The organism is Marinitoga sp. 1154 (assembly GCF_013363285.1).
Classification (GTDB): domain Bacteria; phylum Thermotogota; class Thermotogae; order Petrotogales; family Petrotogaceae; genus Marinitoga.
In genome coordinates this window covers 57,672-106,099 of sequence record NZ_LBFB01000007.1, presented here as the reverse complement: position 1 = coordinate 106,099, position 48,428 = coordinate 57,672, and the positions used below count along the sequence as shown (strand labels likewise).

Below are 48,428 nucleotides of genomic sequence, written 5' to 3'. Positions count from 1 at the left end.
TTTATTTATATTTTTAAGTCTGCCAAATTTATTAAAATTAAAGCGTCTAAGTTTTTTAGTTCTTTTTAGTTTTTTCCATTATTTGTATTTCTTTCTTTGATATATACATATTTTTACACAATACTTATTTTAAGTATATACTCTCATTTGTATTTCTCATTGATTGTTTTTGTCTTTATTTCATTTTTCATCTTTATTTTCTACTTTTTTGTCCCCTTTTCTTTCCTCTGGTTTATTTTTTACTTTGTTTTCTGGGCTGCCTCTCTCTAAATTGAATTCGCTCCATTTAATATTTTTTCCAAATATTTTGATAAAAAAATACCCATTATAAAAAATATGTAAGTTAATATTTTGGAAGTTATAGGAAAAATAACAAATAATCCTGCCAATGTTAATCCAATTAAAAAAGACATAACTTTTTCATGAAATTTTTTCATTAGCTCATCCAATAACTTTATAATAAAAATCAACCCTAAAAAGATACCAAGCGCTACAGGAATCAATATATCAAAATCAAAATTAGAAACAGCATTTATAACCGGTTTATATAACCCCATAATCAAAAGCATGGATGATCCACTTACTCCAGGTAAAACCATTACAGATACCGCAATAATACCTCCAAACATTAAATACCAAAAACTTATTTTTCCAGTTGTTAATTCAATAGATTTAGTAAAACTTAAAAAGAAATATGCAATAATGAAAGTAATAATTATAATAGTATAATTTTCTCTTTTTTTAAAATTTATTTGATTGGATAAATAAATAAGCCCTCCTATTATTAATCCAGCAAAGATACCATAAGAATACTCTGGATATTTGTTAAACAAATATGATAAAAATTTCGATAAGAATATTATAGATGTTCCCATACCAATGATTAAAGAAAGAATCACTTTCAGCGACTCTTTTGACCATCTTAATGATATAATATCTGATGCTGATTTTAAAACAATTTCATATCTTCCAGATATGGCCGCTATAGTACCTCCACTAATTCCCGGCAATAATTCTGCAATCCCCATTATTAAACCAAGTATAAAATCCCGCAATATTTACACCTCCATTTGTCTGTGAAGAATAGACTTTTTACGCCATAATATTATACAATAAAATCACATTTTTTATATTAATTTTTTTTACTTTTGAATAAATTTTATGTATTTAAAGTGATCAGATAAGAGTTTTTAGAATAAAAAAGAAATTATCTGAATAACTTTGTTTTTTTAGACAACATGATATATCAAACTGATTTATAATTTTAACATAAGTTTAACTATTGTTTTGGTGAAATATGATAAAATAATTCGGAAAGGGTCTAAGGTCTTAAACCCGAAAAGGTACCTTAGCCCATTATTACTATTTCAAGAGGAGGTGACCATATGTACGCTATCATTGAAGTTGGCGGAAAGCAATATAAAGTAGAAGAAGGCATGGAACTTTACACAGAAAAATTAAACGGATATGAAGAAGGCGCAGAAGTTGTATTGGATAAGGTTTTATTTGTAAAAGGCGATTCTGCTAAAGTTGGAAAACCTTATGTTGAAAATGCTAAAGTTGTTGCTGAGGTCGTTAAACATGGTAAAGACAAAAAAATATTAGTTGTAAAGTTTCAGGGAAGAAAAAACTATAGAAGAAAAAAAGGACATCGCCAACATTTTACAACTTTAAAAATTAAAAAAATCGAAGCATGATATTATGATTAATATCATATTCAATTTAAAAAAAAATTATGTTGAAATTGATGGACATGCAGATTTTGATGAATACGGTAAAGATATACTATGTAGTGCAGTTAGCACTTTAACACAATTTGTTGCTGAAATTATAAAGAATGAAAAAATCGGAAATTATAAAAAGAGAGATGGATACTTAAAAATCAAATGGAAAAATAATGAATTGTCCGATAAATTAGTAAAATATTTACACGATGCTTTAAAAAGTCTTGAGGAGAGTTATCCATATAACTTGAAGGTGGAGGTGAATAAATAATGAAAATAGATCTTCAACTCTTTTCATCTAAAAAGAGTGGAGGTACTGCAAAAAATGGAAGAGATTCTAATCCAAAGTACCTCGGTGTAAAAAAGGGAGACGGTCAAAAAGTAATACCTGGAAATATAATTGTTAGACAAAGAGGTACTCATTTTCATCCAGGCAATAATGTAGGAATGGGTAAAGACCATACAATATATTCTAAAATAGAAGGTTATGTAAAATTCGAAAGAAGAAATAACAGAAGATTAATTAGTGTATATCCCGAAAGATGAGTTGGTGATAATATGAGCCGTGTAAAAATTTTATCCACGGCAGGAATATTGGGAGCTTTATCCGTACTTTTAATGTTTTTAGAATTTCCAATATTTCCTTTTGCAAGTTTTTTAAAATTTGATCCAAGTGCTTTATTAATTATATCTTCGCTTCTTTTATTTAATTGGCAGACTGCCTTATTTTCATTAATTACCAAAGATTTAGTATTTTATTTTGTTAAATCTGGTGATTTAATAGGAGTTTCAATGGATTTTGTCGCAATTCTGACATTTATAACTATATTAACTTTATTAAAGATAAATATAAATAAATATATAAAATACGTAATATCTTCTTTTATTGTTGGAATTGTGATGGTATTGATGAATATGGCTATTATACCGCTTTATTTTAAAATGAGTTTTAGTGAGGCAGCAAAGTATTTTGGATTATCATCATGGACTTTAGCTATAACTATAATATCTTTTAATTTGATAAAATTTATTATAGACGCTATTTTAGGTGACTTGTTATATAAAAGAATTAAGAACTTTTTTTCCTAAGAAAGGAGGACAGTAAAATGGCTTCAATAATGACTCAAAAGAGTTATTTAGCAAAAAATGAAGAAGTAGAAAGAAAATGGTATGTTGTTGATGCAACAGGAAAATCTTTGGGTAGATTAGCTTCTCAGATAGCAAGAGTATTACAGGGAAAACACAAACCAACTTATACACCACATGTTGATACAGGTGATTATGTAATAGTGATTAATGCTGAGAAAATTATATTGACAGGAAAGAAATGGACACAAAAGAAATATTACAGACATACTGGTTATCCAGGTGGAATAAAGGAGCAAACAGCTAAAGAAATATTAGAAAAATATCCTGAAAGATTGATAGAAAAAGCAGTTAAAGGTATGCTTCCAAAAACAACATTAGGAAGACATATGTTTAAAAAATTAAAGGTTTATTCTGGTTCTAATCACCCTCATGAAGCACAAAAACCAGAAAAGTTGGAATTATAAGGAGGGAATAATGCATGGCTGAATTTATAGATTATTACGGCACAGGTAGGAGAAAAGCTTCTATCGCAAGAGTACATTTAAGACCAGGTGACGGTAAAGTAAGGGTAAACAAAAAAGAATTTGAAAACTTGACACAATATTTCAATAATAATCCAGTTTGGTCAAAACACGCTTTAGAACCTTTAGCAGTTACTGAAAATGAAGGAAAATTTGATTTGGTTATAACTGTTGAAGGTGGCGGAATGAACGGTCAGGCTGGTGCTATTAGACTGGGAATTGCGAGAGCTTTATTAGAATATGATGAAAATTTAAGACCTGTATTAAGAAAATATGGTTTATTAACGAGAGATCCAAGAGAAGTAGAAAGAAAGAAATACGGTTTAAAGAAAGCAAGAAGAGCTCCACAATTCTCAAAGAGATGATTTTTGTTTTTATACAAAAGTATTGCATAATGAGGGAACGATATTCGTTCCCATCTTTTTGCTATATGGAGATGATGTCTTGATACCAAAAGAAATTATTGATGAAATTAATTCAAGATTGAGTATTAAAGATATAGTGGGCAGCTATCTTTCCTTAAAAAAAACAGGAAAGAATTATACTGCTCTATGTCCATTTCATCCTGAAGACACTCCATCTTTTTTTATTTTCCCGGCAACAAATACATTTCATTGTTTTGGCTGCGGGGCTCATGGAGACCCTATTAACTTTATTCAAAAATATGAACAATTAAATTTTATAGATGCTGTAAAAAAAGCTGCTGTTATGGCTGGAATTGATATCTCTAAATATTTTAAAAATAGAGAACTTCCTATTGAATTACAAATTTTTGAAAATTATCATAAAAAATATAAAGAGTTATTATTAAATCTTCCTAATTCACATTTAGCCTGGAAATATTTATTAGGTAGAGGTATAAATAAAGATTATGCTGAAAAATTTGAATTAGGATTCTCAAACGGAACATTAAAATCGTCAATTCTCGATGATTTTGATTTACCTGTTTCTCTTGGAAACGAATTAGGAATACTTAGAAAAGATAAAACGGAAATATTTAAAAATAGAATTATTATTCCTATTAAAGATGATTTTGGAAGAATTGTTGGCTTTGCTGGTAGGACAATAAATAATGAATCTCCAAAATATTTAAATAGTCCTGAAAATAAATTTTTTCAAAAATCTAAAATTCTATATTTATATAATAAAGCTAAAAACATAATAAAAAGAGAAAAATATGCTATATTAGTAGAAGGATATTTTGATGCAATAAATATGCATATAAATGGCTTTGAAAACTCCATTGCTATTTTAGGTTCAGCTTTTACAGCAAATCATGCAAAAAAACTTATAAAATTAACAGATAAAATAATTACAATGTTTGACATGGATGAAGCTGGACAAAAAGCTACTTTAAGATCATTGGATTATCTATTATCCTATGGTTTTCAAGTCGCAATTTCTCAATATAATGCAAAAGATCCAGATGAATTAATAAAGAAATCCGGTGAAACTGGGGTGTTAAATGCCTTAGAAAAATCAAAAAAATTTTATGATTTTATTCCTGAATATTACAAAGATAAGTATAATATAAACGACGAATTTGGTATAGAACAATATCTTGAAAAAATGGCTGAATGGTATCTTAAATTTCAAAAATCAAAACATGCTGTTATTCTGGATACGTTTATTAAAAGAATTTCATTAATTCTTTTAAAACCAGAAAACAATATAAAAAAAGCTATTGAAAATATAATAAAATATAAAAAATTGAATAGAAAAATCATACCATATACACCAAAAGATGAAAATATATCTGATGCTTATTCCAAAAAAGCTGGAGAATTAGATAAGCAATTAATATGGTTATGGATTAAACATAAAAGATTTAGAGAAAAAATAAAAGAAAAATTATCATCAAAAGATTTTGAAACTTTAGGAAAAGAGTTTTTCGAACTAATTGAAAGTGGCTACGATTTATCTGAAATTTTGGAAAATGGTAGCGAAGATTTAATAGATTTAATAAAACTTGTATGGAATTTTGATTATGAATTAGAACCTGAAAGTATTTTTTTAAGTCTAATACAATCAGTAGATAAAATTAGAAAAGAAAAACAAATAAAAAAATTGAGAAAAAAATTAAATGCTACTACAGATCCAACTGAAAAAAAAGATTTAATGAGAGAAATATTCGAGATACTCGCTAGCCTTAAAAAGCGAGGAGGTGTTTTTTAATGGCAGATAAAGATTTAATGAAGGCTATAAAAGATATAGGAGATTTGGAAATTGGAAATATTGATAAATCACAGGAATATGTTGAAGTGAAAAAGAAAAAAAGAAAAAGTTATAAACCACCTAAACCATTTGAAAAAATTATAAAAGAGTTAGTAAAAAAAGCAAAAAAGAATAATATGATATTAACATATGAAGACATTGATAAAACTCTTCCATCTGAATTAGATACAGAATTAATAGAAAAAGTGTATGAATCTTTAGAAAAAGAAGGTATCGTTGTAGATGATGGTTCTCAATTAGACGAAAATAGTATTCATGAAATTGAAGAAATAATAGAATCTGAAGGTACTGCTACCATAGAATTAATGGACTATTTAGAAGATGGTGTAACTCAAGTATTTGATAATATGTCTTTAAAAGATCCTATAAAAGTTTATTTGAAAGAAATTGGAAAAATTAAATTATTAACACCACAAAGAGAAAGAAGATTAGCTAAAAGAGCTCATGAAGGGAATAAAAAAGCAAGAGACGAATTAATAAGAGCTAATTTAAGACTTGTTATATCAATTGCAAAAAAATACGTTGGTAGAGGTTTATCGTTTCTTGATCTAATTCAAGAAGGAAATATCGGACTGATTAAAGCCGTTAATAAATTTGATTATAAAAAAGGGTTTAAATTCAGTACATATGCAACATGGTGGATAAGACAAGCTATTACACGTGCAATTGCTGACCAGGCAAGAACTATAAGAATACCTGTACATATGGTTGAAACAATTAATAAATTCAATAAAATAATAAGGGAATATTTGCAGGAGTATGGCGAATACCCTTCACCTGAAAAACTTGCAGAATTAACCGGCAAACCAGTTGAAAAAGTTAATGAAATATTATTAACAGCAAGAGAAACTATATCTGCAGACTCACCTTTAGGCTCTTCTGACGAAGATGATTCTACAATAGGTGATTTCATAGCCGATGATTCACTTGATAAACCATCTGAAGTTGCAATGAAAATGCTATTAAGAGAAGAATTAGAAAAAATATTGGACACATTACAACCAAGAGAAGCAATGGTATTAAAGATGAGATATGGACTACTCGATGGAAAAGTAAAAACACTTGAAGAAGTAGGTCAATATTTTAACGTAACAAGAGAAAGAATTAGACAAATAGAAGTTAAAGCTTTAAGAAAATTAAGACACCCCAGCAGAAGTGCTCAACTTAAAGAATTAAGCTCAATGCTTGGAAAAGAATTATAACTGGGGGAATATTATGAAAGAAAAAATTTTTAATTTAAAAAAAACTGAATACATTATTCCAGAATTTTTTAAAGAAGAACTTGATGACGAACAATTGGATGCTGTTATTAATTCAAATGGCCGAACATTAATAATTGCAGGCCCGGGTTCCGGAAAAACCCGGGTTATTACTTATAAAATTGCATATTTATTATCTCAAGGAATCAGACCAGAAAATATATTATTAGTCACATTCACAAGAGCTTCAGCAAAAGAAATGATAGAAAGAGTTAGAAATGTAACAAATGTAGACACTTCATCATTGACAGCTGGAACATTTCACCATATATGTAATATAATTTTAAGAAGGTATTCGAAAATAATAGGTTATGAAAATAATTTTTCTATTCTTGATTCTGAAGATTCAAAGGATTTAATGAGAATAGCTAAAAATGAATATAAAGAACATTTATCCAAAGAAGAAGCAAAACAAATTCCAAATGAAGGCGTTATATTAAAAATTATAGGTTATGCTGCTAATACATTAAAGTCCATAAGAGAAGCAATTTTAGATATCGCTTCGTATCTGATAAATTTCGAAAATGACATTGAGAAAATATACATGAAATATATTGAATTAAAACAAAAAATCAACGCAATGGATTATGATGATATGTTAATAAATACATTGCACTTATTAGAAACAAATGAAGATATTCGAAAACATATAGCTTCAAAGTTTAAATGGGTATTGGTAGATGAATTTCAGGATACAAGTTTAGTTCAACTGAGAATTGTAGAGTTTCTATCTAGTGTTCATAAAAATTTAATAGTAGTTGGTGACGACTCTCAAAGTATTTATTCATTTAGAGGCTCAAGATTTGAAAATGTTGATGATTTCACGAATCATAAAAATGTAAAACTATTTAAAATTCAAACAAATTATAGAAGTGTTCCAGAAATTGTAAATCTTGAAAATTATTTAATTCCCACACATTCAATTCCAAAAAAATTAAAACCATATAGATCTTCATATAATATAAAACCAAAAATCGTAAAAACTTATGATGAATTGGAACAATCTGACTTCGTTGTTCAATTAATTGAAAATAAATTTAATGAAGGTATTTCTCCAGATGAAATAGCTATTTTATATAGATCCCATAGTCTTTCTATGGCATTGCAACAAAAATTAGATGCTAATAAAATAGCATATAAATTATTATCAGGAAAGAGATTTATCGAAACAAGACATATAAAAGATATACTAGCATTTTTAAAAATAACAAATAATCCATTTGACAATATTTCATGGTCAAGAACTTTAAAATTATTTCCCGGGATTGGGCAAAAAACTGTATCAAAAATAACAAATAGTTTTTATTCTAACCTGATGGAATATACAACACCATATGATGCATTTGAGAATATCAATCTTAAAAAGTATCCAAAATTAAAAGATATAATATTATATTTATATGAAAATGAAACAGAAAACCCACAGGATTTAATCGATTATATTTATTTTGAATTTTATAGAGAATATTTAGAGCTTAATTTTAAAGATGCTTATTCAAGAAAACTTGACATAGAAAGATTATCAGAAATTGCTTCAAGATATGAAACTCTTGATAAATTTCTCGAAGAACTTGCACTAAGCGAAAACATTGAAATTCAGAATGCTGATAAAGATAAAAAAACAGAAAAGATAACATTAACAACAGTACATGGCGCTAAAGGTCTCGAATGGAAAGTAGTAATAATAATTTCTGTTAATCCTGGAGACTTCCCAAATGGCATGGCATTAAAAGATAAAAAACTTGATGAAGAAGAAAGGTTATTTTATGTCGCGGTAACCAGGGCAAAAGATGAATTATATATAGTTAAACAATTAACAGGAACAGCAAAACCATATTATGGCAACTCATTTTATATGAGACAAAAACTTCCTGATTTTACCGATAAAATTCCTGAACACCTTGTTGAATACTGGAAAATTGGATATGAAGAATAAACAAACACCAGACTAAAAAAACAACCCCTTGAAGGGGTTGTTTTTTTAATTATTAGAAATTGCTGGTTTATATATTACTAATTTTTGTCCAATATAAATTAAATCTGGATTTTTGATATTATTCCATTTTGCTATTGCATAAGGATTTACATTGTACATTCTTCCTAATTTAAACAAAGTATCTCCTGATTTTACATTATACATAATATCTGTTGCAACATACCAATTATTATCCACTTTAGCTTCTATAACTTTATGTTCCATTATATAATCAGCCATTAATTCTGAAACTTCCATCATTACTTCTTTTACAACTGGTTTTCCTTTAAACATGGAATATCCTCCACCGCCACCGGCTCTATAATTATTCAATACAATTTCATATTCTTTATTCATTTCAACTGGTTTTCCTTCATACTCAAGCCATACTACTCTTTCTCCAACAGGTTTATTAACATCTATAATATATCTTATACCTTCCCACATATCATAATTATAATGTTGAGGTTTAGGATCAACCCATGATTTATTTACTTCAACCTTTCCATCTTTTAATACAAAATAGTCCGCACTTCTCTCTATTGCATCTTTTATATCTTTACCTGTAACTTTCAATACTTTTAAAGTATTTGGATAAATATAAACTCCATTTATATCTCTTAAAGTAACAGGTCCAGATTTCCATCCTTTTATATCATTATTAAACAATGCAGTTGAAGAAATCTTTACTCCAGAATAAGTTTGTTGTACTCTGTTTACAAATTCTATAAGTGCATTATCTGCTAATCTCGTTTTTAAAGGATCGTAAACATAAAAATCGCCTTTTGCGGTTCCAACTGGTTGATCTAACCATTTTTGAACTTTATCTTCATAATCCTGAACTAAAGCTAAAACCTCTTTGTCTGATTCTACAGTTTTAGAATTTAACAATTCAGATTTCTTTGAAACTATTTTCCATTTTCCATTTGAGTTATCAAGAGTTAATTCAATTCTTCCAACCATTTTACCCCAATTTTTTGGCATAGATACTGCAACACCATTATAAACTCCTGAAATTGCTCTGTGTTGATGTCCTGTCAACAAAACATCTATTCCTGGAACTTCTGTTAACAACTGATATCCCTGATTTTCTCCAGTTAATTCTTCAGTTGGTTTTCCAGTATTTAAATCCCTTTCAAATCCTCCATGATAACCTACTATTAAAACATCAACTTTTTCTTTTTCTCTTAATATTTTTACATATTTTTTTGCAACCTCAACTGGATCATAGAAATCAAGATTCCTTATATTTTTCGGATCTTCCCAATTTGGAATAAATTTTGTAGTTAACCCCAGAATACCTATTTTAATACCTTTATAATCGAAAACCATATATGGTTTAAATACTGGTTTTCCTGTATCTCTATCTACTATATTAGCACTTAAGAATGGAAATGTTGCTTCTGATATTGCTTTATTTAAAACTTTCTTACCATAATTAAATTCATGGTTTCCTATAATTGAAGCAAGATATCCCATATGGTTCATAACTTTAACCATTGGATCAACAGGACCATTATCTATTCTTGCATGATAATATTCTAAAGGCGTCCCTTGGATTAAATCACCTGTGTCAATTAAAAAGACATTTGGATTTTTCTCTTTTTCCATTTTATAAAATGTTGAAACTCTTCCCAACCCTACATAATAAGGCTTATTTGTTGCATAATTTACAGGAAATATATTTCCATGTAAATCACTGGTATGAAGAATAACCAGGTTTACTTCTTCTGCAAAAATAGCCAAACTAATAATTAAAATACTTAAAAGAATAAGAAACTTTCTCATACATACACCCCCTGCTTTGTTATATTGGTAAATATTATTATACCACTTTTTACAAAAAAATGTACATCAAATTTTTAAAAATACATATTAATATTCCATATAGACAATATCTTTTAAAATATCTATAAATTTAAATTCTATGGAATCCATATCTACTTCAACCAATAAAATACTATTAGGCGAATTTTCTTTTGGAATAGACATACTTCCCGGATTTATTACAACAATATTATCAACCTTATCAAATCTTGGAATATGTGTATGACCATGAATCAAATATTGACAATTATATTTTTTTGCCAATAATATCGAATCTTCTAAATCAGGATCCCAGCCATGAGCGAAGAAAAAATTAAATGGACCATAACTTTCAATTACATAGGGTGTTGATTCCGGTATATTTAACAATTTTAAATCTATTGGCGAATCACAATTCCCGGTTACAAATGTTCGTTTAGAAAATGTTGTTAATCTATTCGCAAGTTCCATTGGCTCATAACCCTCTGGCAATGAATTTCTCGGGCCATGATATAAAAAGTCTCCAAGATGTATCAATCTATCAGCTTCTTTTATATATTTTAAAGCTTTTTCAAAATAAAATATTGAACCGTGTGTATCACTAATTATAGCTAATTTCATATTTTACCTCCACAAAATTAAAGTTATTATTTACATTGTATATTTTACCATAATCTTGCTATAAATAACAATACATCTTTTAATATATCCAAAAATTGCCCACCGTTAGGTGTGCGTTAGCTCAATTGTTTTATAATATTATTTTGTTTTTCCTCTTTTGCCCACCGCTAGGTGTGTATTTATGGAGCAAATATGGTATAATTAAAGAAAACTAATCTTCAAGGGGGAAAGGTTATGGAAATTTTATTTTTAGGAACGGCTGCATCAGAAGGTTTTCCAAATCCTTTTTGTTCATGTGAAAATTGTAAAAACGCTAGAAAAGAAGGTCAAAAAAGTATCAGACTAAGATCAAGTATTTTAATTGACGAAGAAATATTAATTGATTTTGGCCCAGACATAGTCGCATCAGCTAATAGATTTGGCAAAGATTTATCTAAATTTATGCATATTTTAATAACTCATGGCCATTCTGATCATCTATTTTTTAAAAACTTTGAATATCGCAGTCCTATATTTTCTGGTTCTTTTGATGATTTACCACATATAGACTTAATTGTTCCTGATAATTTAGGTACAATCATAAAAAACAATACTGATCTTCCCAAAATAAGTCTAATGTCAGTTGAGCCATTTAAAACTCTACATTTAAATGGTTATATTATATATACATTAAAAGCATATCATACTTCAGGTTATGATGAAACTCCTTTGAATTATATTGTAGAAAAAAATGGAATAAAAATTTTGTATGGTGTAGATACAGGAAAATTCCTGAAAGAAAGTGTGGATTTTATAAAAAATAAAATTGGATATCTGGATATTGTAATTTTAGATGCTACTATGGGATTTAACAAAAAATATGAATTTCATATGGGTTACGAAGAAATATTAGAAACAAAAGATGTATTCGAAAAAGAAAATATCATTAATGAAAAAACAGATTTTATAGTTACTCATTTTTCTCATTTACATAATCCTGTTCATTCAGAATTAGAAAATATATATTCTAAACATAATATTATTCCAGCATTTGATGGTTTAAAAATAAACAAATAATTTCATGCCTTTGATTTATTTTAATATTCTGAAACTTAAATAATAAACAAATGACGGCTTAGCCGTCATTTGTTTATTCGCTCATTTAGAAATTGATGTTTTAATTTTTTCAACAGCTTCTTTTAAAGCTTGAGCTGGTTCTAATTGACCATTTATAATTTGAGATAATGCATCTCCCATTGGTCCCCAAACTGAACCCATTTCTGGAACATTTGGCATAGGCTCCCCACCTGCTGCACTTTTTACAAATGCATCAACGATTTCTTTTGGAACAGGTCCGCCTTTTTCTTCGATAATTTTAGCAACATCTGTTCTTGCTGGTAATCTTGGATCTGCTAAATAGAATTCATAAATTCCCTCTTTTGTTGCTAAGTAATTAATTACAAATTCTTTTGCCAGAGCTTTATTTTCGCTTCTTGCATTTACCATTAATCCCTGTACTCCAACAAAAGGTTTTCCATAGTGACCATCAGATAATTTTAATTCTGTTAAAGGTAATACTCCAAAATCTATTCCTGCATTTATATAGTCTTTTACAGCCCATGGTCCATTGATAATCATAGCAGCTAAACCATCTTTAAACATTGAATCCATTGTTCCATAATTAGCTCCTTGTGGAATTAAGCCTTCATCAAAGAAAGATTTAATTAATTCAGCACCCTTAATTGCCCCATCATTTGCTAAACCAATATTATTTACGTCATAACCATTTTCTTTTGTCCATTTGAAAACATAACCACCATTTCCTGCTATAAATCCGTATGAAAAATAGAAGTTACCTGCGTCATAAACAAATCCTAATGTTTCATCAGTTGTATATTCTCCAGCAATGGCTTTTAAATCTTCGATAGTTTTCGGTGCTTCTTCAACATAATCTTTATTGTATAATAAAGCAACAGCTTCAATTGCATAAGGAACACCATATAGTTTTCCATTTACTGTGAAAGCGTTTAAACCTGATTGTGCGAATTTATCTGTTTCTATAGCAGAAAATGGAATTGAATCGATTAAACCGTTTTCAACTAATTCTCCAACCCAATCGTGAGCACCAACAATAATATCAGGACCTTCTCCAGCCTGTGCAGCAGTCAAAAATTTTGATTTAATATCACCAAAATTAACCTGTTGCACTTCAACCAATATTCCTGTATCTCTTGTAAATTTTTCACCAAATGCTTTCATAAAATCAACCTGCTTTTCTGAAGACCATACTACTATTTTGTTTGATACTGCAAATATAGAAGTAAATACAAATAATACCAATAATGTTAATACTGCAGCTTTTTTCATCTTTTTACCCTCCCTTTACTATTTTTATAAAAAAACTGTTACAGTAAAATTATAACACATAATTTTATATTTTTCTATATCTTTTTTTATTTTCAATGGAGTTTATAAACGATTATAACGATTTATTGTTAATTAAAAATTAAAAAAGTTATTTTATAACTAAATATAGCATATTTTGTGTAATCAAATCATAATCCTTAAAATACAAATTATATAGTTTATCTGTAAAAATTTTTGATTCTATTTCAAAAATAGCTGTATTATTAGAATAATTATAAGAATATACTTTAAAATTACTCGTTATTAAATTATAAATTTTTTGATACTTTTCATTTGAAATATCTAATATAACAATCTGGACGGGAAGACCGTTTGCAAGATAATTCATCCATGTCTTTATTATTTCTTTAGAAAGCTTTTCACCAGCAATTTCAGAACTTTTTCTTACAGCTGTCTTTATAGCACCTATTTTCGTTACATCAGAACCTCCAGATTCAGCAGACACACTTGCAACCAATTTACCTGTTGATGTCCAATAGGCTTTAAGACCTATTTTACTTCTTGCTGTACTCAAACCATAATATTCTCCAGAATATTCAGCATATATATTACCTTCAATTAAAATGTCAAGTCCTTCATTAGCTAAATTTATTTTATCTGATACTTTTCGTATTTTCCCCAAATCAAATAAATTAAAACCATATTTACTTAATTTTCCTTCAATAGTTGTTTCCGCAATTTTTATATAAAAATCATTACTCCTTGTCATTGGAATAAAAACACCTATTTTTGGTTTTTTCATCTGTTGTAAAATATAAAAATAATCATCATCTTTTAAATTTTTTGAAACTTTATACTTTATTTTTATTTTATAAATTCCATTTTCACTTGTTTTCTGTAATATTTCAGAACCTTTTATAAACCCATAGGTTTTTGAAAGTATTGTTTTATCAACTAATTTGAAGTTTTTTACAGTTGTTTGATTATATAATTTCATTCCTACTATATTTTGTAAAGCCTGAATACGTGCGTTGGTTTCTGCTTCTTCATAATTAATTCCTTTTCCTTCCACTACAATCTCGGTAAAGGCATTATCCGCAGAAGAAAAATATTCATAAGGTTCCGTTTTGGGTTGCGAAGAACAGGAATTTAGTATAAATAAAAATATGATTAACAAAAAAAGCACACTTTTTCTCATAATCATCCCCCTTTGTAATAGTAAATTCCATTATTTTCTATTATTATCCCCTCTAAAGTCAACATTGTTAGCCTTTGCAGTATAATAGATGATTTTTCAGATGTATAATATATAATTTTTTCAAATGTATTAAAATTATTCGTTATAGCCTCAATTATTTTAAAGTCCAATGGATTTTGAATATCAATATTATTAGTATTTTCAAGATTAAAAAGTTCTTTTAAATGGGTTTTAGATATAATCGGTATTGCACCATTATATATTAAATTATTTGTCCCTTCAGAAGATTTTTTTGTTATATCCCCAGGAATCGCATAAACATCTATACCACTTTCTATTGCTAATCTAGCTGTTATTAAAGAACCACTTTTTTTAGCTGCTTCTATTACAATTATGCTACTACTCAATCCAACAATTATTCTGTTTCTTTCAGGAAATCTAAACGATTGAGCAGGCGTACCTGGAGCATATTCTGAGATAATACATCCATTATTTTCTAATATTTCATTATATAAGGACCTATTAAAAGCGGGATATGGAATATCCACACCACTACCCAAAACCGCTATCGTTTTATTTTTTATAGCACCTTTATGAGCAAATGAATCTATTCCATAAGCCATACCACTAATTATGACGTATTTTTTTGATAATATTTCAGAAAAGGAAAAAGCTATATTTTTTCCATATGCTGTGCATTTTCTGGATCCTACTATTCCAATAGATTTTTCTTTCAATAATTTTACATTACCTTTTATATATAAGACTAATGGCGAGTTATATATTCGCCTTAACTTTTCAGGATATTCTTCATCAAAAAAAGTAATAACCTTTATATCCTTTTCTTTCAAAATATTATAAAACTCTTTTAATTGTTTATACTCAATCATAGGCTCTTTATTATTTTTAATATTATCGATTATTTTTTTATTAGGCTCTTTCAAAAATTCCTTCATCCATATAATACTATCTTGAATCATTTTTAACATCCTTTTTATGTTCTCTAATTTCTCTCGTTAAAAAATAATTTAATGTGGTTCTAATTGCAATTATAGTTGCCAGATGTCCGGTATCATTCCATGTTGGAGATACTGTTGTTCTAAGGATGCTTGCTCCTATCAGAAAACTTAACCCCAGTGAAAAAGAATGTCCAAGTTCTAACCGGCTTTCCCATATACTCATTTCAGATTCTTTTCCAAAAAGTACATCCTTTAAAAAGATAGAAAATCCTTTTATCATCCCAAATACTATTACAATCATAGCTAAAATATAAGATATATTTGAAACGTAATCAACAAGAATTTCGACAACATGATGAATTTCCATTTAACCACTCCTTTATCTTCATTAATAACAATTTTATCATAAAAATTTAAAAAATAAAAAGCAACCTTTAATTGGTTGCTATAAATTGATAACTTCTAAATTTATAGGCATTTCTTTAGATCTATAAATTTTAAAATAAAAATTCATCAAATCAGGAAATTTCCTGAATCTTTTTGGTTCTCTTAACATTCTATATAACCATTCTAATCCAAAAAACTGAAATATTTTCGGTGCCCTTGGTATCTTACCGGATATAACATCTATACTCCCTCCAACACCCATAGCTAATTTTACATTTAATCTATGAATATTTTTGTAAATAAATTCTTCCTGTTTTGGAACGCCCATCCCTACAAAAAGGATTTCAGCTCCACTATTATTAATTCTATCAATTACTTCTTCTGTATTATCAAAATAGCCATGATGTGTTCCAACAATAGAAATATCCGGATATTTATTTTCTAAGTGTTTTTTTGCCTTGTTTGCAACCCCAGGTTGAGACCCCAATAAAAATATTTTATGTTCCTGCCATTCGCAAATTTTTAACATTGTATCTATTCCTGGACATCTTTCAGTTGTATATCCCCATTTTTCGAGATATTTTACAACACCAATACCATCTGGTATTGATATTGTTGCATTCTGTAATTCATATTTATATTCATCATTTTTAAAATATTCTAAAAACATTAGTGCGTTTAAAGTTACAACCCAAACTTTTTCATCTGAGTTTATTTTTCTTTTTATAAAATTCCACATTTCTTCCTTTTTACCAGATAATAATTTTAAACCAAATAATTGTATCATTTGAGTCACATCATTCCCACCTTTTTGATATACAATTTTTTTATAAACTTTTTTTAATAAACGCTTCTATTTATTTTTTCTTTATCTTTACCTTAAATACCTAATAAATTATAATTAATGTGCTAAAATATATAATGGACTGTATATTGATAAACCTTACTCAATTTTATATTTTACCATATTTCTGTCTTAATTTATTAATATGAATGTTAATTTTACAATAAAAATGGAGGTTGATTGCATGGATAATAAAAAAAGTGCTATAGATAGATTCATAGATAAATCTTTTCAGGAAAGTATTCCAAAAGAATTACCGGTAATTGCAACAAGAGCTAAATTAGTAATTTTTCCAAATTCCATATTACCAATGTTAATCGGAAGAAAAAAATCTATAAAAGCCCTTGAAGAATCTCTTGAGAAATACAACAACATGATTTTTTTTGTTTCACAAAAACATATAGAACAGGAAAATCCCAAAATTGAAGATTTATATAAAATCGGAACTGTTGGAAAAATTGTTCAAATAGTAAAATCACCAGAAGGGGAGTATAAAATTTTAGTTGAAGGATTGAAAAGAGCTGAATTCAAAAAAGTTATTGAAACAGAAGAACTATTTAAATTTGAAATTTCACCTCTTGAAAGGAAATATAAAATCACAAAAACTTTAGAGGCATTGGTGAGAAAAGCAAAAGATCTATTTGAAAAATATATTAGTTTAACAAAAAAATTCCCTCAAGAAGCAATAATGGTGTTAGAAGATACTAATGATCCTGAAATTATAAGTGATTTAATAGCATCTGTTTTACCTCTTGAACTAGAAGAAAAACAAGAATTATTGGAAGAGTTACACCCTAAAAAACGTTTAGAATTAGAATTGGAATTTCTTGCGAGAGAAATTGAATTATTGGAAATAGAAGAAGTTTTAGAATCAAAAGTAAGAGAAAAAATTGAAAAAGGTCAAAAGGAATTTTATTTACGGGAAAAATTAAAGGCTATTCAAGAGGAACTCTCTGGAGAATCTGATGAAGAATTTAAAGAGATTAAAAATAAGATTGAAAATTCCGGTTTGCCAGATTATGTAAAAGAAAAAGCGGAGTACGAACTAAAAAGACTTGAAAAAATGTCGCCATATTCTCCAGAATCTAATGTCGTTAGAACGTATTTAGATTGGATTATTAATTTACCCTGGAATAATAAAACTGAAGATAGATTGGATATAAAAGAAGCTGAAAAATTGTTAAATAAAAATCATTATGGCTTAAAAGACCCGAAGGAAAGAATTTTAGAATTTCTGGCTGTAAGAAAATTAACAGATAAACCAAAATCACCTATTCTATGTTTCGTAGGCGCTCCAGGAGTTGGTAAAACATCCCTTGGAAAATCTGTCGCTGAAGCCTTAGGAAGAAAATTCGGAAGAATTTCACTTGGCGGCATAAGAGATGAAGCTGAAATACGCGGACATAGAAGAACATATGTGGGAGCTATGCCAGGTAGAATAATTCAATTAATAAAAAGATTAAATGTGAAAAACCCTGTTATTGTACTGGATGAAATTGATAAAATGGGTATTTCTTATCAAGGAGATCCTGCCTCTGCTCTCTTAGAAGTTCTTGATCCAGAACAAAATAATAGTTTTATAGATCATTATTTAGAAATACCGTTTGATCTCTCTGAAGTGATTTTCATTACTACTGCTAATGTGTTGCATACAATTCCTTCAGCTTTAAGGGATAGAATGGAAATTATACATATTTCAGGATATACTGATGCTGAAAAGTATTATATAGCCAAAGATTATATAATCCCACGTTTAATGGAAGAACACGGAATAAAACATTCTCAAATAAAATTGAATAAATCTGCTTTACAAAAGATAATTTCTGAATACACAAGAGAAGCTGGAGTGAGATCTCTAGAACGTGTTCTGGCAAAATTAATGCGAAAAACTGCTTTAAAATTAGCCGAAGGTGAAAATAAAGTTGTTATTAAAGTTAAAGATATATCTGATTTTTTAGGTACTCCACCATATTTCAGATCAGACAAATTAAAAAAACCTGAAATAGGCGTGGCTACAGGAATGGCCTGGACAGCATATGGAGGAGAAATTTTGCAGGTTGAAACGCTTATAACCTCTGGCAAAGGAAAAATCATAATTACAGGTAAATTAGGAGAAGTTATGAAGGAGTCTGCACAAATAGCATTAACTCTATCAAAAGCGCTAATAGAAAAATTCGATGAAAAGTTAAAAGACAAATTTGAAAATTGTAATTTTCATATACATGTTCCAGAAGGAGCTGTACCAAAAGATGGTCCATCTGCCGGAATTACTTTAACAACATCGATAATTTCCTCAATATTAAAAAATCCTGTTAACAATGAAATTGCTATGACTGGCGAAATTACTTTAATGGGTAAAGTATTACCTGTAGGTGGAATTAAAGAAAAGTTATTGTCTGCATATAGAAGCGGAATTAAAGAAGTAATAATCCCTAAAGATAATGAAAAAGATTTAGAAAAAATCCCAGAAGAAATTCTAAAAAGGATAAAAGTCAATAAAGTTAATAATATTGAAGAAGTATTAAAAATAGCATTACTGGGGTGATGAAAATGTCTAATAAAATAGAATTAGTAAAAACTGCATATATAAAAGGAGATTACCCTCCTGTTCTTAATTCAGAAATAGCATTTGCCGGAAGATCTAATGTTGGAAAATCAAGTTTGCTTAATAAAATATTTGGTATAAAAATCGCAAAAATAAGTTCTAATCCCGGAAAAACTCGATCTATAAATTTTTATAGTGTAAATAACAAAGGTTACCTTGTAGACTTACCAGGATATGGATTCGCAAGTGTTTCAAAAGAGGAAAAGAAAAAATGGGCTCAATTATTGGAAGATTATTTTACTAACAGATATTCATTACAGATGGTCTTTTTGCTAATCGATCATAGGCATGAACCACAAAAGAAAGATATTGAAATGATACAATGGTTGAGGCAACTAGAAATACCTTTTATTATAGTTCTTACAAAACTCGATAAGTTAAAGAAATCGGAAAGAAATAAAAAATTCAAAATAATACAAACTGAATTATCAAAATATGGAGAATATTTATATTTTCCTGTATCTTCAAAAACTGGTGAAGGTATAGGCTTATTAAAAAATGAAATATATAAATATTTAAAATAGCAGGTAAGTAATTACCTGCTATTTATAATTATTATAATATAAAAATTTTATCTTTAATTAATTATAGAAATATCAACACAATCTGATAAAAATAATACTGCACTTAAGTGCAGTATTATTTGCATTCAGTACACATTCCATATATCTTCAAGTCAAAATCTTTAATTTCAATATTTTCATAAGGTAAAATACTTCTTATTTTTTCTTTATCCAAATCCAACTTTAATGCCTTTCCGCAATTTTCACATATAAACAGCACTCTTGGGTCTTCATCAAAATCTTCTATCAATTCATATCTCGGTGTTCCGTCTTCAAAATCCAACTTTCTAATAATACCTATTTCTTCTAAAAGATCTATCCCTCTCTTTACTGTCATTTTACTTGTTTTATGGCTTTTTTTCTTTCTGATATTCATATATACATCATCTAAACTCAATAATCTTCCTTTTGATTCCATAAATATTTTTAAAATAAGCTCTCTTTGTGCAGTCATCCTTTGTTTTTTATCTCTGAGAACCTTTTTTAATATTTGTTGGGACATAGTGTAGAATCCGCCTCCTCATATTTTAGTTCGATTCAATTTTACAGCAAAAAAAAAACTTTTTGATTTAAATATTATTAAAATTGTGTTCCCTTTTATTTAATTCAAACAGTGTGTATATCAATTTTCCACCCGGTAATCTTCGCCGCAGCACGAGCATTTTGGCCACCTTTACCTATTGCCAGAGATAATTGAGTTTCAGGGACATGAACCAAAGCTGTTTTATTTTTTTTGTCCAATTTAATTTTCAAAACCTGTGCAGGCGCCAGAGCATTTTTAATCAATTCTTCGACATTATCTGACCATCTAATAACATCTATTTTTTCCAGATTTTTCAAATCATCTAATATTTGGCTTATTCTTACACCATTTTCACCAATACATGCACCTACTGGATCAATTTTTGGATCTTCTGAATAAACTGCTATCTTACTCCTTATTCCGGGTTCTCTGTATATTTTTTTTATTTTTACTATACCATCTTCAATTTCAGGTATATTCATTTTGAACAATTCTTCCACAAATTCTGGTGCATTTCTTGTCACAAGAATTTTAGGCCCTTTTGTTGTTTTTTGAATGCTTTTAATGTAAACTTTTAAGATGTCTCCAGAATATAGAGTTTCATTAGGTATCCATTCTTTTTTTGGCAATTTTGTTTCTAATTTTCCAATCCTTATATCCGCATAATCATTTGTTACCAATAATACTTCTGCTGTGGTTATTTTACCCTCAAGTGGAGCATATTTATGATATAAATTTTCTTTTTCTATTTCTCTAATACTTTGCTTTATAACCTGTTTAGCTGTTTGTGCAGCTATTCTTTTAAATTCTTTTTTTGGATTTATTTTCTTTTTAACCACATCTCCCAATTGTGCTTTTGAACTTATTTTTTTGGCTTCCTCTAAAGCAATCTCTTCACCTTCTTTTTCAACATTTTCAACGACTTTAAGAAGTTGATATATTGAGATTTCTCCATGATTTTTGTCCACAATTACTTCAACATTTTCCATCTCATAATTATTTTTATAAGCTTTTTCTATTGCTTTTTCTATAATTTCTAAAAGAACCTCTTTTTTTATATCTTTTTCTCTTTCCAATTCTTCTAATGCTTCTATTAAAACCACATTCATATAATCACCTCCACTTTATAAGTCTATTTCTAAATTTGATCTAAGTATTTTTGTATAAGGAATATTTAAAAGTTTCCCACCATCTTTTTCTCTTATAAATATAGTATTATCCTCTATATTCTCGATATATCCTTTAACAACAGAACGATTTTCTATTCGTTCCTTTAAGATTATTTTAGCTAATTTTCCTCTAAATCGTATAAAATCATTTAAACTTCTTAATGGTCTATCCAATCCAGGAGAACTAACTATTAAATCATAAGAACTATCTATTATGTCTTTTTCATCAAGATATACCTCTATTTCTCTTGAAAACTTTTCACATTCGTCAATTCCAATATACCCATCTAACTTATCAATAATTATTTCTAATTTTAATTTTCTTCTGATTTTTTTCATTGAAACATCAAATATTTCAAGATTCATCCTTTTAGCAATTTCATTAGCTTTTTCTTTTATCAGGTCAATTTTCATAATAATACACCTCCTTATTAATAAAAGAGAGTTCGAGGGCGAAGCCCTCGAACATCTTAGATAATTTATTTCAATGCGATTATATCACATTTTTTTTATAAAATCAAGTGGAAATTGCAAAACCGAACGCATCTTTTTCGAATGCAATTATATCATTTCTGGAAGTTACTATATCTTTATCTTTTTTTCGTAAATTTTCCCCAAAAACACTGGAAAGAATTTTTTGTGATGAGTCGCTAGCATACATTTCTATTTCAGAAATTTTCCTTAATAATTTTCTTCTATTTTTATCAATATTATTAAACGCTCCTCCTTTAACCATCTGTTCTGTAATATTTCGTGTAATTCCTATGTTTTTAGTTCTTTTTATAAAATCTTCAAAGGATGTATATTTCCCATTCTTATTAATATCCTCAAAAATCCTTTTCTCTGCAAACTCACCAACACCTTTTATAGTTCTCAATGGAAGTATAACAACGCTTTTTTTAAATTTTCCTGATGGAAAATTTATATCAGGTAGTAATAAATTAATATTCATAAGTTTTATTTCATTATACAAATCAAAAGAAAATCCCTTATACTTTATATATTCAAGATAAAACCTTTCGGGATATAAACTTTTTATTTCAGCAATCCAATAACTCAAATGCGAATATGCTACACTATGAGATTTATTAAAAGCATATTGAGCAAAAATTTCTATTTTTTTGTATAATTCTTTTGCTTCCTTTTCTCCAATTTTTTTTGCAGCATTCGAAATAAATTTTTCTTTTAATGCTGTAACTTTTTTAATATCCTTTTTGGCAATAGCTTTTCTAAAATTATCAGATTCATGTGTTGCCAATCCGCCTAATTTTTGTGCCAGATACATTACCTGTTCTTGAAATATAATAACCCCTTTTGTTTCCGGTAGCATCTTTTTTAAATACTCTTTCGAACTTCCTTCTAAATACTCATCAAACATTCCTGAATTTAGAGGGCCTGGTCTATTTAATGCCAATAATATATATAATTCATTAAAATTTTTAGGTCTTAATTTTCTGGTTAATTTTTTTGCCAGATTCGATTCAAGTTGAAAAATCCCCTCCGTTAAACCCTTTGATATCATACTATATACGTTTTTATTGGATAAATTGAAAAATTTATCTTTAGAATAATGAAAGTTGAATTTTTTTAATAAAGATAGCGTATCTAAAGATAATAGGTCAAATTTTTCTATACCAATTAACTTTAGTTCGTCCATCTCCCATAATGTTGCAGGAATGTTTCTTGAAAAATCAAGTGGTATGATATCTTCGATGTTTTTATCTGACAAAATTACACCCGCAGCATGTACGGATTCAGCTGTTTCAATTCCTTCAAGATAAAAAGATAATGTATAAAAATCTTTTATTTCCGGTTTATTATATAATTTCATATTTTCTTTATCTCTTATTTTTTTTGTAAATTTATTTGAATAATCTATTCCCAAAATACTTTTGACTTTTTTAAAAACACTTTTACTTTTCATTCTTACATAAGTTCTAACCTGAGCAACTTTAAATTCTTTCGCCAAATTTTCAATAAGAACGTCTCTTTTTTCTGATTCAATATCAACATCAATATCGGGTAATTCCTGTCTTGATTCGTTTAAAAATCTTTCAAAATAAAGGTTGTATTTTACAGGATCTATTAATGTTATACCAAGCATATAAACAATTAAAGAACCTACGGCTGAACCTCTTCCAGGTCCTATTAATATTTTGGATTCTTTAGCAATATCGATTATCTTTTTTACAGTTAATATATAATCTGAAACATTTAGTTTTCTGATAATTTCTAATTCATATTTCAATCTATCCATGTAATTTTCCGGTATTTTTTTTATTATTGGTAGAATACTTTCATATAACTTTTTAAATCCTCCCATATTAGGAATGTTAACAAAAAATTTGGAAATATCATAATTAGTATCTATACTTAAAATATAATTATATAATTTATTATCAATATAATTTTCAATACTGTAATTTTTCCTTATATAATCACCATTAAGATTATTTATTAATTCTGAAAATCTTTTCGTTGGATATACTATTTTTCTTAAAATTTTTTTACTGGCGAAAAAATATAAATTATCTTTCATTCCATTATATATTCTTATAGCTTTTTTAAGATCTTCTGTATTTTTAAGTAATGCGACATTGTTTTTATATTCAAAAAATATTATAGGCTTTATCTTATACAAATTGCATGTATGTATGAAATCTATCCACGATTTTGGATGGTTTTCTAATATTGCAATAGATGAATAATTATATTTTTTTGCCAGTGGAACCAAATCTCTTATTTGAATATAAGATTGTCCAATTGTTTTAGAGGTTACAACAGGACCTAATATTTTCAAAATAATCACCTCATTAAATGCATACTCCATATAAAAAATAAATATTAAAATTTTCTTTTAGTAATATTTGTTAATATTTTACACATTCCAATTCTTTTATAATTCAATTTATATGATTTTCCGAACTGATTTCAATGCTATTATAACACAAAACCAGCTTGCTAATAGCAAGCTGGTCAAACATTGGTAAAATATTTCTAAAAAAAATCAATTTTAGGGATATAATAATAAAGTCTCGCAAATTGCGAGACTTTATTATTATATTGCTCTCTTTACTTTTCCAGCTTTTAAACAGCTCGTACAAACATTCATTCTTTTTATTGTTCCATCTTCTAAAACAACCTTAACTTTTTGAATATTTGGTTTCCACCATCTTCTTGTCGTTACTTTAGAATGAGCAACGCTATTGCCTGCTGTTGGTCTTTTCCCGCACACTTCACAAACTCTAGCCATTTTAATCAGCCTCCTATATATTTTATTATTTATTATATTTAATGTACCTTATATATTATATACATAAAGATGAATTTAATATTTAAATAAGGTTAATTTTATTCATCATTTTCAATTAATTTCTCTTCATCTTCAAATTTCATTGGCTTTACTATTGGATAAGCTATAACATCCCTTATTGTTTCCGCATTAGTAAGAAACATAACAAATCTATCTATGCCAATTCCAAGCCCGCCGGTTGGTGGCAACCCATATTCTAAAGCTCTAACAAAATCAAGATCCATCATCTGAGCTTCATCATCACCTTTTTCTTTTAATTCCACTTGCTTTTTGAATCTCTGTAATTGATCTACAGGGTCATTTAATTCACTAAATGCATTTGCTAATTCTCTGCCATATATGATTAATTCAAATCGTTCTGTAACTCTTGGGTCTTCTCTATGGCGTTTAGCCAATGGTGATATTTCAACAGGATGCTCCAAAACAAATGTTGGTTGAACTATTTTGTCTTCAACTAACGACCACAATTCATCTATATAATGTCCTTTATCTTCTACCTGAATATCCACCCCATTTTCTTTTAAAACCTCTATCATTCTTTCATCTGAATCCTCTAAAATATCAACTCCAAGATGTTCTTTTATGAAATCTCTCATCTTTACTCTTTTAAAAGGTGGTTTGAAATCAATTTCTACTCCTTGATAATTAATTTTTGTTGTACCATGTATTTTTTCTACAACATATGATAAAACATCTTCCGTAATTTTCATCATATCATTATAATCAGCATATGCTTGGTATAATTCCATCATCGTGAATTCTGGATTATGTTTATAAGAGACACCTTCATTTCTGAAATTCTTACCAATTTCAAATATTTTTTCCATTCCACCAACAACAAGTCTTTTTAAATATAGTTCGGGAGCTATCCTCAAATACATATCAACATCGTAAACATTTAAATGTGTTACAAATGGTCTTGCATTTGCACCACCTAAAATAGGATGCAATGTTGGTGTTTCTACCTCTATAAATCCCTTTGAAGATAAAAATTCCCTGATATATCTAATAGCTTTAAATCTTGTTACAAATGTTTTTAAACTCTCATCATTTGCTATCATATCAACATATCTCTGTCTGTATTTAACTTCTTTATCTTTTAGTCCATGCCATTTTTCAGGTAATGGTCTCAATGCTTTTGACAAAATTTCAAAATCCAATATTAATAAAGTTAATTCTCCTGTATGCGTCTTAAAAGGAAATCCTTCTATTCCAATCCAATCTCCAATATCCATATATTTTTTGAATTCATCAAATTTTCCGTCAGCAACTTTATCTTTTCTTATATATGCTTGTATTCTTCCTGTATCATCTTTTATTACTATAAAAGCAGATTTTCCATGCTTTCTAATTGACATTACTCTACCAGCAAACTTAAATATTTCATTTTCTAATAATTCCCCATCAGAAATATTGTTGTATTTTTCTTTTATCTCTTCAACTTTCATATCCTTTTCAAATTTGTAAGGATATGGATTCTTTCCTTCTTTTCTAATTTCTTCTATCAACTTTAATCTTTGCTCTCTTAAATCGCTCAAATCAAGCACCTCCATATTTTAATATAGCTAATATTTCAAGTTCTCTTTCTTTATTTGATGGTGTTTTAAACTTTATTTTATCACCAATTCTTTTCTTTAATAAAGCTTTTCCTAATGGAGATTCTGAACTAATCTTTTTAGGATTGGAAAATATGTCAGCTTCCTGTGAATTAACTATCTTATAGGTTTCTTCTATATTCTTTTTTAAATCTTTAACAATAACTGTATTCCCTAAATTAACTTCCTCATTATTGCTTTCAGATTCATCAATAACCTCTGCATTTTCCAATATATAATCAATTTCTTTTATTCTTGAATCAATCTTTCCCTGTTCATTTTTTGCTTCTTCATATTCACTATTTTCAGATAAATCACCTAATTCTCTTGCCTCTTTTATTCTTTCAGCGATTTCAGTCATTAATTTTTTCTTTAACGCTTCTTTTTCTTTTATTAAATTTTCATAACCTTCTTTTGTAAGTTGTATCTTTTCACCTGGTACCATATTTTAAACCTCCTTGAATTTCTTCTTCAATTTTCTTTTTTCTTTAAATCATTTATTATTTTTATAAAATGGTTTAAATCTCCGAATTCTTTATATACTGAAGCAAATCTAACATAGGCAACATGATCAAGCTCTTTTAATTTATTCATAATTATATCACCTATTTTTCTGCTTTCTATTTCTGAAGTTCCCATTTTTCTCACAATCTCTTCAATTTCTGCAACCAGATTTTCAATTTGCTCATAACTTATAGCTCTTTTATGGCAGGCTTTAATTAATCCATTTAATACTTTTTGTCTGTCGAATATTTCTCTTTGACCATTTTTTTTAATAACAAAAATTTTATGCATTTCGTATCTTTCATATGTTGTAAATCTACTACCACATTTCAAACATTCCCGTCTTCTTCGAGTCACAGTACCTTCAGCAATTGTTCTTGAATCCAATACTCTCGTTTCATCGTGCCCACAATATGGACATTTCATGAATATCCACCTCTTTTTATATTATTGGCTAATTTTTCCAATTTTTTTATTTTATAATATAACGAAGATTTTGATATATTCAACGATTCAGCCATTTCGCTTAAACTATCACTTTCATTTTCCAATCTGTATAATGCTATTTGTTTCAATTCATCTGGCAACTCATCAAACAATCCATTTTCTAAAAGGATATTAATACTTTCAATTTGTTTTGAAGCACTTTCTGCAGTTTTAGTCGCATTTGCAGAAATAAAATTAAACGTCCGCGACACATTACTTTTCAATTCGCGAACTTTTATAATATTTGATATTTTTTCCACAGAATCATGAGCTCCAATTAATTCAAGCACATTTAAAATATCTCTGGAAGATTTTATGTATATTTTTATTTTATTATTTTTTGTTATATAATTGGCTTTAATTCCTATAAGATTATGTAAATTTTTTATTATTTTTTGCGCAAAAAAATCCGTAAAATCAGAAAAAATTTCAAAATGGTAATTTTTGGTAATTGAAACCGACCCACAACTTAAAAACAAACCTCGCATAAAAATACCAAATAAATATGGGTCATTATAAATATATTTCGGGATATCATCAGAAAAAATATCTATATTTTTTTCTTCAAAAACTATTTTTGCATGCATTAAATTAAAATAAAGTTCTCCCATTCTTCCTAATTTTAACCTTTTTTCAATTTTTATATAAGTTGTTATCCATTCCTCAAATAATTCTTTAGAAATCTTATATACCCTTTTCAGAGTATTCATTGATGAAACAGATAATTTTAAAAAATGTTGATCTCCATTTATAACAAAACTTCCCTTTCCTTTTATAAAACCAAATAATTCTACTTCAGGATAATCAATTTTTGTATTAACCAATTCTAATTTAACATTTTCTGAAAAAACTGACATTTCTATCACCTGTCAATATCTCTATGAAAAATAGATACATTTAGATTATTATCTTTTAGCAAGGTATAAATCTTTTCTGCTACATAAACAGATCTATGACGACCACCTGTACAACCTATTCCAATATTAATAGAAACTCTACCTGTTGATGAATACCATTTTTGAATTTTTAATATCAACTCAAAGATGGATTTTACAGTATCCTTTGATTCTTCAAAATGCTCTAAATAGTTTATAATATCTTTATCTTTTCCAGTTTGAATAAATAATTCTTTTATATAATAAGGATTGGGTAAAAACCTTACATCAAACAAATAATCTAAATCATTTGGAACAGAATATTTAAAACCAAAACTAATTATTTTTATTTTTGTGTCATTTTCTTTATTTTCTTCTAAAATTTCAAAAATTTTTTCTCTGAATTTTAAAGGTTCAAGATTTGTAGTATCTATAATAATATCTGAAATTTCCTTTATAGGTGTCATTAATTCAACTTCTTTATCTATAGCTTTTTCCAAAGAATTATTTTCATTTTGTAAAGGATGGGAACGTCTTGATTTCAAAAATCTAATCTTTATAGTTTCTACAGAAGAATCTAAAAACATAACTTTAAATTCATTATCTCCTTTTTTAAATGTCTTTCTAATCTTTATTATTTCATCTTTTAATCTTTTCGGATCTTTCCATCTAATATCACTAACAAAAGCAATATTTTCTATATCTGAACTTTTTAAAATCATAATTAGAAATTCTTTAATTAAATGCGGTGGAATATTATCTATAGTATAAAAGTTAATATCTTCTAAAATCTTTAATATTGTCGTTTTTCCAGCTCCAGATAACCCTGTAATTAATAAAATTTTTCTTTTCTTCACCATAAAACCACTTCACTTTCATCAAAAGCAAGAGATAAATATTTAACTTTATAATTCTTACGTAAAATTCTCTCTGAATTATATATGAATTTGGGTAAATTACCTGAAACAAAAAAAGTAATTTCTGGAGATGATTCATTAATTGGTATATAATTTTTTAATGAATCCACAATTCCGTTAGCAGGGTCTACTATCTCACCTTTTACCGCTTTTTTTATATGTTTTTCCAAAATCGGATAATGAGTGCAACCCAGAATAATTTTGTCATATTTTTTTTGTTTCCTCAAATAAAAGTTTACAATTGATTCTGCTATTGGTCCGTGCCATATTCCTTCTTCAATCAACGGTACAAATAAAGGACAGGCTATTTCACTTAATTTCACTCTTTTAGAAGCTAAAAGTTCTCTATAAGTTCCTGTTTTAACGGTGTTCTCGGTAGCCAATAGTAAAACCCTTTCATTCACATTTATCTGTTGAACAGCATTTTCCAATATACTGATATATTTGAATTTATAAACAGACATATCTATATAATTTCTTAAAATTATTGAATCAGAAGTATTGCATGCAGCAACAACAATGTCTATTCCGAGCTCATCGTAAAATCGAAATAGACTTTTCAAAATTGATACAATTTTTTTTATTGGTTTCGAGCCATAAGGTACATTCATGGTATCCCCGAAATAAAAATACTGGTGGCCTTTAAAGGTCTTGACCACCTTTTTCAATACGGTTAATCCACCTATACCTGAATCGAAAAAACCTATTTTCATAATTTACACACCACCAAACTACACTTTATTATGGGAGACAAAAGAGACTTTATCTATTAAATCTTTTAATCCGTTTTTTAATTCTAATTTTTCCAGATTTTCATTTAATAATAAAAACAACAGGATATGAACAAGATCAGGATTGTTCATTTTAGAATATATATCTTCAACATTCTTTTTTATGTTTTCTAAAATTTCATTTACAATTTCTTCAGGTTCATCTGTAATAAAATCGTATTTTTTTCCCATTAAATCAAAATATATATGTTTTTGTCCCTTGTCTCCCATAAAACTTCACCACCTGAAAATCACCATTTAGGTTCTTCTTGCGAATATGTTTCAGTAACAGATTCGTTACTAATAGATTCTTCTTGAGTTTCAAATAAATTTCCTTCAGAAGAATTGTCTTCGCCAAGGATTTCTTTTAATTTATAATTGATATCCTTGATATATTTTTCCATATCTTCTTCGTTTTTCTTTAATTCTTCAAGTTGGTTTTTTAATGCATCTCTTTCTCTTGAAAGATTTTCATATTCTGCATACAATTCTTCATTTTCTTTTTTTAAAGCCTCTTTTTCTTCTTTGAGTCTGTTGTACTTCTCAGTTAAATTGTTTATAATGTTTTCAAGTTCTTTTAAAAGTTCCATATTCATACCCCCTTGATCGTTATTCAATATTTTTTTCCACAAAAATATTAAATTTCCCTCTTTATTATATCATAAAAATTTCCATAAATCACGAATCTGTGTTATAATATTCTAAGAAAAATTTTATTCGGAGGTGAAGTTATTATGAATTTTTATAGTATAACAAATTTTTTATTTTTTGGTCCACCTGAAGCGGCAGCTCCTCAAACCACTACAGGAAGCGCTGCAACAACAGCTTCAGGAGGTATTTTTGGAATATTATTTCCGTTTGTATTAATTTTTGGTTTAATGTATTTTTTAATAATAATGCCACAAAAAAGGCAGGAAAAAAAGCATAGAGATATGCTCTCAAAACTAAAAAAGGATGATAAAATCTTAACCCAATCAGGGATTATAGGAAAAATAGTGAATATTAATAATGATTTTGTCAGAATTAGAACTGCTGATAAAACAGAGTTGGATATTACCAAAAGTTCAATAGTTGCTATTTTATCTAAATCCAACAAAGAAGAAAATAAAAAGTAATATTCAAGGGGGTTGGTTTTGTGAAAGCACACAAAGTTAGAGTAATTATTTCTGTAGTAGTTATACTAACCGCATTATTGCTATTTTTTTGGCCATCAAAAACTGCAAGTGAAAATACTGGAATTTTTAAGTTCTTTTCGAACATTAAGCTTGGCCTGGATATCAAAGGCGGTAGTATGTTGGAATATAATATGAAACTTGATGAAGGTACAGATCCAAATGAAATTATAGATAATGTTATTCTTGTATTGAGAAAAAGATTAGATGCTGCAGGATACACTGAAGCAGTTGTATCAAAAATTGTTAGTGGAAATAAAATCAGAGTTCGTGTCGAAATACCTGGAATTACAGATATTGAAACTGCCGAAAAATTAATCGGAAGTAGAGGAAAACTCTTTTTCGCAGAAGTCGTTGATATACAAACATCCGATATAAAACCAGAAGTTAAAAGAAATAAATATGTGGTTATAAATGGAAAAAATGAACCTTTATATGATTATGTCAGAGATATGTATGATGAAACAACATGGTATAAAGTAAAAAAATATTTTACTTTCGGTAAAGAACCTTTTGAATTTACAGGAACAGAAGTAATAGATGCTAATGCTGATATAAACACAAGGGAAAAAGGATTTTTAGTTAATCTTAGGTTTAGCTCACAGGGAAGTAAAAAATTCGAATTAATAACTGGTAATTTGATTGGAAAAAGATTAGCTATTATTTTAGACAATAGAGTTATTATCGCTCCAACAGTTAATCAAAAAATCACAAGTAGCGCAGCTGAAATAACTGGTATTCAAACTATCGAAGAAGCACGAAATGTTGCTGCATTAATCAAAGCTGGTAATTTACCTGTCGATCTGGTTAAATTCCAGGAAAGAACAACAGGACCAACTTTAGGAAGAGATGTTGTTGAAACTATTGTAAAAGCCGGCTTGTTAGGATTGGTTGTTGTTATGATTTATATGATTATTTTCTATGGTTGGATGGGTGTAGTAGCAGATATTGCATTATTATTTAATTCAACTTTACTTCTTGGAGTATTGGCGGGAACACATGCGATTTTAACCTTACCTGGTCTAGCTGGTATTATTTTAACTTTTGGTACAACGGTTGATGGTAATGTTATTATTTATGAAAGGATAAAAGAAGAATTAAGACATGGTAGGCCTCCTTTAACAGCCGTTAGATTTGGTTTTGATAAAGCATTCTGGACACTTTTTGATGCGAATCTGACAACCGTATTAGCGGGTGTTGTATTATATTACTTCGCAACAGGTACAGTAAGAGGTTTTGCAATAACATTGATTATAGGTGTTTTAGGAAGTATGTTTACAAATTTAGTTGTATCAAGGGCTATTCTTGAGTCCACAAGTCATCTAGTCAATGTTAAAAAATATCAAAAAGTGGCTGTTGAGGAGGGGAAAAAATGATCGATTTTGTAGGTAAAAGAAAGTTTTTTATATTACTTTCATTATTGTTGGTAATTACAAGCTTGATTTTTGTTTTTACAAAAGGTTTTAATCTTGGTGTTGATTTTGCAGGCGGAACAGAATTTGTAATTTCTTCAGATAAAGAAGTAAGTATAAATGAAATTAGAAATATATTGAGCTCTATAAAATCCGATTATGCAACAGCAAAAATTGCAAAACTTAAAAATTTGAATGTTGAAAATTCTAAATTATTTCAATATTCTGTTGTTTTAAAAGAATCGTTATCCGGATCAACTGCTTTAAAAGAAAATTTAATTAATTCAATGAAAGAAAATTTTTCTGAAAAAAATATAAAAATAAACTTTTTAGAATTTAACGATGTTTCAGGTTATGCTGCTGAAGAAATAAAATCATATGCATGGTATGCTGTTATTATTTCATTAGTTTTATTATTAGCTTATATTACATTAAGGTTTAAATTTTCATTTGGTGTTGGTGCTATCTTAGCTTTAGCTCATGACATAATAATTACAATGGGATTTTACTCTATATTTAATATTGAAATAAATGTAGCGGCTATTGCTGCATTTTTGACTCTTGCTGGATATTCATTAAATGATACTATAGTTGTATATGATAAAATAAGAGAAAATATGAAAAAATTAAGAGGCAAGAAAAGTATAGAAGAAATTGTTAATACCAGTATCAATGAAGTTATAGTTAGATCAATTAATACATCATTTACAACATTTCTTGTAGTATTGCCAATTTTAATCTGGGGTGGAAAAGCCATAGCTCCATTTGCTTTCGGTTTAGCTGTGGGTGTTGTTGTTGGAACTTATTCCTCACTTTATATTGCAAGTCCAATTGTTATTGGCTGGATAAAAAAGACAAAAGTTTATTAATAAAAATTCCCTCTTTTGAGGGAATTTTTATTATTTTTCAAAAAATAATTAGTAAAGATAATAATAAATATAAAATCAATTCTTTAACATACCTTATTTTTGTAGTAGAAAAATCTTTTTTATTATACATTGTCAATTAATAAAAAGAGGGCATAGCCCTCTTTTTATTTTATATTATCTTAATAATTGTAATACCTGTTGAGGTAACTGATTTGCCTGAGATAACATTGCAGTACCAGATTGCATAAGTATTTGTTGTCTTGTATAATCTGCCATAACCTTTGCCATATCTGCGTCTCTAATTCTTGATTCTGCAGCAGTTAAGTTTTCAGAAGCTACACCTAAGTTCTTAATTGTATGTTCAAGCCTGTTCTGTGCAGCACCTAACTTAGATCTAAATGCAGATACTTTATATACCGCAGCATCTATAGCACTTATTGCAAACTCAGCATTACTTTGAGAATCTATTTTAACTACTGATGTAATACCAATATCATCTGCCTTCATACTTTCAAAACCAAGATTTATAACCTGTCCTTCATTTGCTCCTATATGATAATTTAATGGATTTACACCACTAGAACCTGCAGTAACAGCTCCAAACACTGCAACAGCTCCACCATCAACTTTTGTACCACTTGCTAAAGTTCCACCATAATCACTAATGTCGGCTAACTGATTTCCATCCCAAGAAATTTTAACACTACCGGCTCCAACATTAAGAACTACACTATTAGCAGCTTTTCCTGCCGCGCTTGTAACAAGAGAAGTACTCTTCCCGCCAGCAGTAATTATTGTTAATTTAATGTCAATATCTGAACTAGCCCCACCACTAAATTGTCCTACTTCAATAATAATATTAGCATCAGTATAAGTAGTTGATTCAAGACTTGTTGAAAAATGAGCTGAACCTGGAGATACTAATTTAGCTTCTGCATCTCTTGTTTCTTTTAATGAACCATCCAATAAATTCTTTGTGTTAAATTGTGTTGTCTTTGCTATTCTGTTGATTTCATCTCTTAATTCTGTGAATTCATTTTGCAGTTGAACTCTGTCTGCATCTGTGTTTGTATCTGTTGATGATTGAACAGCAAGCTCTCTCATACGCTTTAATATAGAATGTATTTCATCCATTCCACCTTCTGCTGTTTGAATCATCGAAATTGCATCTTGAGCATTTCTAACTGCTGTATCAAGACCTTTAATCTGATTTCTCATTTTTTCCGAAATTGCCAATCCTGCTGCATCATCTGCTGCTCTGTTAATTCTTAACCCTGAAGAAAGTTTTTCTAAAGATTTTCCCATCTCACCTTTAACAGTGTTAAGCGTTCTCCATGCATTTAAAGCTTCCATGTTGTGATAAATCCTCATAATTCCACCTCCATGTGAAATATTATTTGTTTTCAACCATTATTTATTTCGACTGTTTTTTTATATACTTTAATTATTAATTAAAAATAATCAAATCCTTTCAATTTATATATCGTTCATTATTTTAAAAACTTTAGAAAAATGGTATAATAAATACAAAGTGTTGTGAATGGGGGTGTTTTATGTTTCTGGATAATATATCTAAAGATACTGAAATTTTATGTTCTGACTTTAATTCTATATTTTTAAAAGGTAGCGATATAGCGGTGTTAATAATACACGGTTTTACCGGTTCACCTCACAATATGCAATATATTGGAAAAAGATTAAATAAAGCCGGTTATACTGTATATATTCCAAGATTACCAGGACATGGGACAAATTCAACTGATTTCCTCAATAGTACATGGAGAGATTGGTTAAGGCGAGTAGTTGATTCATATATTGAATTAAAAACAACATATAAAAAAGTGTATGTTTTGGGATTATCCATGGGAGGAGTATTAACCCTATTATTGGCTTCACAATTTACTCCAGAAAAAATAGTATTGGCAGCCCCAGCAATAGAAGCTACAGATTGGAGATTAAAGCTAACTCCAATAATAAAATTATTCACAAAGAAAATCAAAAGAAAAAAAAGAGAGGTATATAACGATGATTGTCTGAAAAAATTAACTAAAGAATATTGGACTTATAATTTTCCTTCGAAAGGTGCTGATTTGTATAAATTACAAAAGTTAGCTAAAAAGAGGATGAATAAAGTAAAAAGTGACACTTTAATAATTGTCTCAAAAAAAGACAATACTGTTCCATTAAAGGTTAAAGATATAATAAAAAACAATATAAATTCTGATATTGTAAAGACAATAATTCTTGAAGAAAGCGGTCATGTCGTTGTAGATGATGTTGAAAAAGAAGTAGTAGCTAATGAAGTAATCAAATTTTTTATTTAAAATTTATTTAAAATAAGAGGGATTTCCCTCTTATTTTAATTTATAATATTCTTCAAATAATTGTATTTTTGAAATCATTTTCCCCTTATTTTCTAAGGCATATGAATAAGCAATATTTCCTAAAAGCAAAACATCTTTTAATGATTTACCATCAAAAAGAGAACTGATAACAATACTTTTAAATGCACATTTTGCTTCAAACAAAAATTCTTTTTTTTGTGAAAAAGGTATAATTTCCCATGATTCTTCTGAAAATTCAAATTTTATTTTTCCATCTTTTTTAAATGTTACTTTATATAAATAATGTATATTATCTGTAAGTTTTATATTTTCATTTGTAAAAATAAAGTCTCCAAATATTTCTTTTTTTTCTGGAACAATCAAGCTTTCTTCAAAATCAAGAAATAAAAATTTACCCATTAATTTAATATTTCTGACTATATTTGTATCCCAATTTTGCAATATTAAATAAACACTCTTTACTTCTTTATATATATCAGCAAGTATATTTATAGAAGAATTGTAATCCAATTTTTCTATATTTCTAAAATCTTTATATACCAATTCTTCACCTTTATCTAAAATTTTTAAAACTCGTTTAGTTCCATAAGGTTGCCTTGAAAAAAAAAGATTTATTTCATTTTGTTCAAAATATCTGTTTATTAATTCTAAAAATTCATCATTCCCCAAAAAGTCAAAAATTACTGGATACAAACCTATTTTTTTTAAATGAATAGCTATTTTAGTTCCAATTCCATTCACAACTAAAGATATATGGGGAATATTCAGAATACTTTTTATAAATATTTCAATTCCACCTACAATTAATATATCATGATTTTTTTCTATTTCGAATATGGGAATCATTTTTTCTTTTATCTGAAATTGAATTCTCATAAAATTTCCTCCACTATTTTCTGTATCTGATGTTATACGAATTAGGATCATTCCAATTAAAATCAATATCTAAAATTATATTAAATTTTTTTTCTATTTCTTTTTTCTTTTCTTTTGTAAAATATCCGGAAAGATTATGATATACACTTATATAAACTTCTTTTATATTATGTTTCTTTTTCAAGTCATATAACGATTCCTCTAACTCCTTTAGAGCTTTTCTAAAAACGATTCTTGGAGACGCAATTTTCCCTGTTCCCTGACAAACTGGACATTGAGTAAATAACAAAGCATCTATAGAAGGAGTGGTTCTCTTTCTGGAGAGCTCTAATAGTCCTAATCTGGTAAATCCAGAAATAGAAATTCTCGCTTTATCTTTTAATGTTTCTTCTCTAAATATATTTATTATTTCTTCTTTATGATAATTATCTTTCATATCTATAAAATCAATAAGTATTATACCTGCTATATTTCTAAGTCTAAGTTGTCTCGCGATTTCTTTTGCAGCTTCCAAATTCGTCTTAAATGAAGTATTTTCAACATTTTTTTCTAAAACATTACCTGCTGAATCAACATCAAACACTGTAAGAGCCTCTGTTTTATCAATAGTAATAATGCCACCACTTGGAAGTTCAATTTTCCGCGAAAAAAGATCATCCAATTGATTATAAATATCCGCCCATGCAAATGCATCTATATCAACTTTTCTAACTTTCAAATTAAAATATTCATTTTTTAAATTATTAAATTCTTTAAATAATTTAATATCATCAGTTATTATTTCATATGTATTGTTATTGAGTTTTTCCCTCAATATATACTGAATAAAGTCTTCATCTTCATATAATAACATGGGTTTATTATACTTCTTCACATCATTGAGTATATTTTTCCATATCTTTTTTAAATTAATGAATTCATTTTTTATAGTTTCAAAATCCACATTTTCACAATTTGTTCTAAATATTATCCCTTCCCTTTCTGTTTCGATTAATATTTCTCCAATTTCTCTCAGTCTATCTTTTTCATTTGATGAATATATTTTTTTTGAAATGCCTATGCTATTTTCGCCAAACGGCATATATACAATATATCTTCCTGGTATATCTATTCTCATAGTTAATTGAGGACCTTTTCTGGAATTTCCATCTTTTTTTACCTGTACAATAATGAAAGAACCTCTTCGTAGAGAATTCGGATCAATTGTTGTATCCTTAAATCTTAAAAAACCATTTTTTTTAGTTCCTATATTAACAAAAAAAGACTCTAAAGCAGGAACTACATTTTCAATTCTACCTAAAAAAATCTTTCCGGATAATTTTCCAGCTTCTAAATCCTCGAAAAATATTTCCATTAATTTATTATCTTCCAGCACTGCCACGCGTATTTCTTCAGAATATGTGCTAAATACAAGAGATTTTTTCACAATATCACCCACATAAAATTTTTTTCATTATATTATATCACAAAATTTTTTTTTAAATTAAATATTTTTATATAATAGACGATAAGATAATGAGAACTTTCCAAGGAGGGGTGCATATGAAAAAGGATTTTGTATTATTTCTTATATTACTGCTATCTGGTTTCATTTTTTCTGAAACATATTATGTCATAGGAAATATGGTATATAAAGGCTCATCAAACTCCAACCAAACTGGATACGAACTTAAATATTTTTCACCGGAAAAAGAGATTCAGGAAATTTCAGACAAAAGAATCATAATTATAAAAGATGGAATAAAAGATTCAATAAATTCAATGTATCAAAAAGAAGGTAATATGAACATAAAATCTTCGGATGAAATAATTGTTGATGGAAATTTTATTAAAACAAAAACTACTCTTAAATTATTTGAAAAATCTCACCTATTTAAATATTTTATGCCTAAAGATTTCAAATATTGGAAAATTGGAGGAAGACAAGAAGGTACAAACTATATGGGCTTAGATACACTAAACAACACAATCTGGTATAAAATCCATAAAACGGGGTATTCAGAAAACACATTATATAAAGATTTCGAATTACCATATGGAATTAATTCTTTCGTAGATTTTTCTTCTGAAATAGCGGGATTGGTAACGAAAAGTAAGGTTTTACCAGAAAAAACATACAGCGCTGCAGGGATTATTTTTTCATTTTTAAATAAAGATAAAAAAAATATCGATAAATTTTCTTTTGTTTGGAGTTCATCTCAATATCCATTTAAAGAGCATGTTTGGATAAATCCTATGCCTTTAACTAATAATAGCGATTTTCATATCTCTTTTAATATTAAAGATATAACTGATAATAAAGATGTAAAATACATTAGAATAATCTTCTGGACTTTTGGCAGTGATCCTTATAAAACTTTAACAGCAAATTTATGGATAAGAAATGTTAAAATAAATCTATCAAAAGCAAAATGAGGCAATTAAATTGCCTCATTTGTTTTTTTATGATATAATATTAATAAACAAGATTTATATATGGAGGCGATATTATGAAGTTTTTTTTGGATACTGCAAATATTGAACAAATAAAGATTGCAATGAATTGGGGTATTATTGATGGAGTTACTACAAACCCAACCTTAGTTTCAAAAGAAGGTAATATAGATTTTGAAACAAGGGTAAAAGAAATTTGTAATGTTGTAAAAGGACCTGTTAGTGCTGAAGTGACGTCAATGGATTATAAAAATATGGTAAAAGAAGCAAGACATTTAGCTTCATTAAGTGAATATGTTGTTGTAAAAATACCAATGACACAGGACGGTATAAAAGCTGTTAAAACTTTATCTTCCGAAAACATAAAAACAAATGTAACTCTTGTTTTCAGCCCACTTCAAGCTTTATTAGCCGCAAAAGCAGGGGCTACATATGTTAGTCCGTTTATTGGTAGAATTGATGATGTTGGAAATCAGGGACTTGATTTAATAGAAGAAATTATTCAAATCTATTATAATTATGATTTTGATACACAAATCATTGCTGCAAGTATCAGACATCCATATCATGTTGTTGAAGTAGCAAAAATGGGATGTGATGTTGCTACTATTCCTTTTAATGTATTAGAAAAATTATTTTTCCACCCTTTAACAGACAAAGGAATAAAAAGATTTAACGAAGATTGGAAGAAATATCTAGAATTAAAACATAAATAATTAAAAAATTTATTTAATACAAGATTTAAAGGTATTGGAATTTATAATTTTTTAAATTTCATACCAATTTAACGGAGATGGCGTATTATGTCTGATATTATGCTTAAAATTAAAAATTCCAAAATTGAATTTCCAGATATAGAATTACTTAGCGGAGAAAAAATAGGTATTTATACAGAGAGAATTACTAACACAATTAATAATTTAATAAAAATAATTATTAAACCTAAAAAATATACTGACGAGTATATTCTGGAAGGAATGAATGCTGAAGAACTTTCATATTTTAGTAGAAGAATTTTTCATATTATTTCTCTGGAATTATGGAAAGAAAAAGATATACTTCAATTATTAAAAAATAAGCAAGACAGTAGAAAAATAACAATTATTTCTGTTGACAAAAAAGATTTAAAAATTGATACTATATCGGAAATATCCAGATACATAGAAAATAAATTGTCTGATGAAAATATTTTAATTATTACTAATTCCAAAGATTTATTGGAAGCAATTTGTGATAAAGTTATTGATGAAAATGGAAATCCTATAGATTTTGAAGATGGTATTTATATTAAAAGACTTGATAATTTAGAAACATTTAATAGTATAGAAGAAATTGATGGAAAATATATTCCTATAATTTTTAAAAAAAGAATATTGAATGTGAGGGAATAATGAAAACAAAAATAAGTATATTTATCTCTTTATTTTTATCGTTTATTATTTTTCTTTCACTATCACAAATGATGTTTAATTATATTTTTCAAAATGAGCCATATTTTTATTATGGCTCTTTCCCTATTGAAAATAAAAATTTGATGTTCTCAAAAACTTTTCCACAGCAAGCTAAAGCTGTTTTAGTTTTGGAAGATGATATTTTAAAAGTATATTTACCAAAAGATAATGAGTATTTTGATTTAATTCTAAAAGATATAAAATCATTTTTATATGATATCTCGATAAAACTTAATAAAATAGTAAAACCTTATTTTATAGAAAAAAAGAATTTAAAATTTCCAGATATATATGATTATTATATAAAAATATTAAGAAGTGTATTTTACTCTGTAATATTTTTTAGCGGATGGATGTTTTCGCTTTTTGACAAAAATAATTTAAAATTATTTTTTTTGCATTATTATAAAGAAATTTCTATAAGATTTTTAATTTTCTTATCTGCAATTATACTATATTTGATACCAATTTTTTTCTTTTTTTCTAATTATAATATATTTTTATCCAGTTTAATATATGCTTTAAGTGCTATATTCATAGTTTCTATATTTGAAAATATATATTTAAATCTATTTATGTATATTGTATTTGGAATAATTAATTTTGATAATATAATTATTTCAAATAAGATATATTTGATAATTTTATTTTTAACTCTTTTAATTAATTTTATTTTTAACTATATATCAATTTTTATAACCAGGGAGGCTGCTAAAATTGAACGAAATAAAAGAAAAGATTTTAGAGGAATTGAAAGAAAAATTAAATGACATTTCTAATATTCAGGAATTTCAGGTATTAAAATCTAGATTTTTAGGTAAAAAAGGTGAAATTTCAAACTTAATGAAACAAATATCTAAAATTGAAAAGGAGAAAAGAAAAGAATTCGGCGCTTTTGTAAATAGTATAAAAAAAGAGGCTGAAGAATTATTGAATAATGCATTTTTAGATTTAAAAAACAAAATAAAAGAAGAAGAAGAAATGAAAAATTGGGTAGATATTACATTACCAGGCGCTAAAAGAAAAATTGGATATGAACATATACTAAAGCAAACAATAAGGGAAATTTATGATATTTTCTCTGCAATGGGATATAAAATTGTAGAAGGACCTGAAATTGAAACAACATGGCATAATTTTGATGCATTGAATACGCCAGAATGGCACCCTGCAAGAGATATGCAGGATACCTTTTATATAGAGGACAATATAATTTTAAGAACACATACTTCTCCTGTTCAGGTTAGAACTATGTTATCTCAAAAACCACCATTAGCAATAATTTCTCCTGGAAGAGTTTATAGAAAAGATGAGCCTGATGCTACACATTCTCCGGCATTTAATCAGGTAGAAGGCTTATATATTGATAAAAATGTAACGGTAGGGCATTTAAAGGCTACATTAGAGAGATTTTTAACTATGTATTTTGGTGGTTCGAGAAAAGTATTATTAAGACCAAGTTATTTCCCTTTCGTAGAACCCGGATATGAAGTAGATGTGGATTGTATGTTCTGTGGCGGAAAAGGGTGTAATGTATGTAAAGGTACAGGCTGGATAGAAATTTTAGGAGCAGGACTTGTTCATCCAAATGTATTAAAAAATGTAGGTTATGATCCTGAACAATGGCAGGGATTTGCTTTTGGAACGGGAGTAGAAAGAATCGCAATGCTAAAACACGGAATTTCTGATATGAGAGAATTTTATAGAAATGATATGAGATTTTTAGGATTATAAGGAGGAATTTGCAGTGAAAATATCAAGAAATTGGCTTTCTGAATATATAGATTTAACGGTTGATACCAATGAACTGGTAGATAAAATTAAGTTACATTCTACAAATGTTGAAGGTGTTGAAACATTAGGTAACGGCATTAAAGGAGTAATTGTTGGAAAAGTTTTAGAAATTGAAAATCATCCAAATGCTGATAGAATAATAATTTGTAAAGTAGATGTTGGAGATAAATTATTGCAAATATTAACAGCTGATAAATCAGTAAAGGTAAATGATTTAGTACCTGTAGCTATAGATGGTGCTATACTGGCAGGAAATTTTAAAATTAAATCAAGGAAAATGAGAGGTATAATGTCTGAAGGGATGATGTGTTCTTTAGAAGAATTAGGTTTAGAAGAAAAATCTGAATATGTTTATAAAATACCTGAAAACATAGAACCAGGAACAGATTTTATAAATTATTTGAAATTAAAAGATGATATAATAGATATAGAAGTTTTTCCAAATAGACCAGATTTGTTGTCCTATTTTGGTGTTGCTAATGAATTCATAGCTATAAATGTAGCAAAAAATTTTGGATATCCAGAAATTTTAAATTTGGAAAAAGGAAATGGGTTTCCTGTACATATCGAATATGATGGATGTAAAAGGTATGCTGCATTAGTTATGGAAAATGTTGAAGTGAAACCATCACCCTCATGGCTGGTAAAAAAATTAGCAACAGCTGGTATTAGAAGTATTAACAATATAGTTGATATAACCAATTATGTTTTGCTTGAAACAGGACATCCCGTACACGCATTTGATTTAGATTTAATAGGTGAAAAAATCATTGTTAGAAAAGCAAATAAAGGTGAAAAAATTGTATTACTTGATGAAAAAGAATACGAAATGAATGGAACAGAAACTTTAATTACAGATGGCGAAAAAATATTGGCATTAGGTGGAATTATGGGAGGCCAGGATTCAGGTATTAATGAAAATACAAAAAGAATTTTATTGGAAGTTGCTTATTTTGATCCTGTAAATATAAGAAAAAGCGCAAGGTATCATAAAATATCTTCTGATTCTTCGTATAGATTTGAAAGAGGCGTAGATCCAAATGATACAGAATTTGTGATGGGACGATTAGCTTATCTAATTCAAAAATTAGCTAATGGGGAAGTAAAATCAGTTATGACAGATATATATCCTGAAAAAATAAATAAAAAGAAAGTATACATAAGAAAAACCTATCTTGAAGAAAGATTAGGGATTTCTATCGCTGATGAAGATATAAACAATATTTTAAATAGATTGGGATTTGATTCAGAAAAAGATAATAAAGGTTTTAATGTAACTATTCCAACAAAAAGACCTGATATTACAGAAGAAATAGACCTTATTGAAGAAATAGGAAGAATTTATGGATACCACAATATTCCATCGCAACTACCAATTAATAATTTAGTTGGCGGAGTTTCAAATTATATACACTTCAGAGAAAAATTATCAGAAATAATGAGATTAAATGGTTTTAATGAAGCTTTCACATTCGCATTTATGGATAACTCAAGAATGTGGTTAAAAAAAGGAGAAGTATTTTTAAAAAATCCAATATCCTCAGAATTAGGAACCATGCGATCTTTACTCGTATATGGTATTTTAGAATCCGCATCTTACAATTTCAGAAACCAAAATAGAAATATTAAATTATTTGAAATAGGAAAAAACTTCTTAAAAGATGAAAGTAGCGAAACTGGTGTAAAAGAAGTTGAAAAACTGGCTTTTATTGCTATCGGAGAAGAAAATCCTTATGATTATACCGATAAAAGATATATTTCTTTTTATACATTTAAAGGTTCTCTGGATAATTTATTCGAATATTTTGGAATTGAAGCTGAATTTAAAAGAGAGAATATAGAAGGTTTGTCTTATTCACAAAGTGCAAATATTTATATTAAGGGTGAATATATTGGGTTTATTGGAAAAATTGACAACGATATAGCTAAAGATATATATGATATAAATCAACCTGTTTATATTTCAGAAATAGATATAGAAAAATTATATAAATTCAAACATATGAAAAAAAATAAGGTTGTATTAACTGAATATCCATCCATGCGAAGAGATTACTCAATATTAATTGACAATAAAATTACTTTTTTAGACATAAAAAATATTATATTAAAAACTGGAAAAAAATTAGTTGAGGAAATTAAAATTTTTGATATATATAAGGGGAAAAATATAGATGAAGGAAAATTAAGTTTAACAATAACTGTTACATACAGAGCTAAAGATAGAACTCTAACAGACGATGAAGTAAATGTAATTGCTAAAAAAACAATAGAGGAATTACATGATAAATTGAATATTCAAGTAAGAATTTAATATTAATATCTGGCATTTTTTCGACGATATATATTATGACTAGGATTATTTCGGAGGTGTAATTATGGATATAAATAAACTGAACAGCGTATATCAGCAATATGTAAAAAACGAAACGATAAAAAGAGAAAATAAAATAGGGAAAACCTCCAATGAAAGTAGAATAATAAACCAGGATAATTCTCCTGTAAAGGTATCAGTTGACGGCTCTTCAAAAAAATATATAGAAATGGCCAGGAATGATATCCCTGAAATAAGGGAAAACCTCGTGGATGAGTTGCGCCAGGCCATTGAGAAGGGATTATATAAAATAGACGCTGATAAAATAGCTGAAAAAATGCTTGGAGGGTACTAATATGCCAGATATTAATATAAAACAAATAATCCACGAGGAGTTGAATATCCTCGTGGATCTTTTTTATTTTATGGAAAAATTAAAAAATGGGATTTTAAATAATGAAGATGTTAAATCATTGAATTACCATTTATCTAAAATAAGCGAAAAGGCTCTGGAATTATCAAAATTAGAAAAACAAAGAATTAGAATATTTGAAGAAACATCAAAAATGTACAATTTAAAAAACACTTTAAATGCATTTATTGATTTTTTTTCTAAAACAGACAGAGAAGTATCAGATGAACTAAAGAAAATGTCTGAAATTCTTCTTGATATTTCCAGCACAAATGAAACGTTAAAAGAATTATTAAAGACCAAACTGGAATACAACGATATATTAATAAAATTATATAAAGAACCTAATAATATACCCGTTTATAACAAAAATGGTGGATATAAGAATCTAATACCAAATAGCGGGGCTAATTGGCAAGGTTGAGGTGGTTTTATGTCATTATTTAATACTTTACACACAGGAATGTCGGGAATTTTCTCAAATAAAAGAGCTATGAATGTTGTATCACAAAATATTGCCAACGTGAACAATCCTGACTACTCAAGAAGACAGGTTAATATTTCTACAAATACCACCATTAATTATGGTGGATTTGAGCTTGGAACAGGCTCTAAAATAGAATCAATAGAAAGAGTACGGGATAAATTTCTTGATGTTCAATATAGAAAATACAATAGTGACTATGGATATTGGAAAACAATGAATTCAAATTTAAATTATATACAATCTCTTTATAACGAGCCTTCAGAAGATGGATTTAGAAAATCATTTGATGAATTCTGGGGATCAATTCATAAAATATTATCCGAACCAACAGTTCCGGAAAATAAAAGAGAACTTATATATAAAGCTCAGGAATTATCAAATAAAATGAATAGTTTATACTCAGATATAGAAAATATTCAACAAAATTTAAATAATGATATTAATACTATAACAAAAGAAATAAATTCAAAACTCAAAGAATTATCCAATTTAAATAGTCAAATAAAAGAATTAAAAGCACAAAATATAGAAGCTAATGATTTACTTGATAAAAGAGATAAATTGCTTGATGATTTATCAGAAAAGCTAAACTTTACCTTTAAAGAGAAAAAGGATGGACAAATAAATATTTTTCTAAAAAATCATGAAATACTGAATGGAAGTATATATAAAAAATTAAAAATTAAAGAAATTAACGATAAAAATTATATTTTTGTGGATAATGGGAAAATAGATGTAAAAAGCGGAACATTAGGAGCTACATTCGAATTAAGAGATAACGTTATAAACAGTCAATTAAATAGATTAAATGAATTAGCGGCAACTTTTTATGATACATTAAATCTAATACATGAAGAAGGTTATGATTTAACTGGAACAATAAAAGGTATGAATTTTTTTGAAGAAATACAATCAGGAAATCTTAGTACAGATAAATTAAGAAGAATAGCGGGAAATATTCTGTTAAGCGGAGAGCCTAAAAATTATGTTGATAGCTATATTAAATTTAATCAAAATACAATAAACAACATAAAGGTTAATTTCGATATTGGCTCTGGTGAGTTAATAAATATAGAAAATGGGTTTGAAGATAATACTGATTATACAGCTACAATAAATAGTGGAGAAACCCTTGATAGTTTAAATACCGGAAATAAATTCAGAGCCGATTTTAATTACAAATATAGCACTCAAAATGGTGGATTATTAACTTTTTCAAATGAAGGAGGAGCCTCTCTCGATAATAGGTTAATAATAGATTTTAATAGAAATGTTTTCAAACAACTGGGACTTCCGACGAAAGATATTGAAGCTTTAAAATGGACAGATATCCCAACATCAAATACTCAGGGAATAATGACATTTAAAGGACCGGGAAATTATTCTGAAACTCTTGATTTAACAGGCGTAACTTCATTAAACGATATAGCTCAAAGGATAAACACAGATTCTGATGGTGATGGTAATACTGATGGTGGATTAAAACTGGTAAGAGCTTTTGTTAGAAATAACGAATTATATATAGTACCAACAGATAAAGCTTATACAGATATGAAAAATGTGATTATAGACGATCCAAATGGAATGCTACATGAAATGAATTCCAATTCAGTTGATTTATCTGTACTGGATGCATCTCAAAATTCTCTTAAAAATTCATTTGGCTTATATGCATATAAAACAAAAAGTTTTGATTTATCCTCTTATCAACCGACAGATAATGTAAATATAACAATAAATTATAAAGATTCTACTCCACAATTCGCAACTACTATACAAAAAAACTCTTTAAACAATAGCACTATAGGCACAAATAATGAATTTCAGATAATACAAAATGGAGAAGAATTCGAAATATTACCTGGTGCTGATGGCAATACGTTTAGCTGGAACAACATTGATAGTATAGAAATAAAAATAGGTTCAAATTCAATAAAGTTAGAAAATTTCTATTATGACGAAAATTCTGCAGCAAATAAATTAGTATCTCAGGGATGGGCAACAGATACTCAAAGTGCTAAATTGACTCTAAAATCTGATAAAAATTTAAAATGGAGAATGAATTTTCTTGATTTTGGTTCTTTTATTTCTATTCAGGGAAAAAAGGTTCAAATAGATTTTCATAGAGACTCTTTACAGAGTTTAACAGAAAAAATAAACAATACAAATACAGGTGTTCTGGCATTTTATACACCGGGTGGAAGATTTGTTTTAAAAGCGGATAAAACACTTAATTATGATTTAAAAAATGCAGAAATTAAGGGTCCCGAAAGATTATTCGAATTGCTTGGATTATGGAAACATGAAAATTCACAGGATTATTCAGAAAACTTCACCTTACTAAACCCAGATTTCAGTACTAATACGCTTGAAGATAAATTAAAATACACGTCTAAATTCATTTTGGGCAATGGTGTGGATATGGCTAAAAACCTAAAGGTTAAAGATTATTTATTGAACAATCCTGATATGCTGGCTATGGATTTAGGTAAAAGAATAGATTCAGATAATGATGGTGATATCGATACCGTTATTCCATCAGGTGAGCATTCATCAACTCTCTGGGAAGATGGATATTT

The 48,428-nt window shown here is 27.8% G+C and carries 49 protein-coding genes (1 of these 49 only partly in view); 25 read left to right on the top strand and 24 right to left on the bottom strand.

The window, feature by feature from the left end:
- Positions 1-266: 266 nt before the first annotated feature.
- The gene (locus XO12_RS05130) at positions 267-1,055 is read right to left on the bottom strand and encodes a DUF368 domain-containing protein (protein ID WP_217683644.1); all 789 of its coding nucleotides are present in this window, start codon (positions 1,053-1,055) and stop codon (positions 267-269) included.
- Between the two features lie 330 nt (positions 1,056-1,385).
- Here XO12_RS05130 and rplU point away from each other — a divergent pair, with 330 nt between their 5' ends.
- The 9 genes from rplU (at position 1,386) to XO12_RS05085 (ending at position 8,764) form a co-directional block, all read left to right on the top strand.
- Positions 1,386-1,697 (top strand): 50S ribosomal protein L21, encoded by a 312-nt coding sequence (rplU, locus tag XO12_RS05125; RefSeq protein WP_047266173.1) that lies wholly within the window; start codon positions 1,386-1,388, stop codon positions 1,695-1,697.
- Positions 1,698-1,701: 4 nt separating this feature from the next.
- Complete coding sequence (locus XO12_RS05120; protein WP_052913238.1) at positions 1,702-1,995, top strand: ribosomal-processing cysteine protease Prp; 294 nt, start codon at positions 1,702-1,704, stop codon at positions 1,993-1,995.
- Positions 1,992-2,270, top strand: a complete 279-nt coding sequence (gene rpmA, locus XO12_RS05115) for a 50S ribosomal protein L27 (RefSeq protein WP_175419790.1) — start codon at positions 1,992-1,994, stop codon at positions 2,268-2,270. The genes XO12_RS05120 and rpmA overlap by 4 nt, the downstream gene beginning before the upstream one ends.
- Positions 2,271-2,282: 12 nt before the next feature.
- Positions 2,283-2,813, top strand: a complete 531-nt coding sequence (locus XO12_RS05110; protein WP_047266171.1) for a hypothetical protein — start codon at positions 2,283-2,285, stop codon at positions 2,811-2,813.
- Between the two features lie 17 nt (positions 2,814-2,830).
- Positions 2,831-3,277 (top strand): 50S ribosomal protein L13, encoded by a 447-nt coding sequence (rplM, locus tag XO12_RS05105; protein WP_047266170.1) that lies wholly within the window; start codon positions 2,831-2,833, stop codon positions 3,275-3,277.
- A 14-nt stretch (positions 3,278-3,291) separates the two neighbouring features.
- Positions 3,292-3,699, top strand: a complete 408-nt coding sequence (gene rpsI, locus XO12_RS05100; RefSeq protein WP_047266169.1) for a 30S ribosomal protein S9 — start codon at positions 3,292-3,294, stop codon at positions 3,697-3,699.
- A gap of 79 nt (positions 3,700-3,778) precedes the next feature.
- Positions 3,779-5,509 (top strand): DNA primase, encoded by a 1,731-nt coding sequence (gene dnaG, locus XO12_RS05095; protein ID WP_052913237.1) that lies wholly within the window; start codon positions 3,779-3,781, stop codon positions 5,507-5,509.
- Positions 5,509-6,771 carry an RNA polymerase sigma factor RpoD gene (gene rpoD, locus XO12_RS05090; RefSeq protein WP_047266168.1) on the top strand — a complete coding sequence of 421 codons (1,263 nt, stop codon included), beginning with the start codon at positions 5,509-5,511 and terminating at the stop codon, positions 6,769-6,771. Before dnaG ends, rpoD begins: the two co-directional genes overlap by 1 nt.
- Before the next feature lie 13 nt (positions 6,772-6,784).
- On the top strand, positions 6,785-8,764 hold the full coding sequence (locus tag XO12_RS05085; RefSeq protein ID WP_047266167.1) for an ATP-dependent helicase: 1,980 nt from the start codon (positions 6,785-6,787) through the stop codon (positions 8,762-8,764).
- A 45-nt stretch (positions 8,765-8,809) separates the two neighbouring features.
- On the opposite strand, the gene XO12_RS05080 is transcribed toward XO12_RS05085, so the two are convergent.
- Together XO12_RS05080 and yfcE are read right to left on the bottom strand one after the other, a co-directional pair.
- Entirely contained in the window at positions 8,810-10,591 is a 1,782-nt protein-coding gene (locus XO12_RS05080) for a 5'-nucleotidase C-terminal domain-containing protein (RefSeq protein ID WP_175419788.1), read from the bottom strand.
- 87 nt (positions 10,592-10,678) lie between these two features.
- A complete protein-coding gene (gene yfcE / locus XO12_RS05075; protein ID WP_175419787.1) occupies positions 10,679-11,230 on the bottom strand; it encodes a phosphodiesterase in 552 nt (183 codons plus the stop codon).
- Positions 11,231-11,464: 234 nt separating this feature from the next.
- On the opposite strand from yfcE, the gene XO12_RS05070 reads away from it, so the two are divergent.
- Complete coding sequence (locus tag XO12_RS05070) at positions 11,465-12,286, top strand: MBL fold metallo-hydrolase (protein WP_047266164.1); 822 nt, start codon at positions 11,465-11,467, stop codon at positions 12,284-12,286.
- Positions 12,287-12,367: 81 nt separating this feature from the next.
- On the opposite strand, the gene malE is transcribed toward XO12_RS05070, so the two are convergent.
- From malE to XO12_RS05045, 5 genes are all read right to left on the bottom strand, one after another.
- A complete protein-coding gene (malE, locus tag XO12_RS05065; RefSeq protein WP_047266163.1) occupies positions 12,368-13,576 on the bottom strand; it encodes a maltose/maltodextrin ABC transporter substrate-binding protein MalE in 1,209 nt (402 codons plus the stop codon).
- A gap of 148 nt (positions 13,577-13,724) precedes the next feature.
- Positions 13,725-14,774 (bottom strand): hypothetical protein, encoded by a 1,050-nt coding sequence (locus XO12_RS05060; RefSeq protein WP_047266162.1) that lies wholly within the window; start codon positions 14,772-14,774, stop codon positions 13,725-13,727.
- A gap of 2 nt (positions 14,775-14,776) precedes the next feature.
- Positions 14,777-15,754 carry a DNA-processing protein DprA gene (gene dprA, locus XO12_RS05055; RefSeq protein WP_175419786.1) on the bottom strand — a complete coding sequence of 326 codons (978 nt, stop codon included), beginning with the start codon at positions 15,752-15,754 and terminating at the stop codon, positions 14,777-14,779.
- Complete coding sequence (locus XO12_RS05050; RefSeq protein WP_175419785.1) at positions 15,741-16,100, bottom strand: DUF1622 domain-containing protein; 360 nt, start codon at positions 16,098-16,100, stop codon at positions 15,741-15,743. The genes dprA and XO12_RS05050 overlap by 14 nt, the downstream gene beginning before the upstream one ends.
- 78 nt (positions 16,101-16,178) lie before the next feature.
- Positions 16,179-16,907: a WecB/TagA/CpsF family glycosyltransferase gene (locus XO12_RS05045; protein WP_052913240.1), complete on the bottom strand. Its 729-nt coding sequence runs from the start codon at positions 16,905-16,907 to the stop codon at positions 16,179-16,181.
- Positions 16,908-17,148: 241 nt separating this feature from the next.
- On the opposite strand from XO12_RS05045, the gene lon reads away from it, so the two are divergent.
- Together lon and yihA are read left to right on the top strand one after the other, a co-directional pair.
- Positions 17,149-19,509, top strand: a complete 2,361-nt coding sequence (gene lon / locus XO12_RS05040) for an endopeptidase La (protein WP_047266160.1) — start codon at positions 17,149-17,151, stop codon at positions 19,507-19,509.
- On the top strand, positions 19,509-20,093 hold the full coding sequence (yihA, locus tag XO12_RS05035; RefSeq protein ID WP_047266159.1) for a ribosome biogenesis GTP-binding protein YihA/YsxC: 585 nt from the start codon (positions 19,509-19,511) through the stop codon (positions 20,091-20,093). The genes lon and yihA overlap by 1 nt, the downstream gene beginning before the upstream one ends.
- 115 nt (positions 20,094-20,208) lie before the next feature.
- Here yihA and XO12_RS05030 read toward each other — a convergent pair whose 3' ends face one another.
- The 13 genes from XO12_RS05030 to XO12_RS04970 form a co-directional block, all read right to left on the bottom strand.
- Positions 20,209-20,634, bottom strand: coding sequence for a Fur family transcriptional regulator (locus XO12_RS05030; RefSeq protein ID WP_047266158.1), 426 nt, complete (start codon positions 20,632-20,634; stop codon positions 20,209-20,211).
- A gap of 104 nt (positions 20,635-20,738) precedes the next feature.
- Positions 20,739-21,764, bottom strand: coding sequence for a transcription termination factor NusA (gene nusA, locus XO12_RS05025; protein ID WP_047266157.1), 1,026 nt, complete (start codon positions 21,762-21,764; stop codon positions 20,739-20,741).
- Between the two features lie 15 nt (positions 21,765-21,779).
- On the bottom strand, positions 21,780-22,238 hold the full coding sequence (gene rimP / locus XO12_RS05020) for a ribosome maturation factor RimP (RefSeq protein WP_175419784.1): 459 nt from the start codon (positions 22,236-22,238) through the stop codon (positions 21,780-21,782).
- A gap of 103 nt (positions 22,239-22,341) precedes the next feature.
- Complete coding sequence (gene dnaE, locus XO12_RS05015; protein ID WP_175419783.1) at positions 22,342-24,624, bottom strand: DNA polymerase III subunit alpha; 2,283 nt, start codon at positions 24,622-24,624, stop codon at positions 22,342-22,344.
- Between the two features lie 258 nt (positions 24,625-24,882).
- Positions 24,883-25,077, bottom strand: coding sequence for a 50S ribosomal protein L28 (gene rpmB, locus XO12_RS05010; protein ID WP_047266155.1), 195 nt, complete (start codon positions 25,075-25,077; stop codon positions 24,883-24,885).
- 98 nt (positions 25,078-25,175) lie between these two features.
- A complete protein-coding gene (gene lysS / locus XO12_RS05005) occupies positions 25,176-26,690 on the bottom strand; it encodes a lysine--tRNA ligase (protein ID WP_175419782.1) in 1,515 nt (504 codons plus the stop codon).
- Positions 26,677-27,177, bottom strand: a complete 501-nt coding sequence (greA, locus tag XO12_RS05000; RefSeq protein ID WP_047266153.1) for a transcription elongation factor GreA — start codon at positions 27,175-27,177, stop codon at positions 26,677-26,679. The genes lysS and greA overlap by 14 nt, the downstream gene beginning before the upstream one ends.
- Before the next feature lie 26 nt (positions 27,178-27,203).
- Entirely contained in the window at positions 27,204-27,662 is a 459-nt protein-coding gene (nrdR, locus tag XO12_RS04995) for a transcriptional regulator NrdR (protein WP_047266152.1), read from the bottom strand.
- Positions 27,659-28,579 carry a DNA-binding protein WhiA gene (whiA, locus tag XO12_RS04990; protein ID WP_254867683.1) on the bottom strand — a complete coding sequence of 307 codons (921 nt, stop codon included), beginning with the start codon at positions 28,577-28,579 and terminating at the stop codon, positions 27,659-27,661. Before whiA ends, nrdR begins: the two co-directional genes overlap by 4 nt.
- A 5-nt stretch (positions 28,580-28,584) precedes the next feature.
- Complete coding sequence (gene rapZ / locus XO12_RS04985; protein WP_047266150.1) at positions 28,585-29,457, bottom strand: RNase adapter RapZ; 873 nt, start codon at positions 29,455-29,457, stop codon at positions 28,585-28,587.
- Positions 29,451-30,227, bottom strand: a complete 777-nt coding sequence (murI, locus tag XO12_RS04980) for a glutamate racemase (RefSeq protein WP_047266149.1) — start codon at positions 30,225-30,227, stop codon at positions 29,451-29,453. The genes rapZ and murI overlap by 7 nt, the downstream gene beginning before the upstream one ends.
- An 18-nt stretch (positions 30,228-30,245) precedes the next feature.
- Positions 30,246-30,515: a hypothetical protein gene (locus XO12_RS04975; protein ID WP_047266148.1), complete on the bottom strand. Its 270-nt coding sequence runs from the start codon at positions 30,513-30,515 to the stop codon at positions 30,246-30,248.
- A 20-nt stretch (positions 30,516-30,535) separates the two neighbouring features.
- A complete protein-coding gene (locus XO12_RS04970; protein ID WP_047266147.1) occupies positions 30,536-30,874 on the bottom strand; it encodes a hypothetical protein in 339 nt (112 codons plus the stop codon).
- A gap of 144 nt (positions 30,875-31,018) precedes the next feature.
- Here XO12_RS04970 and yajC point away from each other — a divergent pair, with 144 nt between their 5' ends.
- From yajC to secF, 3 genes are read left to right on the top strand one after another with little or no spacing between them, the layout of a single operon-like run.
- Positions 31,019-31,399, top strand: a complete 381-nt coding sequence (gene yajC / locus XO12_RS04965) for a preprotein translocase subunit YajC (RefSeq protein WP_047266146.1) — start codon at positions 31,019-31,021, stop codon at positions 31,397-31,399.
- 20 nt (positions 31,400-31,419) lie between these two features.
- The gene (secD, locus tag XO12_RS04960; RefSeq protein WP_047266145.1) at positions 31,420-32,832 is read left to right on the top strand and encodes a protein translocase subunit SecD; all 1,413 of its coding nucleotides are present in this window, start codon (positions 31,420-31,422) and stop codon (positions 32,830-32,832) included.
- Positions 32,829-33,737 (top strand): protein translocase subunit SecF, encoded by a 909-nt coding sequence (secF, locus tag XO12_RS04955; RefSeq protein WP_175419780.1) that lies wholly within the window; start codon positions 32,829-32,831, stop codon positions 33,735-33,737. Before secD ends, secF begins: the two co-directional genes overlap by 4 nt.
- Positions 33,738-33,911: 174 nt before the next feature.
- Here the strand turns inward: secF and XO12_RS04950 are convergent, their stop codons facing one another.
- Positions 33,912-35,108 carry a flagellin gene (locus tag XO12_RS04950; RefSeq protein ID WP_175419779.1) on the bottom strand — a complete coding sequence of 399 codons (1,197 nt, stop codon included), beginning with the start codon at positions 35,106-35,108 and terminating at the stop codon, positions 33,912-33,914.
- A gap of 182 nt (positions 35,109-35,290) precedes the next feature.
- Between XO12_RS04950 and XO12_RS04945 the strand changes: the two genes are divergently transcribed.
- A complete protein-coding gene (locus XO12_RS04945; RefSeq protein WP_175419778.1) occupies positions 35,291-36,061 on the top strand; it encodes a carboxylesterase in 771 nt (256 codons plus the stop codon).
- Between the two features lie 30 nt (positions 36,062-36,091).
- Here XO12_RS04945 and XO12_RS04940 read toward each other — a convergent pair whose 3' ends face one another.
- Positions 36,092-36,958 (bottom strand): hypothetical protein, encoded by an 867-nt coding sequence (locus XO12_RS04940; RefSeq protein WP_047266141.1) that lies wholly within the window; start codon positions 36,956-36,958, stop codon positions 36,092-36,094.
- Between the two features lie 13 nt (positions 36,959-36,971).
- On the bottom strand, positions 36,972-38,384 hold the full coding sequence (locus tag XO12_RS04935; RefSeq protein ID WP_175419777.1) for an Rne/Rng family ribonuclease: 1,413 nt from the start codon (positions 38,382-38,384) through the stop codon (positions 36,972-36,974).
- 116 nt (positions 38,385-38,500) lie between these two features.
- Here XO12_RS04935 and XO12_RS04930 point away from each other — a divergent pair, with 116 nt between their 5' ends.
- The 9 genes from XO12_RS04930 to flgK form a co-directional block, all read left to right on the top strand.
- Positions 38,501-39,373: a hypothetical protein gene (locus tag XO12_RS04930; RefSeq protein WP_047266140.1), complete on the top strand. Its 873-nt coding sequence runs from the start codon at positions 38,501-38,503 to the stop codon at positions 39,371-39,373.
- Positions 39,374-39,447: 74 nt separating this feature from the next.
- Complete coding sequence (fsa, locus tag XO12_RS04925; protein WP_047266139.1) at positions 39,448-40,107, top strand: fructose-6-phosphate aldolase; 660 nt, start codon at positions 39,448-39,450, stop codon at positions 40,105-40,107.
- An 87-nt stretch (positions 40,108-40,194) separates the two neighbouring features.
- Complete coding sequence (locus XO12_RS04920) at positions 40,195-40,782, top strand: hypothetical protein (protein WP_047266138.1); 588 nt, start codon at positions 40,195-40,197, stop codon at positions 40,780-40,782.
- Entirely contained in the window at positions 40,782-41,612 is an 831-nt protein-coding gene (locus XO12_RS04915) for a hypothetical protein (protein ID WP_175419776.1), read from the top strand. The genes XO12_RS04920 and XO12_RS04915 overlap by 1 nt, the downstream gene beginning before the upstream one ends.
- The gene (gene pheS, locus XO12_RS04910) at positions 41,560-42,576 is read left to right on the top strand and encodes a phenylalanine--tRNA ligase subunit alpha (protein WP_156166160.1); all 1,017 of its coding nucleotides are present in this window, start codon (positions 41,560-41,562) and stop codon (positions 42,574-42,576) included. The genes XO12_RS04915 and pheS overlap by 53 nt, the downstream gene beginning before the upstream one ends.
- Positions 42,577-42,589: 13 nt before the next feature.
- The gene (gene pheT, locus XO12_RS04905; RefSeq protein ID WP_175419775.1) at positions 42,590-44,950 is read left to right on the top strand and encodes a phenylalanine--tRNA ligase subunit beta; all 2,361 of its coding nucleotides are present in this window, start codon (positions 42,590-42,592) and stop codon (positions 44,948-44,950) included.
- Between the two features lie 64 nt (positions 44,951-45,014).
- Complete coding sequence (flgM, locus tag XO12_RS04900) at positions 45,015-45,305, top strand: flagellar biosynthesis anti-sigma factor FlgM (protein ID WP_175419774.1); 291 nt, start codon at positions 45,015-45,017, stop codon at positions 45,303-45,305.
- Position 45,306: 1 nt separating this feature from the next.
- Positions 45,307-45,786, top strand: coding sequence for a flagellar export chaperone FlgN (flgN, locus tag XO12_RS04895; RefSeq protein WP_175419773.1), 480 nt, complete (start codon positions 45,307-45,309; stop codon positions 45,784-45,786).
- 9 nt (positions 45,787-45,795) lie between these two features.
- Positions 45,796-48,428, top strand: partial view of a flagellar hook-associated protein FlgK gene (flgK, locus tag XO12_RS04890; RefSeq protein WP_175419772.1) — the 5' portion only. It continues 289 nt past the right edge of the window; 2,633 of the gene's 2,922 nt are visible here — the first part of the coding sequence; it begins with the start codon at positions 45,796-45,798; its stop codon lies off the right edge, out of view.

Excerpts from the sequence above, each read along its gene's own strand:
- secF (WP_175419780.1), top strand. The coding sequence starts at position 32,829 with ATGATCGATTTTGTAGGTAAAAGAAAGTTTTTTATATTACTTTCATTA.
- XO12_RS05060 (WP_047266162.1), bottom strand. The coding sequence starts at position 14,774 with ATGAGAAAAAGTGTGCTTTTTTTGTTAATCATATTTTTATTTATACTA.
- lon (WP_047266160.1), top strand. The coding sequence starts at position 17,149 with ATGGATAATAAAAAAAGTGCTATAGATAGATTCATAGATAAATCTTTT.
- XO12_RS04940 (WP_047266141.1), bottom strand. The coding sequence starts at position 36,958 with ATGAGAATTCAATTTCAGATAAAAGAAAAAATGATTCCCATATTCGAA.
- XO12_RS04915 (WP_175419776.1), top strand. The coding sequence starts at position 40,782 with ATGAAAACAAAAATAAGTATATTTATCTCTTTATTTTTATCGTTTATT.
- XO12_RS04970 (WP_047266147.1), bottom strand. The coding sequence starts at position 30,874 with ATGGAACTTTTAAAAGAACTTGAAAACATTATAAACAATTTAACTGAG.
- rpsI (WP_047266169.1), top strand. The coding sequence starts at position 3,292 with ATGGCTGAATTTATAGATTATTACGGCACAGGTAGGAGAAAAGCTTCT.
- malE (WP_047266163.1), bottom strand. The coding sequence starts at position 13,576 with ATGAAAAAAGCTGCAGTATTAACATTATTGGTATTATTTGTATTTACT.
- fsa (WP_047266139.1), top strand. The coding sequence starts at position 39,448 with ATGAAGTTTTTTTTGGATACTGCAAATATTGAACAAATAAAGATTGCA.
- XO12_RS05085 (WP_047266167.1), top strand. The coding sequence starts at position 6,785 with ATGAAAGAAAAAATTTTTAATTTAAAAAAAACTGAATACATTATTCCA.
- XO12_RS05080 (WP_175419788.1), bottom strand. The coding sequence starts at position 10,591 with ATGAGAAAGTTTCTTATTCTTTTAAGTATTTTAATTATTAGTTTGGCT.
- nrdR (WP_047266152.1), bottom strand. The coding sequence starts at position 27,662 with ATGAAATGTCCATATTGTGGGCACGATGAAACGAGAGTATTGGATTCA.
- lysS (WP_175419782.1), bottom strand. The coding sequence starts at position 26,690 with ATGGAGGTGCTTGATTTGAGCGATTTAAGAGAGCAAAGATTAAAGTTG.
- yfcE (WP_175419787.1), bottom strand. The coding sequence starts at position 11,230 with ATGAAATTAGCTATAATTAGTGATACACACGGTTCAATATTTTATTTT.
- whiA (WP_254867683.1), bottom strand. The coding sequence starts at position 28,579 with ATGTCAGTTTTTTCAGAAAATGTTAAATTAGAATTGGTTAATACAAAA.
- XO12_RS05110 (WP_047266171.1), top strand. The coding sequence starts at position 2,283 with ATGAGCCGTGTAAAAATTTTATCCACGGCAGGAATATTGGGAGCTTTA.
- rimP (WP_175419784.1), bottom strand. The coding sequence starts at position 22,238 with ATGAAAATTGACCTGATAAAAGAAAAAGCTAATGAAATTGCTAAAAGG.
- yihA (WP_047266159.1), top strand. The coding sequence starts at position 19,509 with ATGAAAATGTCTAATAAAATAGAATTAGTAAAAACTGCATATATAAAA.
- XO12_RS04945 (WP_175419778.1), top strand. The coding sequence starts at position 35,291 with ATGTTTCTGGATAATATATCTAAAGATACTGAAATTTTATGTTCTGAC.
- yajC (WP_047266146.1), top strand. The coding sequence starts at position 31,019 with ATGAATTTTTATAGTATAACAAATTTTTTATTTTTTGGTCCACCTGAA.
- XO12_RS04950 (WP_175419779.1), bottom strand. The coding sequence starts at position 35,108 with ATGAGGATTTATCACAACATGGAAGCTTTAAATGCATGGAGAACGCTT.
- nusA (WP_047266157.1), bottom strand. The coding sequence starts at position 21,764 with ATGAATGTGGTTTTAATAGAAGCATTAGAAGAATTGGAAAGAGAAAAA.
- flgM (WP_175419774.1), top strand. The coding sequence starts at position 45,015 with ATGGATATAAATAAACTGAACAGCGTATATCAGCAATATGTAAAAAAC.
- XO12_RS05050 (WP_175419785.1), bottom strand. The coding sequence starts at position 16,100 with ATGGAAATTCATCATGTTGTCGAAATTCTTGTTGATTACGTTTCAAAT.
- dprA (WP_175419786.1), bottom strand. The coding sequence starts at position 15,754 with ATGATTCAAGATAGTATTATATGGATGAAGGAATTTTTGAAAGAGCCT.
- XO12_RS05120 (WP_052913238.1), top strand. The coding sequence starts at position 1,702 with ATGATTAATATCATATTCAATTTAAAAAAAAATTATGTTGAAATTGAT.
- XO12_RS05030 (WP_047266158.1), bottom strand. The coding sequence starts at position 20,634 with ATGTCCCAACAAATATTAAAAAAGGTTCTCAGAGATAAAAAACAAAGG.
- rapZ (WP_047266150.1), bottom strand. The coding sequence starts at position 29,457 with ATGGTGAAGAAAAGAAAAATTTTATTAATTACAGGGTTATCTGGAGCT.
- murI (WP_047266149.1), bottom strand. The coding sequence starts at position 30,227 with ATGAAAATAGGTTTTTTCGATTCAGGTATAGGTGGATTAACCGTATTG.
- rpoD (WP_047266168.1), top strand. The coding sequence starts at position 5,509 with ATGGCAGATAAAGATTTAATGAAGGCTATAAAAGATATAGGAGATTTG.
- XO12_RS04920 (WP_047266138.1), top strand. The coding sequence starts at position 40,195 with ATGTCTGATATTATGCTTAAAATTAAAAATTCCAAAATTGAATTTCCA.
- XO12_RS05070 (WP_047266164.1), top strand. The coding sequence starts at position 11,465 with ATGGAAATTTTATTTTTAGGAACGGCTGCATCAGAAGGTTTTCCAAAT.
- XO12_RS05045 (WP_052913240.1), bottom strand. The coding sequence starts at position 16,907 with ATGATACAATTATTTGGTTTAAAATTATTATCTGGTAAAAAGGAAGAA.
- rplU (WP_047266173.1), top strand. The coding sequence starts at position 1,386 with ATGTACGCTATCATTGAAGTTGGCGGAAAGCAATATAAAGTAGAAGAA.
- rplM (WP_047266170.1), top strand. The coding sequence starts at position 2,831 with ATGGCTTCAATAATGACTCAAAAGAGTTATTTAGCAAAAAATGAAGAA.
- XO12_RS04975 (WP_047266148.1), bottom strand. The coding sequence starts at position 30,515 with ATGGGAGACAAGGGACAAAAACATATATATTTTGATTTAATGGGAAAA.
- rpmB (WP_047266155.1), bottom strand. The coding sequence starts at position 25,077 with ATGGCTAGAGTTTGTGAAGTGTGCGGGAAAAGACCAACAGCAGGCAAT.
- greA (WP_047266153.1), bottom strand. The coding sequence starts at position 27,177 with ATGGTACCAGGTGAAAAGATACAACTTACAAAAGAAGGTTATGAAAAT.
- flgN (WP_175419773.1), top strand. The coding sequence starts at position 45,307 with ATGCCAGATATTAATATAAAACAAATAATCCACGAGGAGTTGAATATC.
- XO12_RS04930 (WP_047266140.1), top strand. The coding sequence starts at position 38,501 with ATGAAAAAGGATTTTGTATTATTTCTTATATTACTGCTATCTGGTTTC.